General features: G+C 63.9%; 57 protein-coding genes and 1 riboswitch (2 of these 58 only partly in view). Of the genes, 29 read left to right on the top strand and 28 right to left on the bottom strand.

The features are described from left to right. Positions 1–367: the 3' portion of an electron transfer flavoprotein subunit alpha/FixB family protein gene (locus tag NKJ77_RS00545; RefSeq protein WP_352533930.1), read on the top strand. It extends 563 nt beyond the left edge of the window; only the last 367 of its 930 coding nucleotides appear in the window; its start codon lies beyond the left edge, outside the window; the stop codon is at positions 365–367. A gap of 120 nt (positions 368–487) precedes the next feature. After that, entirely contained in the window at positions 488–1366 is an 879-nt protein-coding gene (locus NKJ77_RS00540; protein WP_352533928.1) for a 3-hydroxybutyryl-CoA dehydrogenase, read from the top strand. Positions 1367–1393: 27 nt separating this feature from the next. Here NKJ77_RS00540 and NKJ77_RS00535 read toward each other — a convergent pair whose 3' ends face one another. The 3 genes from NKJ77_RS00535 to NKJ77_RS00525 form a co-directional block, all read right to left on the bottom strand. Beyond that, a complete protein-coding gene (locus NKJ77_RS00535) occupies positions 1394–3328 on the bottom strand; it encodes a PAS domain S-box protein (protein ID WP_352533926.1) in 1935 nt (644 codons plus the stop codon). Positions 3329–3529: 201 nt separating this feature from the next. Continuing rightward, positions 3530–4168, bottom strand: coding sequence for an NrsF family protein (locus NKJ77_RS00530; RefSeq protein ID WP_023671666.1), 639 nt, complete (start codon positions 4166–4168; stop codon positions 3530–3532). 1 nt (position 4169) lies between these two features. Then, complete coding sequence (locus NKJ77_RS00525; protein WP_023832512.1) at positions 4170–4721, bottom strand: sigma-70 family RNA polymerase sigma factor; 552 nt, start codon at positions 4719–4721, stop codon at positions 4170–4172. Between the two features lie 204 nt (positions 4722–4925). Between NKJ77_RS00525 and NKJ77_RS00520 the strand changes: the two genes are divergently transcribed. The 3 genes from NKJ77_RS00520 to NKJ77_RS00510 all read left to right on the top strand — a co-directional run bounded on the left by NKJ77_RS00520 (position 4926) and on the right by NKJ77_RS00510 (position 8738). After that, entirely contained in the window at positions 4926–5933 is a 1008-nt protein-coding gene (locus NKJ77_RS00520) for an iron ABC transporter substrate-binding protein (RefSeq protein WP_023698702.1), read from the top strand. Positions 5934–6087: 154 nt separating this feature from the next. Next, a complete protein-coding gene (locus NKJ77_RS00515; RefSeq protein ID WP_023685328.1) occupies positions 6088–7659 on the top strand; it encodes an ABC transporter permease in 1572 nt (523 codons plus the stop codon). Then, a complete protein-coding gene (locus tag NKJ77_RS00510; RefSeq protein WP_023686694.1) occupies positions 7656–8738 on the top strand; it encodes an ABC transporter ATP-binding protein in 1083 nt (360 codons plus the stop codon). Before NKJ77_RS00515 ends, NKJ77_RS00510 begins: the two co-directional genes overlap by 4 nt. Positions 8739–8773: 35 nt before the next feature. Here NKJ77_RS00510 and NKJ77_RS00505 read toward each other — a convergent pair whose 3' ends face one another. From NKJ77_RS00505 to ugpB, 4 genes are all read right to left on the bottom strand, one after another. Then, positions 8774–9835 (bottom strand): sn-glycerol-3-phosphate import ATP-binding protein UgpC, encoded by a 1062-nt coding sequence (locus tag NKJ77_RS00505; RefSeq protein ID WP_023832511.1) that lies wholly within the window; start codon positions 9833–9835, stop codon positions 8774–8776. Between the two features lie 7 nt (positions 9836–9842). Next, positions 9843–10691 carry a sn-glycerol-3-phosphate ABC transporter permease UgpE gene (gene ugpE / locus NKJ77_RS00500; RefSeq protein WP_023694018.1) on the bottom strand — a complete coding sequence of 283 codons (849 nt, stop codon included), beginning with the start codon at positions 10689–10691 and terminating at the stop codon, positions 9843–9845. Positions 10692–10700: 9 nt separating this feature from the next. After that, a complete protein-coding gene (gene ugpA / locus NKJ77_RS00495) occupies positions 10701–11585 on the bottom strand; it encodes a sn-glycerol-3-phosphate ABC transporter permease UgpA (protein WP_023685330.1) in 885 nt (294 codons plus the stop codon). A gap of 70 nt (positions 11586–11655) precedes the next feature. Then, positions 11656–12966 (bottom strand): sn-glycerol-3-phosphate ABC transporter substrate-binding protein UgpB, encoded by a 1311-nt coding sequence (ugpB, locus tag NKJ77_RS00490; protein WP_023685331.1) that lies wholly within the window; start codon positions 12964–12966, stop codon positions 11656–11658. Between the two features lie 185 nt (positions 12967–13151). Between ugpB and NKJ77_RS00485 the strand changes: the two genes are divergently transcribed. Both NKJ77_RS00485 and NKJ77_RS00480 read left to right on the top strand, forming a co-directional pair. Then, entirely contained in the window at positions 13152–13298 is a 147-nt protein-coding gene (locus NKJ77_RS00485; protein ID WP_023685332.1) for a hypothetical protein, read from the top strand. 147 nt (positions 13299–13445) lie between these two features. Then, positions 13446–15893 (top strand): bifunctional diguanylate cyclase/phosphodiesterase, encoded by a 2448-nt coding sequence (locus NKJ77_RS00480; protein ID WP_352533924.1) that lies wholly within the window; start codon positions 13446–13448, stop codon positions 15891–15893. A 99-nt stretch (positions 15894–15992) separates the two neighbouring features. On the opposite strand, the gene tlpA is transcribed toward NKJ77_RS00480, so the two are convergent. Then, positions 15993–16685 (bottom strand): thiol:disulfide interchange protein TlpA, encoded by a 693-nt coding sequence (gene tlpA, locus NKJ77_RS00475; protein ID WP_352533922.1) that lies wholly within the window; start codon positions 16683–16685, stop codon positions 15993–15995. A gap of 34 nt (positions 16686–16719) precedes the next feature. Here tlpA and argH point away from each other — a divergent pair, with 34 nt between their 5' ends. From argH to lysA, 3 genes are all read left to right on the top strand, one after another. Then, the gene (gene argH, locus NKJ77_RS00470; RefSeq protein WP_352533920.1) at positions 16720–18120 is read left to right on the top strand and encodes an argininosuccinate lyase; all 1401 of its coding nucleotides are present in this window, start codon (positions 16720–16722) and stop codon (positions 18118–18120) included. Positions 18121–18188: 68 nt separating this feature from the next. After that, positions 18189–18395, top strand: coding sequence for a hypothetical protein (locus NKJ77_RS00465; RefSeq protein ID WP_023673325.1), 207 nt, complete (start codon positions 18189–18191; stop codon positions 18393–18395). A gap of 64 nt (positions 18396–18459) precedes the next feature. Next, on the top strand, positions 18460–19728 hold the full coding sequence (gene lysA, locus NKJ77_RS00460; protein ID WP_352533918.1) for a diaminopimelate decarboxylase: 1269 nt from the start codon (positions 18460–18462) through the stop codon (positions 19726–19728). Positions 19729–19748: 20 nt separating this feature from the next. On the opposite strand, the gene NKJ77_RS00455 is transcribed toward lysA, so the two are convergent. After that, positions 19749–20051 carry an ArsR/SmtB family transcription factor gene (locus NKJ77_RS00455; RefSeq protein ID WP_023748498.1) on the bottom strand — a complete coding sequence of 101 codons (303 nt, stop codon included), beginning with the start codon at positions 20049–20051 and terminating at the stop codon, positions 19749–19751. Positions 20052–20101: 50 nt separating this feature from the next. Here NKJ77_RS00455 and NKJ77_RS00450 point away from each other — a divergent pair, with 50 nt between their 5' ends. From NKJ77_RS00450 to NKJ77_RS00440, 3 genes are all read left to right on the top strand, one after another. Next, entirely contained in the window at positions 20102–21043 is a 942-nt protein-coding gene (locus tag NKJ77_RS00450) for a threonine/serine dehydratase (protein WP_352533915.1), read from the top strand. Between the two features lie 136 nt (positions 21044–21179). Further along, entirely contained in the window at positions 21180–23768 is a 2589-nt protein-coding gene (locus tag NKJ77_RS00445) for a TIGR02302 family protein (RefSeq protein WP_023686705.1), read from the top strand. Between the two features lie 41 nt (positions 23769–23809). Continuing rightward, a complete protein-coding gene (locus NKJ77_RS00440) occupies positions 23810–24181 on the top strand; it encodes a glyoxalase superfamily protein (RefSeq protein ID WP_023685340.1) in 372 nt (123 codons plus the stop codon). Here NKJ77_RS00440 and NKJ77_RS00435 read toward each other — a convergent pair. Continuing rightward, positions 24178–25041 carry a LysR family transcriptional regulator gene (locus NKJ77_RS00435; RefSeq protein ID WP_023698713.1) on the bottom strand — a complete coding sequence of 288 codons (864 nt, stop codon included), beginning with the start codon at positions 25039–25041 and terminating at the stop codon, positions 24178–24180. The two genes, NKJ77_RS00440 and NKJ77_RS00435, sit on opposite strands and share 4 nt — an antisense overlap. Before the next feature lie 226 nt (positions 25042–25267). Here NKJ77_RS00435 and NKJ77_RS00430 point away from each other — a divergent pair, with 226 nt between their 5' ends. Continuing rightward, positions 25268–26218 (top strand): DMT family transporter, encoded by a 951-nt coding sequence (locus NKJ77_RS00430; RefSeq protein ID WP_023694029.1) that lies wholly within the window; start codon positions 25268–25270, stop codon positions 26216–26218. Positions 26219–26224: 6 nt separating this feature from the next. Here NKJ77_RS00430 and NKJ77_RS00425 read toward each other — a convergent pair whose 3' ends face one another. The 3 genes from NKJ77_RS00425 to NKJ77_RS00415 form a co-directional block, all read right to left on the bottom strand. Next, the gene (locus NKJ77_RS00425; protein WP_023673316.1) at positions 26225–26596 is read right to left on the bottom strand and encodes a response regulator; all 372 of its coding nucleotides are present in this window, start codon (positions 26594–26596) and stop codon (positions 26225–26227) included. A gap of 63 nt (positions 26597–26659) precedes the next feature. Next, positions 26660–27202 carry a hypoxanthine phosphoribosyltransferase gene (gene hpt, locus NKJ77_RS00420; protein ID WP_023673315.1) on the bottom strand — a complete coding sequence of 181 codons (543 nt, stop codon included), beginning with the start codon at positions 27200–27202 and terminating at the stop codon, positions 26660–26662. 23 nt (positions 27203–27225) lie between these two features. Continuing rightward, a complete protein-coding gene (locus NKJ77_RS00415; RefSeq protein ID WP_023685343.1) occupies positions 27226–27861 on the bottom strand; it encodes a hypothetical protein in 636 nt (211 codons plus the stop codon). A gap of 180 nt (positions 27862–28041) precedes the next feature. Here NKJ77_RS00415 and ftsE point away from each other — a divergent pair, with 180 nt between their 5' ends. From ftsE to NKJ77_RS00400, 3 genes are all read left to right on the top strand, one after another. Next, on the top strand, positions 28042–28701 hold the full coding sequence (ftsE, locus tag NKJ77_RS00410) for a cell division ATP-binding protein FtsE (protein ID WP_023685344.1): 660 nt from the start codon (positions 28042–28044) through the stop codon (positions 28699–28701). Then, positions 28694–29683, top strand: coding sequence for a cell division protein FtsX (locus tag NKJ77_RS00405; RefSeq protein ID WP_023704319.1), 990 nt, complete (start codon positions 28694–28696; stop codon positions 29681–29683). The genes ftsE and NKJ77_RS00405 overlap by 8 nt, the downstream gene beginning before the upstream one ends. Positions 29684–29816: 133 nt before the next feature. Further along, positions 29817–30536 carry a YdcF family protein gene (locus NKJ77_RS00400; RefSeq protein ID WP_023673311.1) on the top strand — a complete coding sequence of 240 codons (720 nt, stop codon included), beginning with the start codon at positions 29817–29819 and terminating at the stop codon, positions 30534–30536. A gap of 92 nt (positions 30537–30628) precedes the next feature. Here the strand turns inward: NKJ77_RS00400 and NKJ77_RS00395 are convergent, their stop codons facing one another. Beyond that, the gene (locus NKJ77_RS00395; RefSeq protein ID WP_023673310.1) at positions 30629–31261 is read right to left on the bottom strand and encodes a pyridoxamine 5'-phosphate oxidase family protein; all 633 of its coding nucleotides are present in this window, start codon (positions 31259–31261) and stop codon (positions 30629–30631) included. A 114-nt stretch (positions 31262–31375) separates the two neighbouring features. Between NKJ77_RS00395 and NKJ77_RS00390 the strand changes: the two genes are divergently transcribed. Together NKJ77_RS00390 and NKJ77_RS00385 are read left to right on the top strand one after the other, a co-directional pair. Beyond that, entirely contained in the window at positions 31376–32281 is a 906-nt protein-coding gene (locus tag NKJ77_RS00390) for a LysR family transcriptional regulator (protein ID WP_023832506.1), read from the top strand. A gap of 115 nt (positions 32282–32396) precedes the next feature. Further along, a complete protein-coding gene (locus tag NKJ77_RS00385; RefSeq protein WP_023673308.1) occupies positions 32397–33206 on the top strand; it encodes a lysophospholipid acyltransferase family protein in 810 nt (269 codons plus the stop codon). Positions 33207–33275: 69 nt separating this feature from the next. Here the strand turns inward: NKJ77_RS00385 and NKJ77_RS00380 are convergent, their stop codons facing one another. The 3 genes from NKJ77_RS00380 to NKJ77_RS00370 all read right to left on the bottom strand — a co-directional run bounded on the left by NKJ77_RS00380 (position 33276) and on the right by NKJ77_RS00370 (position 35630). Further along, positions 33276–33770, bottom strand: a complete 495-nt coding sequence (locus tag NKJ77_RS00380; RefSeq protein ID WP_502904426.1) for a LysE family translocator — start codon at positions 33768–33770, stop codon at positions 33276–33278. A gap of 214 nt (positions 33771–33984) precedes the next feature. Beyond that, the gene (locus NKJ77_RS00375) at positions 33985–34932 is read right to left on the bottom strand and encodes an aldo/keto reductase (protein WP_023731073.1); all 948 of its coding nucleotides are present in this window, start codon (positions 34930–34932) and stop codon (positions 33985–33987) included. A gap of 164 nt (positions 34933–35096) precedes the next feature. Then, positions 35097–35630: a gamma-glutamylcyclotransferase gene (locus tag NKJ77_RS00370; protein WP_023673305.1), complete on the bottom strand. Its 534-nt coding sequence runs from the start codon at positions 35628–35630 to the stop codon at positions 35097–35099. Between the two features lie 124 nt (positions 35631–35754). Between NKJ77_RS00370 and NKJ77_RS00365 the strand changes: the two genes are divergently transcribed. Both NKJ77_RS00365 and NKJ77_RS00360 read left to right on the top strand, forming a co-directional pair. Continuing rightward, complete coding sequence (locus tag NKJ77_RS00365; RefSeq protein WP_352533914.1) at positions 35755–36753, top strand: DUF2125 domain-containing protein; 999 nt, start codon at positions 35755–35757, stop codon at positions 36751–36753. 124 nt (positions 36754–36877) lie between these two features. Further along, positions 36878–37801, top strand: a complete 924-nt coding sequence (locus tag NKJ77_RS00360) for a sugar kinase (protein WP_352533913.1) — start codon at positions 36878–36880, stop codon at positions 37799–37801. 7 nt (positions 37802–37808) lie between these two features. Here NKJ77_RS00360 and NKJ77_RS00355 read toward each other — a convergent pair whose 3' ends face one another. Continuing rightward, positions 37809–38744 (bottom strand): prephenate/arogenate dehydrogenase family protein, encoded by a 936-nt coding sequence (locus tag NKJ77_RS00355; protein WP_023832504.1) that lies wholly within the window; start codon positions 38742–38744, stop codon positions 37809–37811. Positions 38745–38748: 4 nt separating this feature from the next. Beyond that, positions 38749–39858, bottom strand: coding sequence for a histidinol-phosphate transaminase (gene hisC / locus NKJ77_RS00350; protein WP_023832503.1), 1110 nt, complete (start codon positions 39856–39858; stop codon positions 38749–38751). Positions 39859–39983: 125 nt separating this feature from the next. Beyond that, positions 39984–40061: riboswitch (SAM riboswitch) on the top strand. A 60-nt stretch (positions 40062–40121) separates the two neighbouring features. Between hisC and metX the strand changes: the two genes are divergently transcribed. Beyond that, positions 40122–41291, top strand: coding sequence for a homoserine O-acetyltransferase MetX (gene metX / locus NKJ77_RS00345; RefSeq protein ID WP_023832502.1), 1170 nt, complete (start codon positions 40122–40124; stop codon positions 41289–41291). Further along, entirely contained in the window at positions 41288–41902 is a 615-nt protein-coding gene (metW, locus tag NKJ77_RS00340; protein ID WP_023673299.1) for a methionine biosynthesis protein MetW, read from the top strand. The genes metX and metW overlap by 4 nt, the downstream gene beginning before the upstream one ends. Before the next feature lie 7 nt (positions 41903–41909). Here metW and NKJ77_RS00335 read toward each other — a convergent pair whose 3' ends face one another. Next, positions 41910–42146, bottom strand: a complete 237-nt coding sequence (locus tag NKJ77_RS00335) for a DUF1330 domain-containing protein (protein WP_502902061.1) — start codon at positions 42144–42146, stop codon at positions 41910–41912. Positions 42147–42476: 330 nt separating this feature from the next. Between NKJ77_RS00335 and NKJ77_RS00330 the strand changes: the two genes are divergently transcribed. After that, the gene (locus NKJ77_RS00330; protein WP_023832501.1) at positions 42477–43412 is read left to right on the top strand and encodes a glycosyltransferase family 2 protein; all 936 of its coding nucleotides are present in this window, start codon (positions 42477–42479) and stop codon (positions 43410–43412) included. A 51-nt stretch (positions 43413–43463) separates the two neighbouring features. On the opposite strand, the gene NKJ77_RS00325 is transcribed toward NKJ77_RS00330, so the two are convergent. From NKJ77_RS00325 to NKJ77_RS00315, 3 genes are all read right to left on the bottom strand, one after another. Continuing rightward, complete coding sequence (locus NKJ77_RS00325) at positions 43464–44252, bottom strand: DUF1194 domain-containing protein (protein ID WP_023832500.1); 789 nt, start codon at positions 44250–44252, stop codon at positions 43464–43466. A gap of 63 nt (positions 44253–44315) precedes the next feature. Beyond that, a complete protein-coding gene (locus NKJ77_RS00320; protein ID WP_023832499.1) occupies positions 44316–46136 on the bottom strand; it encodes an ABC transporter ATP-binding protein/permease in 1821 nt (606 codons plus the stop codon). Between the two features lie 137 nt (positions 46137–46273). Beyond that, positions 46274–47056, bottom strand: coding sequence for a class I SAM-dependent methyltransferase (locus NKJ77_RS00315; RefSeq protein WP_023670688.1), 783 nt, complete (start codon positions 47054–47056; stop codon positions 46274–46276). A gap of 118 nt (positions 47057–47174) precedes the next feature. Here NKJ77_RS00315 and gloB point away from each other — a divergent pair, with 118 nt between their 5' ends. Then, entirely contained in the window at positions 47175–47942 is a 768-nt protein-coding gene (gene gloB, locus NKJ77_RS00310) for a hydroxyacylglutathione hydrolase (protein ID WP_023701385.1), read from the top strand. A gap of 20 nt (positions 47943–47962) precedes the next feature. Beyond that, a complete protein-coding gene (locus NKJ77_RS00305) occupies positions 47963–48388 on the top strand; it encodes a cupin domain-containing protein (protein WP_023701384.1) in 426 nt (141 codons plus the stop codon). Here the strand turns inward: NKJ77_RS00305 and NKJ77_RS00300 are convergent. From NKJ77_RS00300 to NKJ77_RS00290, 3 genes are read right to left on the bottom strand one after another with little or no spacing between them, the layout of a single operon-like run. After that, entirely contained in the window at positions 48385–49059 is a 675-nt protein-coding gene (locus NKJ77_RS00300) for a lysoplasmalogenase family protein (RefSeq protein WP_352533909.1), read from the bottom strand. The genes NKJ77_RS00305 and NKJ77_RS00300 overlap by 4 nt on opposite strands. Beyond that, positions 49056–49943 carry an aromatic amino acid exporter YddG gene (yddG, locus tag NKJ77_RS00295; RefSeq protein WP_023670684.1) on the bottom strand — a complete coding sequence of 296 codons (888 nt, stop codon included), beginning with the start codon at positions 49941–49943 and terminating at the stop codon, positions 49056–49058. Before yddG ends, NKJ77_RS00300 begins: the two co-directional genes overlap by 4 nt. Positions 49944–49987: 44 nt before the next feature. Further along, on the bottom strand, positions 49988–50788 hold the full coding sequence (locus tag NKJ77_RS00290; RefSeq protein ID WP_023832497.1) for a DUF3108 domain-containing protein: 801 nt from the start codon (positions 50786–50788) through the stop codon (positions 49988–49990). Positions 50789–51048: 260 nt separating this feature from the next. On the opposite strand from NKJ77_RS00290, the gene rpmB reads away from it, so the two are divergent. The 3 genes from rpmB to NKJ77_RS00275 all read left to right on the top strand — a co-directional run bounded on the left by rpmB (position 51049) and on the right by NKJ77_RS00275 (position 52823). Next, positions 51049–51345 carry a 50S ribosomal protein L28 gene (rpmB, locus tag NKJ77_RS00285; protein WP_023670682.1) on the top strand — a complete coding sequence of 99 codons (297 nt, stop codon included), beginning with the start codon at positions 51049–51051 and terminating at the stop codon, positions 51343–51345. Positions 51346–51467: 122 nt separating this feature from the next. Next, entirely contained in the window at positions 51468–52148 is a 681-nt protein-coding gene (locus NKJ77_RS00280) for a queuosine precursor transporter (protein ID WP_023832496.1), read from the top strand. Positions 52149–52151: 3 nt separating this feature from the next. After that, entirely contained in the window at positions 52152–52823 is a 672-nt protein-coding gene (locus NKJ77_RS00275) for a spermidine synthase (RefSeq protein WP_023670680.1), read from the top strand. 5 nt (positions 52824–52828) lie between these two features. Here the strand turns inward: NKJ77_RS00275 and NKJ77_RS00270 are convergent, their stop codons facing one another. Both NKJ77_RS00270 and cobT read right to left on the bottom strand, forming a co-directional pair. Then, the gene (locus tag NKJ77_RS00270; RefSeq protein WP_023832495.1) at positions 52829–53854 is read right to left on the bottom strand and encodes an esterase-like activity of phytase family protein; all 1026 of its coding nucleotides are present in this window, start codon (positions 53852–53854) and stop codon (positions 52829–52831) included. Next, on the bottom strand, positions 53851–55274 hold the 3' portion of the coding sequence (gene cobT, locus NKJ77_RS00265) for a cobaltochelatase subunit CobT (protein ID WP_023706318.1). 475 nt of this gene lie beyond the right edge of the window; 1424 of the gene's 1899 nt are visible here — the last part of the coding sequence; its start codon lies beyond the right edge, outside the window — the gene reads right to left on this strand; it ends in the stop codon at positions 53851–53853. Before cobT ends, NKJ77_RS00270 begins: the two co-directional genes overlap by 4 nt.

Raw genomic sequence — 55274 nt, 5'->3', positions numbered from 1 at the left:
GGAGCTGACCTCGGCCAAGATCATCATTTCGGGCGGCCGCGCGCTCGGCTCCTCGGAAAAGTTCCAGGAAGTCATCCTGCCGGTCGCCGACAAGCTCGGTGCAGCCGTCGGCGCCTCGCGCGCTGCCGTCGACGCCGGCTACGCCCCGAATGACTGGCAGGTCGGCCAGACCGGCAAGGTCGTGGCGCCGGACCTCTATATTGCCGTCGGCATTTCCGGCGCCATCCAGCACCTTGCCGGCATGAAGGATTCGAAGGTCATCGTCGCCATCAACAAGGACGAAGAGGCGCCGATCTTCCAGGTTGCCGATTACGGCCTGGTCGGCGACCTGTTCGTCATCCTGCCGGAACTGCAAAAGGCGCTTTGACGCTCTCTGCCAAAGCGTATTAAATTGTGAAAGGGTGGGGTAGACGAAGCTGCCCCACCCTTTTAGTTTGCACTGCACAAAAAGCAGGCCGCAAAGGCCTTTTCGACGGGATCGCTGCAAATGGCCAAGATCGAGACGATCGGCATCATCGGCGCCGGCCAGATGGGCGGCGGCATCGCGCATGTATCAGCACTTTCGGGTTTCAAGGTGCTGATCTACGACGTCTCGCCCGACCGTATCGAGAAGGGCATTGCCACGGTCAGCGGCAACATGGCCCGCCAGGTCGGCTCCGGCAAGCTTGAGGAAAAGCTGCGTAACGAAGCGATGGCGCGCATTTCCGCAGCCCCCACCATGGCTGATCTCGCCGGTGCCGATCTGGTTATCGAGGCGGCGACCGAGGACGAGACGGTCAAGCGCAAGATTTACGCGCAGCTCTGTCCCCAGCTCAACCCGGAAGCCATTCTGGCGACCAACACCTCGTCGATTTCGATCACCCGGCTTGCGGCGCAGACCGACCGTCCCGAGCGTTTTATCGGCATACATTTCATGAACCCCGTGCCGCTGATGAAGCTGGTCGAACTGGTGCGCGGCATCGCTACCGAGGATCAGACCTTCGAGGCGGCCAAGGCCTATGTGAAACAGCTCGACAAGACCATCACCGTCTCTGAAGATTTTCCGGCCTTCATCGTCAACCGCATTCTGTTGCCGATGATCAACGAGGCGATCTACACGCTCTATGAGGGGGTCGGCTCGGTCGATGCCATCGACACCGCCATGCGGCTCGGCGCCAACCATCCGATGGGACCGCTGCAGCTCGCCGATTTCATCGGCCTCGACACCTGCCTGTTGATCATGCAGGTGCTGCATGACGGCCTGTCGGATTCGAAATATCGCCCCTGCCCGCTGCTGGTGAAATATGTCGAGGCCGGCTGGCTCGGCCGCAAGACCGGGCGCGGCTTCTACGACTATCGCGGCGAGCATCCGGTTCCGACGCGCTAACCACCAGAACGAAAGTTCCGTGCTCCCTCAGGACGCCGCTGCAAGCGGCGGCTCTGCTTGGCCTCTTGACCCGGTATCGTCAGGCGCCACGGAAACACAGCCGCGGCCGGCGGCCTTGGCCGCATAGCAGGCAGCATCGGCCCGGGCGATGATCTCGTCGACTTCACCGCTGTTGCTGTGGATTGGCGCCAGCCCGATGCTGGCATCGATCGCATGCGGCCGGCCGTCCCAGCTGAACTGCAGGCCGCGGATGGCGTCGATGACCGAGCGTGCGGCAATCCTGGCGCCGGCGCTCGGCCCGGCTTTCAGGATGACCGCGAATTCGTCGCCGCCGAGGCGGGCCACGATATCCTCCGGCCCAAGCGCACCGCGAATGGCCTCGGCAACCCGCTTCAGCAAGGCGTCGCCGGCGGCGTGCCCGCCAGTGTCGTTGACCCGCTTGAAATGGTCTAGATCGATGAACATGAAATGATGTTCGCCCGCCGGCCTGGCTGTGTCGGCCTTGCGGCTCCGGTCGACCAGTTCCTCCATGGTGCGGATAAAGCTCGAACGGTTGGCAAGGCCAGTCAGCGCATCATGCGCGGCGGCATAGGCGAGCTGGCGCTGCAAGGCGCGCGCATCGGTGAAGTCCTGGAAGACAATGACAAGACCGCAGAACTCCTGGCGGTCGTTCATGATCGGCGACACCACCTGGCGGATGCTGCAGCGTGTGTCGTCGCGACGGATGAGGACGGCGCGACTGTTCTGGTCGACAGGGCTGGCGCTGCCGAGCGCCGGCCGCGTCATGCCGATCCTTTGCCCGGTTTCTTCGTCCACCGCCCAGTAGACATGGCCAAGCGTCTTGCCGAGCGCCTCCGCGCCAACAACGCCGGTGAGCTTTTCGGCGACCGGGTTCATGAAGGTGATGCGGTTGGCGGCATCGGTGCAGATGACGGCGTCGCCGATCGACTGCAGCGTCACCCTCAGCCGCTCCTTCTCGTCGGCCAGCATTGCCGCCGATACGATGAGGCTTTCCTCGGTTTGCTTGCGCTGGGTGATGTCGGTCAGGCTGCCGATGGCCCTGACCAGCCGTCCGTCGTTGTCGCGTTCGAGCGTCTTGCCGCGGTCGAGGATCCAGACCCAGTGGCCATCCTTGTGGCGCATCCGGAACTCGGCTTCGAAGAACGGTGTCCTGCCCTCCAGATGGGCACGATCGGCTTCGGCGACGTTTTCGCGATCGTCGGGGTGGATCATCGCCAGCCAGCGGTCGGGGTCGCCGTCCAGTTCGCCATCGGCATAGCCCAGCATCTTCACCCAGGTGGCGGAGTAGGTGGTGCCGCCCTTCCGCATATCAAGATCCCAGACGCCTTGTCCGGCGCTGGCCAGGGCAAAATTCCAGCGCGTTTCGGCTTCGGCTATGCGCGCCTCGGATTGCTTGCGCGCATCGATATCCTCGATCTGGGAGACCAGGTAGAGCGGGCTCCCGCTCTTCTCGTCGCGAATGACGGAACCGGCAAGATGGGCCCATACCGGCGTGCCGTCCTTCCTGAGGTAGCGCTTTTCGAAGTGGAAGGCGTTGACGGTGCCCGCCCGCATGCCGTCCATCGTCTCACGGCCGATCTGCACATCGTCGGGATGGGTGATCTGGAAGAAGGTCAGCGCCTCGATCTCCTGCTTGCTATAGCCGAGCATGGCGGCGAAGGCCGGGTTGGTTTCATGGATGCGGCCGTCGAGGCCGACAATGGCGATGCCGATCGCCGAATCCTCCATGGCGCGGCGGAAACGCTGCTCGCTTTCGGCGATCTGCCGGCGGTCGTCCAGTATCCGGTAAATGAACAGGGCGGCGAGAATCAGCGCAACGGCGGCGACCGGCACCGATATCTGCAGGCAGAGTTTCAGCACTTCGGCGCTGACATCGAGCCGCGACAGCAGGAGCGCGACCACGGCAGCGCAAAGCCCTCCGGCCGCAAGCACCAAAGCCACGTGACTGTCAGCCCGCAGGCTTTTTCGCTCTCGTCGCATCACTGTGCATGCCACCCCATGCGCAACACATTTCTGCAAAAAACACTGGATGATCGATTTTAAGGAAAGGTTGCGCCGGAGCCACCGGCAACACGGTGAACCCGCAAACAATTGCCGGCATGATTAAGGATCGGTGATTATTGGGCGATCTTGAACGGCCGGTCACCAGCGCACGAAGAACCGTCCCCCGAGCGCGCCCAGACCGGCGAGGACGGCGATGGCGAGCGTGTACCAGGTGGCGACGAAAAGCGGCGAATCGTCGAAGCAGTGCGCGGCGTAGAAGGTCGCCGCCAGGCCGCCGGCGAGCAGTCCCGCGACCGCCCCGGCCAACACCGGCCGCGTCGGCGCGCCATAGCGCAGCATCCACAGGAAGACGGCAAGCGGGCCGATGCCGATCAGCGGGATGAAGCCCATGCAGATCATCATGTTGGAGCCGACCATGCGCGTGCTCCACATCGGCTCCGGCACCATGAACAGTTCGAGAGCCACCGCCACGGCCACCAGCAGCGGCGCCGCCAGCATCCAGGCCGCGGCTCTTGCCGTCGAAGCGCCCGGCGTCGACAACGCCCGGACCAGGCCAAAGGCGGTGACGGCGAGCACGATGGTGAACACGAACTTCGCCAGGAACCGCATCGTGTGCATGGCGGTCATTATGTCGGGACGCGGGCCGATGGTGAGAAAGAAGACCAGAGCCGCGATCACCGCCGCGGCTGCCGCCGCCATCAACCAGGCCGAGCGCAGCGGCATCGCCTTGCTGCTTGTGTCGGCGTCGAGTGCCTTGATGAGATCCTCCGTCCTCATGTCACTGCCGCCCGAAGCGCCCCTGCCCAAATCGCTTGGCGATCGCGGCAAGCCCGCGATGCAGCGACACCCGCACCGCCGTCTCGCTGACGCCGAGCGTGGCCGCCGTCTCGCCGATGGAGCGGCCGTCGACCGAGATCGAAGAAACGACGGAACGCTGCCCAGCCGGCAGTCCGTCCAGCGCCCGGTTGATGTCGCGTTCGCTGACGGTCTCGGTTTCCGGCTCGGCAAAGGTCTCGGCGATCTCGTCGATCTCGATTTCGATGCGCCGTCCGCGCCGCCGGAAAGCATCGATCAGCTTGAAGCGGGCTATCGCATAGATCCATGGCAACACCGGCGCGTCCTGGCGCCAGGTATGCCGTTTCACATGAATGGCCAGCAAGGTTTCCTGCACAACATCCTCGGGATCGACCCCGCCCTGTACGATCTTGCGCCTCGCAAAGCCGCGAACCAGCGCGGCGATCCGGTGCAAAAAGTCGGCGTAGGCCCTTTCATCTCCCGCGATCGCGGCCCGCATCAGCCGGGAAAGCTCGGCCTCATCCTTGCCGCTCACAAGAGTTCACTCCCCGATCTTCGCGCCTCGGCACCGATTTGTTACGTGTCCGGCGAAATGATGTCCAAGCCAAAGTGCCGCAAAATCACGAAAGTTTGCGAGAGCGGCGACCGATTGAAGCAGCCGAGCAATGTTGACTACTGCTGTCAGGTATCGATAGGTGCAGCCTGCGAAACCAGAACCACCGAGATTGAGGATGACGCCATGAGATACACGCTCTCCACCCTAGCGGGGGCCACAGCGCTGGCCGTGAGCATGATCGCCGGGCCGGCGATGGCCGCGGATGCCGGCATCATCGTCTACAACGCCCAGCATGAGAGCCTGGCCAAGGAATGGGTCGAAGGTTTCACCAAGGAAACCGGCATCAAGGTCACGCTGCGCAATGGCGGCGACAGCGATTTCTCCAACCAGATCGTCGCCGAGGGCGCTTCTTCGCCGGCCGACGTGTTCCTGACCGAGAACTCGCCGGCCATGACTCTGGTCGAAGCGGCGGGCCTTTTCGCGCCGGTCGACGCCGACACGCTGGCGCAAGTCCCGGCCGAATTCCAGCCGAGCAGCGGCAAATGGGTGGGTGTCGCGGCGCGCAGCACCGTCTTTGCCTACAACAAGACCAAGCTCACGGCCGAAAAGCTGCCCAAATCGATGCTCGATCTCGCCGATCCCGCCTGGAAAGGCCGCTGGGCAGCCTCGCCTTCCGGCGCCGATTTTCAGGCCATCGTCAGCGCGCTGCTCGAGCTCAAGGGCGAAGCCGCAACCGCCGACTGGCTGAAGGCCATGAAGGAGAATTTCACCGCCTACAAGGGCAACGGCACGGTGATGAAGGCGGTCAATGCCGGCGAGATCGAAGGCGGAATCATCTACCACTATTACTATTTCGGCGATCAGGCAAAGACCGGCGAAAACAGCAAGAACGTCGAACTGCATTATTTCAAGAACCAGGATCCCGGCGCTTTCGTCTCGATCTCCGGCGGCGGCGTGCTCGCCTCGAGCAAACACCCGAAGGAAGCCCAGGCGTTCCTCAAATGGGTGACCGGCAAAGGCGGCCAGGACGTGCTGAAGACCGGCACGTCCTTCGAATACGCTATCGGCAAGGACGCGCAGTCCAATCCCAAGCTGGTGCCGCTGGCCGACCTGCAGGCGCCGAAGGTCGATCCGGCGACACTGAACTCCAAAAAGGTGACGGACCTGATGACGGCAGCCGGCTTGCTTTAGGCTGGGTTCGTCCTAAAAGGGCAACGATTGCGCTCCTGCCGGACTTTCCGCAGGAGCGCTCTGTTTTCGAGATGGCATTGTCCATGACGACACATTGCGTTTCCGGCCGCGCCTGCGGCGCCCCCGCCCCGGCGGCAGTGGCGCGGTCGAGCTGATGCAAACTGCGGTCGATCTCGCACGTTCAGGCCAGACAGTCGGGCGGTCCCGCCGGAAGCCCATGTCCTGGATCGCGCTTGTCGCCATAATTGTCTCGCTGCTGTCGCTGCTGCCGCTGGCGTTCATCATCTGGATCGGCGTGCAGATCGGCTGGGACACTGCTTCGGCCCTGGTCTTCCGGCCGCGCGTCGGCGAACTTCTGGTCAACACCGTGCTTCTGGTGGCGCTCACCGTGCCGATCGCCACCGTGCTGTCGGTGACGCTGGCATGGCTGACCGAGCGCAGCGACCTGCCAGGCGCCCGCCTCTGGGCCTGGCTGTCGGTAGCGCCGCTTGCCATCCCCGCCTTCGTGCACTCCTATGCCTGGATTACCCTGGTGCCGGGACTGCATGGCCTGTGGGCCGGCGTGCTGGTGTCGGTCCTTGCCTATTTCCCATTCCTCTATTTGCCACTAGCGGCCGCATTGCGCCGGCTGGATCCCGCCCTGGAAGATGCGGCCGCAGCGCTTGGCCTCGGACCATGGCGCGTGTTTTGGCGCGTCGTGCTGCCGCAGCTCAGGCTCGCCATTTGCGGCGGTGCGCTGCTGGTTGGACTTCATCTGCTTGCCGAATATGGCCTCTATGTCTTCATCCGCTTCGACACTTTCACCACCGCGATCGTCGACCAGTTCCAGTCGACCTTCAACGGCCCCGCCGCCAACATGCTGGCCGGCGTCCTGGTGACATGCTGCTTCGTGCTGCTCGCTCTGGAGGTGCTGGTGCGCGGCGAAGAGCGCTATGCCCGCGTCGGCTCAGGCGCGGCGCGCCACCGGCAGCGCTCGAGGCTCGGGCGCGCCACGCTGGCTTGCCTGGCTCTGCCTGCCGTCACCACGCTGCTCGCCATCGGCGTGCCCTTCGTCACCATCGGCCGCTGGCTGGTCGCCGGCGGCGCCGATGTCTGGCGTTTGGACGAGATCGGCCTGGCGCTTGGCCAGACACTGTTCCTGGCGCTGGCCGGCGCCTTGCTTGCGACCATCGCCGCCATGCCGATGGCCTGGATCTCGATCCGCGCGCCGGGACCGCTGCAGCGGCTGCTCGAAGGCTGCAACTACATTGTCGGTTCGCTGCCCGGCGTGGTCATCGCGCTGGCCTTGGTCACCATTACCGTGCGCATCGCCATGCCGCTCTACCAGACGCTGTTCACAATCCTGGTCGCCTATGCCCTGATGTTCCTGCCGCGCGCCTTGATCAGCCTCAGAGCCTCGATCGCACAGGCGCCGGTCGAGCTCGAACGCGCCGCCGCCAGCCTTGGCCGGCCGCCGCTGAAGGCGCTTTGGTCGACAACGATTCGCCTGTCGGCGCCGGGGGCTGCGGCCGGCATGGCGCTGGTCGCGCTCGGCATCATGAACGAGCTGACCGCCACCCAGATGCTGGCGCCCAACGGCACGCGCACGCTGGCCATGGCGTTCTGGTCCTATAGCGGCGAGATCGACTATGCCTCCGCCGCCCCTTACGCCTTCATCATGGTGGCGATGTCGCTGCCGCTGACCTGGCTGCTCTATGTCCAGTCGAAACGGATGGCCGGGCGATGAGCTTTCTCGAAATCAGTGGCCTCACCAAGCACTACGGCCCGGTCGCAGCCCTTGCCGGCATCGAGCTCAGCGCCGCAAGCGGCAGTCGCACCGCGATCGTCGGCCCGTCCGGCTGCGGCAAGACGACGTTGCTGCGGCTGATCGCCGGCTTCGAGGCGCCCGACCAGGGCCGCGTCGTGCTCGACGGCGAGGTGCTGGCCAATGGCGGCCATGCGGTGCCGGCGCACCGCCGCGGCATCGGCCTGGTGGCGCAGGATGGCGCCCTGTTCCCGCATCTCAGCATCGGCGACAATATCGGCTTTGGCATGGCCCGCGGCGAGGACCAGCGCGCCGAGCGCATCGCCGAGCTCGCCTATACCGTCGGGCTGGACAAGGCGATCCTCAAGCGCCGCCCGCACCAGCTCTCCGGCGGCCAGCAGCAGCGCGTGGCGCTGGCCCGCGCCATGGCGATGAAGCCCAGGCTGATGCTTCTCGACGAACCGTTCTCGGCGCTCGACACCGGTCTGCGCGCCTCGATGCGCAAGGCGGTCGCCGAACTACTCGAAGCCGCCGGCATCACCACCATCCTGGTCACCCACGACCAGGCCGAGGCGCTGTCCTTCGCCAGCCAGGTGGCGGTCATGCGCGACGGAAAGTTCTCTCAGATCGGCACACCGCGAGAACTCTATCTGCAGCCGAAAGACCGCATGGTTGCCGAGTTTCTTGGCGACGCCATCATCTTGCCGGCAAAGATTTCAGGCGGCTTCGCCACCTCCTCGCTTGGTCGCATAGCCGTCGACTCGAAGGAGCGGCGCGACATCGCCCGCATCATGCTGCGACCGGAGCAGGTGCAGGTAAAGCGCACGTCGCGCGAAGGCATGTCGGGTCCTGCGGGCACGATATTCGCCGAGGTGACGGACTCGGAATTCGCAGGCTCGATGTGCACCATTGCCGTGCGGCTGTTGAACAACCCCGATCCGCCGGACGCCGCGGCGATCGGCAGCACACCGCTGACCTTACGCAAGCCGGGAATCGACGCACCTGCCGTCGGCGAGATCGTGCGTCTGACAGTTTCCGGCAAGGCGCATGTCTTCGCCTGAACTGCCGATGCGTCGGATTGGCGCGAGCGGCTGCGTCAATCGACTCGTTTCCCAGCATTGTCGAACCAATGCAGCTTCTCGGCCCTGGCCACGACGCGCAGTTGATCGCCGGGTTTGGCCGTGGCGCGGCCGGCCACACGCACGGCGATGCGGTTGCCGCCGGCGGCACAGTGAAGAAAGCTTTCGGCTCCCACAGGTTCGACCGCCTCGACCGCCGCAGGCAGAATAAGCGCGCCGGATGATGCCTCGGCACTGAAGGTGACGTCGGCATCCTCAGGGCGGAAGCCAAGCGTGGCGGCGTTCGTAGGCGCGAAGTCAACCGTCTTGCCGTCGGTCAGCGCCGGACCAGCCGGTCCTTGCGAAAGAGGCAGAAGGTTCATCGGCGGCGCTCCGATGAAGGAGGCGACGAAGGTCGATGCCGGCTTCTCGTAGATGTCGAGCGGCGCGCCCGTCTGCTCGACCAACCCGCCATTCATGACGACGAGAATATCGGCCAGCGTCATCGCCTCAAGCTGGTCGTGGGTGACGTAGACCGAGGTGACACCGAGCGAACGCTGCAAATTCTTGATTTCGACCCGCATCTGGCCGCGCAGTTTGGCGTCGAGGTTGGAAAGCGGTTCGTCGAACAGGAAGACTTTTGGATTGCGCACGATTGCGCGACCCATGGCCACGCGCTGGCGCTGGCCGCCGGAAAGCTCGCGCGGGCGCCGGTCGAGCAGCGCCGTGAGCTCCAGCACCTTGGCGGTCGAGCGAACCCTGCTGTCGATCTCGTCCTTGGGAGTACCCCGGTTGCGCAACCCGTAGGCCATGTTGTCGTAGACCTTCATATGTGGATAGAGCGCATAGTTCTGGAACACCATGGCGATGTCGCGCTCGGTCGGACCGATCGTGTTGACGATCTTGCCGTCGATGGCGACGGTGCCGGAAGAAATGGTCTCAAGCCCGGCGATCATCCGCAGCAGCGTGGACTTGCCGCAGCCGGACGGCCCAACCAGCACGCAAAGCTCCTTGTCGGGAATGGCGATCGAGACACCCCTCACCGCCTCGACGCCGCCGGGATAGACTTTCTTCACATCCTTCAGATCGATGGTCGCCATCAGCTTCTCACTTTTCGGTATCGACCAGTCCGCGCACGAACCAGCGTTGCATCAGCACCACGATCAGGATCGGCGGCAGTATGGCCAGCATCGCGGTGACCATGACCAGATGCCATTGGGTATCGGCATCGGCGAAGGAGACCATCTTTCTAAGTGCGATGACGATGGTGTTCATGTCATTGCTGTTGGTGACGAGCAGCGGCCACAGGTACTGCGTCCAGCCATAAATGAAGAGGATGACGAACAGCGCCGCGATGTTGGTGCGCGACAGCGGCAGCAGGATGTCGAAAAAGAATCGCCATGGTCCGGCGCCGTCGACACGCGCCGCTTCCACCAACTCACCTGGGATGGTCATGAAGAACTGGCGAAACAGAAGCGTGGCGGTGGCCGAGGCGATCAGCGGAATGATCAGGCCGGCATAGGTGTCGATCATGCCGAGATCGACCATCACCTTGTAGGTCGGCAGGATGCGCACCTCGACGGGAAGCATCAGCGTGATGAAGATCAGCCAGAAGAAGACCATCCGAAGCGGAAAACGGAAGAACACGATCGCATAGGCCGAAAGGATCGAGATGAAAATCTTCCCCACCGCGATGCCGAGCGCCATGATCGTGGTGTTGAGCAGCAATCGGCCGACACTGACGCCGCCGATGCGGCCGACACCGCCGAACAGCGCCTCGCTGTAATTGTTCCAGACCTGGTCGCCGGGCAAAAGAGGCAATGGCGGCTTGAGGATGGTCTGCAGCGTCTGCGTGGAGGCAACGAAGGTGTAGTAGATCGGGAAAGCGACGATCAGGATGCCCAGGATGAGCACGGCGTGGGCGATGAGGGCGCGAAGCGGGGACTGACCAATCATCGCTCGCGCTCAACCGTAGTGGACTTTGCGTTCCACATAGCGGAACTGGATGGCCGTGAGTGAGATGACGATGACCATCAGGATGACCGACTGCGCGGCCGAATCGCCGAGGATCAAATTGACGAAACCGTCATTGTAGACCTTGTAGACCAGCGTCTCGGTGGCCTTGCCTGGCCCGCCGCCGGTGACGGCATGAACGATACCGAAAGTGTCGAACAGCGCATAGACAGTGTTGACGACCAGCAGGAAGAAGGTCGTCGGTGCGAGCAGCGGGAAGACGATGGTCCAGAAGCGCTTCGTCTCCCCGGCGCCGTCCATGGCCGCCGCCTCTATCAACGTCTTCGGCACCGCCTGCAGCCCGGCGACGAAGAACAGGAAATTGTAGCTGATCTGCTTCCAGGCAGCCGCAGATACCAGCAGGATCATGGCTTGGTTTCCGTTAAGCAAGGGATCCCAGGCGATGCCGAGACCTCTCAAGGCGTAGGCCAGCGAACCGATCGAGGGGTTGAACAGAAACAGCCACAACATGCCGGCAATCGCCGGCGCCACCGCATACGGCCAGATCAGCAGCGTGCGATAAAGGCCTTTGCCGCGCACCACCTTCTCGGCCATGACGGCAAGCAACAGGGCCACACCCATGGCGACCATCGCGGTCGCCAGAGAGAACACCAGCGTAACTTTGATCGAGTTGAGGTAGGCCGGGTCGGCCAGCACCTTGCGAAAATTGGCGAGCCCGACGAACTTGCTCTTCAGCCCGAACGGGTCTTCCCTAAGCATCGACTGGTAGAGCGCCTGCCCGGTCGGCCAGTAGAAAAAGATCAGCGTAATGGCGAGTTGCGGCGCCACCAGCAGGTAAGGCAGGGTCTTGTTGGGAAAGACGACGCGTGGAGACAGGGTGATTCCCTCGCTATTCAGGAAATCGTCCACGCGGGTCCGCGTGGACGAGGTTCAACTGACAATCGCTTCAGTTTCCGATCGCTTCCTGAATCGCCTTGTTGCCGCGTGCGACCGCGTTGTCGAGCGCCTGCTGCGCAGTCTGCTGGCCGGCCAGCATCTTCTCGAACTCCTCATTCTCGATGTCGCGCACCTGCGGCAGGTTGACGAGGCGCACGCCCTTCGAGTTCTCGGTCGGCGCCTTGCCCAGCATCTGCAGGATCGGCGTCTCACGGCCCGGGTTCTTGTCATAGAAGCCGGACTTCTTGGTCGCCTCATAGGCAGCGAGCGTCACCGGCAGATAACCCGACTTCTGGTGCAGATACTCCTGCACTTCGGTCTTGGACAGGTAGGAGAAGAACGCCGCGACGCCCTTGTATTCCTCGTCCGATTTGTTGCCGAACACCCACAGGCTGGCGCCGCCCGGCGTGGTGTTCTGGGGCGCGCCCTTGGCGTCACTATCATAGGGAAGCTGGCCGATGCCGTAGTTCATGCCCGATTTGACGATGTCACCGAGACCCCCCGACGATTCGGTGAAGATGCCGCATTCTCCGGCAAGAAAGATCTGCTTGGCTTCGGATGTACGGCCGCCATATTTGAAGGTGCCGTCCTTGGCCAGGTCGGCGAGCGCCTGGAAATGATTGACGAAGATCGGCGCATTGATCTTGAGCTCGACGTCGGTTCCGGCAAGTCCGTTCTGGTTGGTGCCATAGGAAACGTCGTTCCAGGCGGCGAAGGCCTCAAGGTGGATCCAGGTCAACCACGTCGAGGTATAGCCGCAGGAAGCGGCGCCGCTCGCCTTGATCTTCTTGGCGGCTTCCCACACCTCGTTCCAGGTCTTTGGCGGATTGTTCACGTCAAGCCCGGCCTTCTGGAAGATATCCTTGTTGTAATAGAGGATGGGCGACGAGGAATTATAGGGGAAGGACAGCATGGTCCCGTCCGGCTTCGAATAGTAGCCGACGATGCCGGGCAAATACTGGCTCTTGTCGAAGGTCACGCCGGCGCTGGTCAGCACATCGGCCACCGGCTTGATCGCACCTTCGGCGGCCATCATGACGCCGGTACCCACGTCGAACACCTGGATGATGTCGGGCGCTTGCCCCGCACGAAAGGCAGCGATGCCGGCATTCAGCGTTTCGGGATAGGTGCCCTTGAAAACAGGGAGAATTTCATAGTCGCTCTGGCTGGCATTGAAATCCTTGGCGATCTTGTCGACCACCTCGGCATTGGCGCCGGTCATTGCATGCCACCAACTGATCTGGGTGGCGGCGAAGGCGGAGGTGGTGGAAAGCAGGGTCAAGGTGGCGGCAACACCGGCCGCAAAGCCGAACAACTTCATGTTTCATCTCCCGTTTGTCATTGGCGAAAGGGGCGCTCCCGCGAACGCAATATGTGTCGCTGATGACAATCGGACAACGGATTTGTTGCTGTTTCGTGAATTTCATACCCGGCTAACTTCGCGCCCCCTCGCCTTGCAACGAGGACAGAGAGAAATGCCAAGCCGGCTCAGCGATAGAATGGGGCATGGTGGGCCTGCAAGGATCGCCGACCGCCCAGCGATGCGTGAAGGGCCCGCGTGACAGCGCCACGCACCTGCACCGTGCGGCCGCCAAACCGGCGCTCGGCCAGATCGAGATCGGCCGAGCGGCATCGCGCCAGGCGCTGCTGTAACCGTGCGTCTGGAATGAGACAGGATCGCCGCAACGTACAACCCGAAAAACCCGCTGTAGTTGTAGTTCGCATAACCGATTCTTCGTCAAGCGTGGCATACTAATCAAGTGGACGGCTTGATTGCTGTGGGAGAGCAGGTGGGGCGAGATGCTGACGGTCTATAATTGTATCGTGCATGAGCACGATCTGAGACTGGTCGCACTGGCAGCGCTCATTTGCGGTATTTCTTCCTTCTCGGCGGTCAACCTGCTTCGCCATGTCGACCGCTCGAGCGAGCGCAACCGCTATACCTGGCTGATGATAGCAGCCACTTCCACCGGCTTCGGTATCTGGGCGACGCACTTCATCGCAATGCTTGCCTTTTCTCCCGGAATCCCCAACGCCTACAATACGGAAATGTCGGCGCTTTCGCTCGCCGGTTCCGTCGCCCTGACCGCTGCGGGCATGTGGATCGCCACCTTGCGCCGGGGCATCGACTACCCTCTGGTCGGCGGCGCGGTCCTCGGCGCTGGTATCGCCGCCATGCACTATATCGGCATGGCCGCCTTCGAGGTCGAAGGGCGCATCGTCTGGAACCCGCTGCTGGTCGGCGTCTCGGTGCTGACAGGCGTCACCCTCGCCGCGCTGGCGCTGCTGGTCGTGTTGCGACGGCCGTCCATGCAGGCCACAATCGCCGCCGCCATCCTGTTGACGCTGGCGATCTGCAGCCTGCACTTCATCGCCATGGGCGCGGTGTCGATCTTCCCGGACTCCTCCATCGAGATATCGCAGTTCACGGTCGAACCGGTGTCGCAGGCCTTCGCCGCCGCCGCAGTCAGCATGGCTATCCTGGTGCTTTCAGCCGCAGCATTGTGGATCGACCTTCGCTTCCGGCGTCACAAGCTCGAGGCCGAGCGCATGCACGGCCTCGCCAACGCCGCCGTCGAGGGGCTGATCGTCTGCGACGGCGCCCGCATCGTCAGCGCCAATGACAGCATCGCGGCACTCACCGGCATTGCGCCGGAAGTGCTGAACGCGATGCTGCTTGGCGACCTCTTCGGCGAACGCACCGCGGCCGGCATGTCCGACTGCAGCGGACAGGCACAGCAAGCCGAACTCAGAGCCCATGACGGCGCCACCATCCCCGTCGAACTTATCGCCAGAAGCATCGACTATTGCGGCAAGCGGCACAGCGTGGTCGCCGTGCGCGACATCCGCGAACGCAGGAAGGCCGAGCAGGAGATCCTGCGCCTCGCCCATTTCGACCCGTTGACCGGGCTCCCCAACCGCCGCAGTTTCTCCGGCCGGCTCGAGGCCGAAATTGCCGCAATGGATCGCGGCGGCAAGGGTGGGCATCTTGCGCTGCTGCTGCTCGACCTCGACCGCTTCAAGGAAGTGAACGACCTGTTCGGGCATGGCGCCGGCGATGCCATGCTGCAGAAGGTGGCGCTATGCGCCTCCGCCGTGCTCCGCCACGGACAGATGCTGGCGCGTCTCGGCGGCGACGAGTTCGCCATCATCGCTCCGAACCTTCCCGATCCGCAGGCGGCCGGCCGCATCGCCGAGGCGGTGCTGGCGGCCATGCGCGAGGAAAACCGGCTGTCGGTCGGTGGCGGGCTGGTGTCGGCCAGCATCGGCATTGCACTTTATCCGCTCGACGCCGATGAGCCGACACTCCTGGTCAGCCACGCCGACACCGCGCTCTACCGCGCCAAGGCCGAGGGCAAGGACACTTACCGTTACTTCGAGGCCTCGATGGGCGCCGAGGCGCGAGACCGGCGCGTGATGGAGCACGAACTGCGCCAGGCCATGGCGCGCGATGAGTTTCGCCTCGTCTACCAGCCACAAAAGGAGATCAGCAGCGGGCGGATGGTTGGGTTCGAAGCGCTGATCCGCTGGCGCCATCCGCAGCGCGGCGACGTGTCGCCGGCGACCTTCATCCCGGTGGCCGAAGACAGCGGCGTCATCATCCAGATCGGCGAATGGGTGCTGGCGACGGCCTGCGCCGAGGCAGCGCGCTGGAAGAACCCTCTCACCGTCGCGGTCAATGTCTCGGCGGTGCAGCTCCACAATCCGAATTTCAGCCGCAAGGTGCATGAAGTCCTGCTCGGCTCCGGCCTGACGCCCGGCAGGCTCGAACTCGAGATCACCGAAACGGCGCTGGTCAAGGACATGCCGCGCGCGCTGGCGACCTTGCGCCAGGTGAAGGCGCTTGGCGTGCGTGTGGCGATGGACGATTTCGGCACCGGCTACTCCTCGCTGTCCAATCTCCGCGCCTTCCCCTTCGACAAGATCAAGATCGACGGCTCATTCATCAAATCAGTCGACAGCAACGGCCAGGTGGCAGCCATCGTGCGCGCCGTTCTGGGGCTTGGCCGCGGTCTCGGCCTGCCGGTTCTGGCCGAGGGCGTCGAGACGCTGGGCGAGCTGAAATTCCTCGACGCCGAGGCCTGCGAGATCGGCCAGGGCTACTACCTAGGCCGGCCGAGCCCGATCGAGGCGTTCAGCGAACTGACCGGCGTCGCGGCGCCGGCGGCACAAGAGGACGCCAGCGTCAAACAACGCGGCGGCAGCATCTTGATGCTGCCGCCGGCGGCGGCCCTGCGCTCAGCCTAGAGCAATTTCAGGAAAAGTGTGAAACGGTTTTCCGTCCGAAATTGCGTCGAAACAAAAAAGTTAGCGCGGGTAGCCGTTTCGACGAAACGGTGAACCGCTCTAAGGGGCGAGTGCGGCCTCGACCAGGCGCTTGGCATCCGGTCCCGACCATTCGGCCGGTCCGTTCATATGCGCGACCAGGCAGCCTTCTCCATCGATCAGCATGGTGACGGGGAGGCCTAGCGCCAAGCCGCGCGTCTTGACGTCGTTGAACAGCGCCAGCGTCGAATCGCGGTAGTAGCCGAGCGACCCGATGCCGATATCGGCGAGGAACTTCTTGGGCTTCACATCGTCGCCGGCATCGACATTGACCGCGACCACTTCGAAGGCATCGCTGCCCTTTTCCTTCTGCAAGGCGTCGAGCGCCGGCATTTCCGCACGGCAGGGCGCGCACCACGTCGCCCACAGGTTGAGCAGCACGGTCTTGCCGGCCTGATCGGCGATCGTCATCGGCTTGCCGTCGGGACCGTTGAAGGCGAGACTTTTCAGCGATTGCGGCGGATCGGCGGGCAGCAATGCCGCCACCTGGCCGGTGGCCGCGGCGGCAACCTTTTTGGCGCGGTCGCTCTTGGCGGCGCAGGCGACGTCGTCCTTGCTGTTGCCCGCGCCGGCCGCAGGTGCGCTGCCGGTGGCTGCGTTGTTGCCAGACCCGCTCTCGCTGACATATACCGCGACCACGCCGGCCAGCACGCCCGCCAGCAAAGCGGCGAGGATCAGGCGCGGGGCCGGGAAGTATCTGCTACCGTCTGCCATTTTCTAAGACTGCTCCGGAGCACGGGTTATAGCGATGAGCGACAAGAAGGCCAGCAACCAGATGTGGGGCGGACGTTTTGCCTCGGGTCCGGCCGCGATCATGGAAGCGATCAACGCGTCGATTTCGTTCGACCGCAAACTCTATGCCCAAGACATAAGAGGTTCGGTCGCCCACAGCGAGATGTTGGCTGAAACGGGCATTATTTCGGCGGCCGATCAAGAAAAAATCGCTCACGGGCTGAACACGATCCTGAAAGAGATCGAGGCCGGCACGTTCGAGTTCTCGACCCGGCTGGAAGACATTCACATGAATATCGAGGCCCGCCTTGCCGATCTGATCGGCCCGGCCGCCGGCCGCCTGCACACGGCGCGGTCACGCAACGACCAGGTGGCGGTGGATCTCCGGCTCTGGGTCAAGGACGAGTGCTTTCGCGTCGCCGAGGCGCTGAAGGGGCTGATCTCAGCCTTGCTCGACCGCGCCGAGGAGCATGCGGCGACCGTGATGCCCGGCTTCACCCACATGCAGGCGGCGCAGCCGGTGACCTTCGGCCACCATTGCATGGCCTATGTCGAGATGTTTTCGCGCGACCTGTCGCGCGTCCGCGACGCCATCGAGCGGCTGGATGAAAGCCCGCTCGGCGCGGCAGCGCTTGCCGGCACCAGTTTTCCGATCGATCGCCACAAGACCGCCAAGGCGCTCGGCTTCCGCGAGCCGATGCGCAATTCCCTGGACAGCGTCTCCGACCGCGATTTCGCGCTGGAGTTTTTGAGCCTGGCGGCGATCTGCGCCACGCATCTGTCGCGGCTCGCCGAAGAAATCATCATCTGGTCGACGCCGCAATTCGGCTTCGTTAGGCTGTCGGACAGTTTCTCCACCGGCTCCTCGATCATGCCGCAGAAGAAGAACCCGGACGCCGCCGAACTGGTGCGCGGCAAGACCGGCCGCGTCACCGGCCATCTCGTCGGGCTGCTGACCGTGATGAAGGGCATGCCGCTGACCTACGGCAAGGACATGCAGGAAGACAAGGAATCGGTCTTCGACGCTGCCGAAACACTCGATTTGATGCTGGCTGCGATGACGGGCATGGTGCGCGACATGACGGTCAATGCCGCCGCCATGAAAAAAGCCGCCGGCTCGGGCCACGCGACCGCGACCGACCTCGCCGACTGGCTGGTGCGCGCGCTGGGCCTGCCCTTCCGTGAGGCACACCATGTCACCGGCCGCGCGGTGGCGGTGGCCGAAGAGAAGAAGGTGAGCCTTGAAAAGCTGTCGCTGGAAGATCTGCAGTCGATCAACCCCGGCATCACGGCAGACATCTTCTCGGTTCTGGCGGTGCAGAATTCGGTGAAGAGCCGCACCAGTTTCGGCGGCACGGCGCCGTCGGAGGTCAGGAAGCAGATCCGCAGCTGGAAAAAGCGCATCGCCAAGGCATGATGCCGGGGTGCAATGCGCCTAAAACTCGGTTAAAAGCGCAGCACATAAAGTTTCGGACGGATGGATCGATGACCGCAAGCAGGATTTTGGTGACGCTGACGCTGCTGACGGCGATGGCTGCCGTGACCGCTTGCGGCCGTAAGGCCGGTCTCGACACGCCCTATGAAGCGGCCGTCCAGGCCCGCAAGGACGCCGAGCGCGCCAAACAGCCGGTGCCGCCGGAGCCGGAAAAACCGGTCGTGGACAAGAAATTCATCCTCGACCCGCTGATCTAGAGCCGATGAGACTGGCTTGGACTTTCTGACCAGGTCTCGTGCTCCAACTTCCGGAAACACTCTCGTGAACCATTTCGATTACCGCGACGGCGTGCTCCATGCCGAGGACGTGGCGATACCAGACATCGCCGCAAGCGTCGGCACGCCGTTCTATTGTTATTCGGCGGCAACCTTGACGAGGCACTACCGGGTGTTCGCCGGGGCGTTTGCCGGGCTCGACACGCTGGTCTGTTACGCCTTGAAGGCGAATTCCAACCAGGCGGTGCTGCGGACGCTGGCAAAGCTCGGCGCCGGCGCCGATACCGTCTCGGAAGGCGAAATGCGCCGCGCGCTCGCCGCCGGCATCCCGGCCAGCAAGATCGTATTCTCGGGCGTCGGCAAGACCGCGCGCGAAATGGATTTTGCGCTCGAGGCCGGCATTCTCTGCTTCAATGTCGAATCCGAGCCGGAGCTGGAGTTGCTGTCGGCCCGCGCCACCGCGCTCGGCAAGGTGGCGCCGGTCTCGCTGCGCATCAACCCGGATGTCGACGCCAGGACGCACAGGAAGATCTCCACCGGCAAGGCCGAGAACAAGTTCGGCATTCCCTGGCAAAGGGCGCGCCAGGTCTATGCCCGCGCGGCCGGGCTGCCGGGCACCAAGCCTATCGGCATCGATACCCATATCGGCAGCCAGGTCACCGAGTTGCAGCCCTTTGACGATGCTTTCGCGCTTCTGGCGGAACTGGTCGGCGCGCTGCGCGCCGATGGCCACGCCGTCGAGCATGTCGATCTCGGCGGCGGCCTCGGCATCCCCTACCGCACCGACAACAGCCCGCCGCCTCTGCCCGATGCCTATGCCGAGATCGTCAGGAAGCATCTGACAAAGCTTGGAGTGAAGGTGATGTTCGAGCCGGGCCGGCTGATCGTCGGCAATGCCGGCATCCTGGTCTCGGAAGTGATATTCGTGAAGGAAGGCGACGCCAAGAACTTCCTCGTCGTCGACGCCGCCATGAACGATCTGATCCGGCCGACGCTCTACGATGCCTTCCACGACATCAAGCCGGTGGTGCAGCCCCCGGCCGACACGCCGCGCATGGCGGTCGACGTCGTCGGCCCGGTCTGCGAGACCGGCGACTATCTCGGCCTCGACCGTGACCTGCCCCGGCTCAAGTCTGGCGACCTCATTGCCGTCACCACCGCCGGCGCCTATGGCGCGGTGCAATCCGGCACCTACAACACCCGCCTACTTGTGCCTGAGGTTCTGGTCGACGGCGACCGTTTCCACGTCGTGCGCCGGCGCCAGACCTATGACGAGCTGATCGGCCTGGATTCGGTGCCCGACTGGCTTGCATAGGAGCCGCAGCGCCGGCTGCGCTACAGCCGGTTCTGGATGAGCAACCTTGCGTCGGCGATGCTGTCCTCGTCGCGGCGGTAGAACGTCCATTGCTTGATGCGCTTGGGCCGCAGCAGGCCGGCCTGGGTAAGCACGCGCATATGTTCGGAGAGCGTCGCCTGCGTAATGCCGAGCTTCTCCGCGATCAGCAGCGCGCAAACGCCATCCTCGACCAGATCGCCGTCTGCCTGGGCCGGGAAATGCGCCTGCGGATCCTTCAGCCAGTCGAGGATCTGCAGCCTGCGTTCATTGGCGATCGCCTTGAAGATTTCAACCTCTTGCATTTAGCCATTTTGCCAAGTTACTAATTGCTGTCAATCCCAAGGAGATGGTCATGACGAACGGCAACACCGTCACGCGCGAACGCATCGCCGCGATGGAACCGCGCATCCGCCCCTATATCAGGCACACGCCGGTGCTGCGCGTCGACATGGCCGATTTCGACCGGCCGCCGCTGGCGGTCGACCTCAAGCTCGAATGCCTGCAGCATTCCGGCTCGTTCAAGGCGCGCGGCGCCTTCACCAATCTGCTCGAACGGCCGGTGCCTGCGGCCGGCGTCGTCGCCGCATCGGGCGGCAATCATGGCGCCGCGGTCGCCTATGCCGCCATGCGGCTTGGCCACAAGGCGACGATCTTCGTTCCCGAAGTCAGCCCGGCGGCCAAGCTGCAGCGCATCCGCGGCTACGGCGCCGAACTGATCGTCGGCGGCGCCCGCTATGCCGAGGCGCTGGCCGCCAGCGAGGCTTTTGCTGAAAAGACCGGCGCGCTGCAGATCCATGCCTTCAACCAGGAGGAAACATTGGTCGGCCAAGGCACGCTCGGCCTCGAAATCGAAAACGATCTGCCCGACATCGACACGCTGCTGGTCGCTGTCGGCGGCGGCGGCCTGATCGGCGGCATCGCCGCCTGGTTTGCCGGCGGCATCAGGATCATCGCCATCGAGCCCGAAGGCGCGCCGACGCTGCATCACGCCTTCGAAGCCGGCCACCCCGTCGATGCGCCCGCCGAAGGCGTTGCCGCCGATTCGCTGGCGCCCAAACGCGTCGGCGAGATGATGTTCCCGATCGCCGAGGCTTTTGTCGAGCGCTCCATTCTGGTCACCGACGACGCCATCATTGCCGCGCAGAAGGCGCTGTGGGAGCGGGTGCGGATCATCGCCGAGCCGGGCGGCGCAGCGGCCTTCGCAGCGCTGCTGTCCGGCCGCTACACGCCGGCGCCGGGCGAGCGGATCGCCGTCCTTGTCTGCGGCTCGAATACCGATCCGGCGAAATTCTAAACCTTGCTTCGACTGAAGTGGGACGCAAACCCGTCAAAGCTTTTCAAGTTTTCCGGAACCGCCTCGCCTTTGCCGTGTTTGCTGGTAAACTTCTGCTTGTTGAGTCCGGGCCATCCCGCCCGGGCAGGAAGGGCCGATGACGGAACGCCCCATTTCCAGTGGCGATCGCAGCCTGGCCGGGCGGCTTGCCCTGAGCCGGCTGGCGACACGGGTCTCGATGACGGTCGAGCGCGGCTGGCCGCTGCTTCTGCCGCTGCTCATCATCGCCAGCCTGTTTCTCAGCCTCTCCTGGCTCGGCCTTTTCCCCCGGCTGCCTGACATTGCGCGCGTTATCCTGGTCACGGCGTTCGGTATTGCCACGCTGGCGGCGCTCTATCCGCTGCGTTTCTTCAAGCTTCCATCCGCCGCTGAAATCGACCGCCGTATCGAGGCCGCCAACCAGCTGCAGCACAGCCCGGTGCTGGTGCAGACCGACCGTCCCAGCGGCAAGGAAAGCATCTTTTCCCAGGCGTTGTGGCGCGAACACCAAAAGCGCATGGCCGACAAGCTCGGCAGCCTTGGCGCCGACCTGCCGCGTACGCGCGTGCCGGAGCGCGATCCGTGGGCATTGCGTGCCGTGGCGGCGCTGCTGTTGGTCACCGCTTTTGCCTTCTCCTTCGGACCGTCCGGCGGCAGGCTGTCCGATGGTTTCAGTGCCCATGCGGCGCGCGACATCGTACCGCCGCGCATCGATGCCTGGGTGACCCCGCCGGCCTATACCGGCAAGCCGCCCATCTTCTTGACCGCGCCAGTCATCGATGGCAACGCCAAGCAGGCGGTTGCCACCTTCACCGTGCCGCAAGGCAGCGACGTCTCGCTGCGCGTGACCGGCGGCTCCGGCGAGGAAACGCTAAGCTTTGCCGACAAGGGCGGCAATGCTCGCGCCATCGACCCGTCGGGACCACAGGTGGCGGCCGTCAAGGCAGCGGCGGTCAACCCCGCGACCCCCAAGCTGCGCCAGTTCACCGGCAAGCTGACCGCCGACGGCACGCTGACGCTGAAGTCGGGCGAAGCCGATCTCGGTCGCTGGGCCTTCGCGGTGATCCCCGACAAGCCGCCGACGATCCGCTTCGTCGGCGAGCCCAAGCGCGCCGTCAACGGCGCCTTCGAGCTAAACTACCAGATCGACGACGACTATGGCGCGGCCACCGCCAAGGCGGTTTTCGCGCTGGCCGATCCGGCGGCGCCCGATGCGCATCCGCTCTACGGTCCGCCTGACCTGCCGCTGGCGCTGCCGCGCCGCGGCGGCAAGGCGAACGCCGCCAAGACCACCAAGGACCTCACCGAGCATGTCTGGGCCGGCGCCAGCATCAAGCTGTCGCTTGTGGCCACCGACGATGCCGGACACACCGCGACCAGCGAAACCAAGACTATTGTGATGCCGGAGCGGCCCTTCGCCAACCCGCTGGCGCGGGCGGTGGTCGAGCAGCGCCGCCTGCTGGCGCTCGACGCCAATGCCAAGCCGCGCGTGCTCGACCTGATGGACGCCATCACGCTGCGGCCCGAGGACACGTTCGACAACATGTCGCATTACCTCGCCATCATGAGCGCCCGCAGCCGGCTGAAGATGTCGGACAGCGACGATCAGTTGCGCAACGAGGTTGCCTATCTCTGGGAAATCGCGCTCGGCATCGAGGAAGGCAATCTCTCGTCCGCCGAAAAGCGGCTCCGCCAGGCCCAGCAGGCGCTGCAGGACGCCATCAAGCGCGGCGCCAGCGACGAAGAGATCGAAAAGGCGATGAAGGAACTGCGCGAGGCGATGAACGAATTCCTGCAGGAATTCGCCGAGCGCGCCAAGCAGAACCCGAACGCGCCGCAGATGCAGCAGAATGGTCGCGAGCTGCGTCAGAGTGATATCGACCGCATGATGGACCAGATCGAGAACCTGGCGAAGTCGGGCGACCGCGACAAGGCGCAGGAGCTGCTGTCGCAGCTGGAAAACATGATGAACAACCTGCAGGCCGGCCGTCAGCAGCAGGGCGGCGAGCAGGACAGCGAGATGCGCCAGCAGATGGACAAGCTGGGCGAGATCATGCGCCGCCAGCAGGAGATGATGAACGACACCTACCGCATGGACCAGATGCAGCGCGGAGATAATCAGCAGCCCGGCGAAGGCAATGGCGACGACCCGGACCAGCCGGGCGTCGGCAAGGATCGCGATCCTCTCGCCCGGCCGAAGTCGATGACACCGCAGGAATTCGCCGATGCGATGAAGCAGCTGCAGGAAGGCCAGGGCCAGTTGCAGAGCGAACTCGACAAGCTGAAGAAGGGCCTGGAAGGCATGGGCATGCAACCCAATGAGGGGTTTGGCGACGCTGGCAAATCCATGGGCAATGCCGAAAAGTCGCTTGGCGAAGGCGAAGGCGACCAGGCAGTCGGCCACCAGGGTCGCGCGCTGGAAGCGCTGCGCAAGGGCGCCAAGGAGATGATGAAGCAGCTGCAGGCGATGCAGGGCGACCAGGGCGGCAGCCAGGAAGGCGGCCGCCAACAGGACGCCGGCCGCGATCCGCTGGGCCGACCACGCGCCAGCCGCGGACCCGATTTCGGCGATTCGGTGAAGGTGCCCGACGAGATCGACGTGCAGCGCGCCCGCCAGATTCTCGAGGCGATTCGCAAGCGGCTCGGCAACGCGCTCAGCCCCGACATCGAGCGCAGCTACCTCGAGCGGCTGCTGGAGCTGAAGTAGCCTCCAAGGCAACATCCGTCGAACTGAATGGTATCAGCGCCATGCCGAAACTCGGTGCCGTCACGCCCATCCTGCGCATCTTCGACATCGCCAAGGCACGCGAATTCTATGTCGACTTTCTCGGCTTCAAGGTCGAGTTCGAGCACCGCTTCGACGACAATGCGCCGCTCTATATGGGTGTAATCCGCGACGGCTGTGTCCTGCATCTGAGCGAACATCATGGCGACGGCGCGCCGGGTATAGCCATGCGCATCAAGGTCGAGGACATCGCGGCATTGCACCGCGAACTGATCGGCAAGAGATACCGCTACGCCCGGCCGGGCCTCGAAACCACGTCGTGGCAGACCCGTGAAGTGTCGGTCGGCGACCCCTTCGGCAATCGCCTGCATTTCTACGAGGATGCAACAGACTAAGCCGGCCGGTTGACGAACGCCTCGCGGATCGCCTCCTGCATGCCGTCGATAGCCTCGCCTGAGGCATTTGGGCTGCGGTGCATCACCACATTCGAGGAATCGATATGACCGAACCCGTCAGCGGCGGTGAGTTCACGACAGCCATCCGGAATATTGCTGTGCGAGATCGGCGCGATCGCCAGGCCAGAGGTGACGGCGAGCTTCAGGCCGCCGGTGGTGTCGCTGGTATAGGCGACACGGTAGGCCAGCCCACGCTGCTCCAGCGATTTGATGGCGAAGTCCTTGCACCAGCCGGCCCGGTTGTAGAGCGCGATCGGCACCGGCCGCTCCTCATGCATGTGATGCAGGCTCGATGTCACCCACACGGTCGGATCGTGCATCAGCACCTCGCCGCCGGAAGGATCCTGCCATTCGAACACCACGGCGAGGTCGAGTTCACCGGCCGCCAACGCTGCCAGCTGGGCGCCCGAATGTGCATAGCGCACGGTGACCTCGACCTTGGTGTGACGCTTCGAGAAGGCGCCGAGCGCGCGCGACAGGATGGCGTGACCATATTCCTCGGGAATGCCGATGCGCACAGGCCCGCCAAGCGGTGCCGCCGCCATCGATGCCGCCGTCTCGTCGAGCAGCGAGACGATGCGGCGGGCATTGACGATCAGCTCGCCGCCACGGCGCGTCAGCGCCACGCCGCGCGAGCCGCGTTCGAACAGGCTGTCGCCGACCAGCTCCTCGAGCTTCTTCATCTGCATCGACACCGCCGACTGGGTGCGCCCGGCCTGCTCCGCCGCCCGGGTGAAATTGCCCGCTTCGGCAATGGCGACGAAGGTGCGCAGGAGATCGCTGTCGAGGGGTGGCCGCATCGAATCCGTCATAAGCAAATTTGATCGCTGGTATCATTCCAATTCGTTTGCAACATGTCAAACGCCGCAGCATAGTCCGCTCGCCCATTGGATATGCCGCCGCGAAATCGGCTGCGGACCAATCAAAGAGTCCTCACTCATACCCGCTGCCCGAAACGGTGGCGGGTTCTTTTTACCCCATGGCCGGGCGGCTGCGGGCAGTTAAGGCAAGGGCCGGCAGAACAACATGCGCAACCGGATCGTTCTCGGCATCATCAGCCTGTGCCTTGGCGTGCTGGTGTTCTCGCTCCAGGACCCGCTGGTCAAGGCGGTGTCGGCCGGCTATCCCGTGACCGAGGTGATGTGGATCCGCTCGATCGTCGCTTTGCCGATCCTGATCTTTCTCGTTCGCGCCGACGTCGGCCTGCGGGCCATCGCCTCGAAGCGGTTCGGCCTGCTGACGATACGCGCCTTCATCCAGTTCTCCTCCTATACGGTCTACTATCTGGCGATCGCTGCCTTGCCGCTCGCCGACGCGGTGGCGCTCTATTTCATGGCGCCCCTGTTCATCATGGCGATAGCCGGGCCCTATCTCGGCGAGCGGGTATCCTGGCAGGCTCTCGCCACCGTGCTGATCGGCATGCTGGGCGTGGTCGTGATGCTGCGCCCGGGCGCCGGCCTGTTCGACTGGGCGGCGCTGCTTTCGTTGGGCTCGGCTTTGCTCTACGGCTTTTCACAGCTGATGGCGCGCAAGATCGGCGACACCGAATCCTCCACCGTCATGGCCTTCTACCAGAACGGCGCCTATCTGGTCGGCGCCGCTGCGGTTGCCGGCACATTCTGGCTTGCCGGCATAACCCATGCTGTCCACCCCAGCCTCGAATTCCTGGTGCGGCCGTGGGTCTGGCCGACGACCCCGGATTTCCTCAAGATGGCGGCCTGCGGCTTCGTCGCTTCGGCCGGCATGATTCTGCTGTCGCAGGCCTACAGGCTGGCGCCCGCCAACCGCGTCGCCACCTTCGAATACACCGGCATCATCTGGTCGCCGCTGTGGGGCTTCCTGTTCTTCGACGAGGTGCCGCGCTCGACCACTGCCATCGGTGCGGCGCTGATCATCGGCGCCGGTCTGCTGGCGCTCAACACCGAACGGCGCCGGAGCGCTGCGCCTGTCCTCGCCGCGTCTCAGGATGCCGCCTGAAGCGTGTCAGGCGAAGCAGGCGAGCGCCTGGTCGACCCGCGAGCGGATTTCGGCCAGCGTGAAAGGCTTTTGCACGACGTCGATAATGATGCCGTTCAATTCCTCGGCGCGCTCGCGCTGGTCGGCATAGCCGGTCATCAGCAGGATCTTCATGTCAGGGAAAAGCCTGGCTGCGGCGATCGCCATCTCGATGCCATCCATTTCCGGCATGCGGATATCGGAGACGACGAGGTCGTAGCCGCCGCCTGCAGCACTGACCATCGCCAGCCCCTGCGCGCCGTCGGCGGCGATATCGATCGAGTGCCCGGCGCGTTCGAGCGCGCGGGCGGCGAGGGTGCGGACGGACTCATCGTCCTCGACTATCAGAAGCTTTGCCATGGGCCGGAATTTGGCGGGCAAAAGTTGACTTTTTCTGAAAATTTGAAGCGTCGGGCCCTTTTCTCAGGCATCGCCTTTGACCACACCGACAAACGGCAGTTCGCGAAAAGCGTGAGCGACGTCCATGCCGTAGCCGACGACGAAGTAATCGGGACAGTCGAAGCCGACATAGTCGGCGTTCAGCTCCGTCTGGCGGCGCATGCGCTTGTCCAACAGCACCGCGATGGCGCAGCTTTTGGCGCCGCGCGACAGCATCAGGTTGCGGGTGAAGGAGAGCGTCTTGCCCGACTCCAGGATATCGTCGATCAGCAGCACGTCGCGGCCGGCGACCTCATTGTCGATGTCGCGCAGCACCCTCACCTCGCCGCTGGTGGTGCCGGCGCCATAGCTGGAAATGAAGATGAACTCGACCTCGGGCGACAGCCCGACATCGTGCATGGCGCGGATCAGATCGGCGGCGAAGATGAACGAGCCCTTCAGCACCGAAATCACCAGCAGGTCGTGATAGTCGTGCTCGGCGATCTCCTTGGCGAGTTCGAGATTGCGCCGCGCGATCGCGGACGCCGAAAACAGGACCTCGATGTCCTTGCCGCGCACAACTGGCATCAACAACCTTTCCAGAGAACCGACTAGCCGGCGAAGGTGACCGCCACGGCCTTGACGCCGTTTCTAGGCACATCGAGGCGGCTGGAAAAGCCGAATCTTTCGCCGGGCGCCAGAGAACGGTTGGATGTCCCCAGAGTATAACGGGTGATGCGGCTGTCATTGCCGGTGACACGTATCTCCAGCGGCGGCAATTGTCCCGCCTTCAAACCGTCATTGACGGCCTCGCCATCCACGAACAGCACCGGGGCGGGTCCTGAGGCGTCGACACGCGACGTGACGCCGGCAATGCTGAGTACGGCGCCCTCCGGCTGTTCGACTGACCAGAACGGCGTCTGGCGCACCAGCGCGTGGCCACCCGAGACCCAGAAGGCGGCAAGCGCCGCACCGATGCCGGCAATCCAGAAGATCGGCCCGCCACGCGATGCCGGCCGCCCGGCTGACGCATCTGATTTGCGCAGCATCTCCATGCCTTCCATCGACGGCGTCGCGATGTCGCGCGCCGGCGTCGGCATGGCTTCTATCAGTGGGATCAGCTGCGGCAGCACCTCATAATCCGCATCGACGATGTCGGTCGCCACAGGCCGCGATTCCGGTGCGACACTTGTCCCGGTCATGATTTCGCCGGAAACCGGGCGCGCGGTTCGTTGCTCAGCCATCATGGCCCCGCTGTTGCCTCTTCGTTTCTTTTGCGTAAATGGAAATGGTTAACGCTTCCCCACCGGAACCCTTGTGACGCACTCAAAAACAGCGAAAATTAACCGACGGTTAACCATGGCGGCCGATGGTCGTTGGACAGAAAGGGCTGGCACGCCGCCGCCACACACCTCAGGTCGTCGCACGTGATCCGCTTCGAAAATGTCGGCCTCCGCTATGGCATGGGTCCGGAAATCCTCCGCGACATCTCCCTGCACATTCCGGAGAGCTCCTTCCAGTTCCTGAGCGGGCCCTCCGGCGCCGGCAAGACGACGCTGCTGCGCCTTCTGTTCATGTCGCTGAAGCCGACACGCGGGCTGATCACCATCTTCGGCAAGGACCGCTCGCGCATCTCGCGCGCTGAACTGCCGCATCTCAGGCGCCGCATCGGCGTGGTGTTCCAGGATTTCCGCCTGCTCGACCACATGACCACCTATGAGAATGTCGCTCTGCCGCTGCGCGTGCGCGGCCGCGAGGAAGCGAGCTACCGCACCGACGTCACCGAACTTTTGAAATGGGTTGGCCTGGGCGAGCGCATGCATGTGCTGCCGCCGGTCCTTTCGGGTGGCGAAAAGCAGCGCGCGGCAATCGCCCGGGCCTTGATCGAACAGCCCGAAATCCTGCTTGCCGACGAGCCGACCGGCAATGTCGACCCGCCGCTGGCGCGCCGGTTGCTCAGGCTGTTCATTGAGCTCAACCGGCTCGGCACCGCGGTGGTGATCGCCACTCACGATCTCGGCCTGATGGAGCAGGTCGACGCGCGCCGCATGATCCTGGCCGGCGGAAGGCTGGATATTTATGACTGAGCTATCGGCCGAACAGCTGCATGAAGACGCCGCCGAGCCCGCGACGACGACGCAGCGCGTCCACCGCCGCATGGCGCCGATCGTGCCGGCGCAGAATATTGCCGGCCGCGCCTTGGTGCTGGTCATCGCCATCATGACCTTCCTGTCCTGCCTGACTTTCGGCGCCGTCACGCTGGTGCGCGACACTGCCTCGGTCTGGGAAAACCAGATCTCGCGCGAGGCGACGATTCAGATCAAACCGGTCGACGGCCTCGACATGGAGGCAGCCCTTGCCCAGGCCTCGCAGATCGTCGGCGAATTCCCCGGCGTGAAGGAAACCCGGATCATCGATCGCGACGCCACCGCGCGTCTGTTGGAGCCATGGCTGGGCTCGGGCCTGAATATCGACGAATTGCCGGTGCCGCGCCTGATCATCGTCACCATCGACGAGACCAGTCCGCCCGACTTTAGCGCCATCCGTGCGGCGCTCACGCCCAAGCTGCCGAGTGCTTCGCTCGACGATCACCGTACATGGGTCGACCGGCTGGTCGCCATGGCCCGCACCACGGTCACCATCGGCATCGCCGTGCTGGTCCTGATGCTGTCGGCGACGGTGCTGACCGTAGTGTTTGCGACGCGCGGCGCTATGGCGGGTAACGGCCATATCATCGAAGTGCTGCATTTCGTCGGCGCCGAGGCGCGCTTCATCGCGCGCGAATTCCGCTGGCATTTCCTGGTCACCGGCATGAAGGGCGCGGCCGCCGGCGGCGCAGCCGCGATCCTGGTTTTCATCGTCTTTTCCTGGTGGTCGTCGCGCAACATGGCAACGCCGCAGGCCGACCAGGCCACCGCTTTGTTCGGCAATTTCGCCATCGGATCGGCAGGCTATCTCGGCGTCGGCCTGATGGTGCTGGTGATCGGCGGACTGACGGCGGCGACCTCGCACGCCACCGTCGTCGCCTATCTCAGCGACATCGATGTCCGCCAGCCGGATGCGGGGTGAACCGTGAGGGCAGAAGCGAAAACAGTTCGGGGGCAAGGACAGGAATGGAAGGGACGATCACGGATCGAAAACCGACGTAACGCAATGTGCGCTTTTTTCCTTACCAAAAAGGCATTTCAGGATTAACCATAGGATGATGAACGCGCGGGAGTCGACCGGAACGGCTGGACAGATGCCAGTGGTGCGTTTGCGTGTGCGTACCGGGCTGGGCCGTTTGCGCACCGCCCTGCGTCTCGCCTCCCTCTGTCTACTGCTGCTGGTGGCCCTGTTTGCCGGTGGCTTCGGCTGGTTCGCCAGCAAGGTCAGCCACATGACGACCCCGACCAACCCGGCCAAGGCCGATGCGATCATCGTCTTGACCGGCGGTCAGGCCCGCCTCGACGCAGCACTCGATCTGCTTGCCTCCGGCAAGGGCGAGCGGCTGCTGATCTCAGGCGTGCATCCCTCTGCCAGCCGCCGCCAATTGCAGGCTGCTACCGGCGGCGACAAGGCGCTGTTTTCCTGCTGTGTCGACATCGACCGCGCCGCGCTCGACACGATCGGCAATGCCGAGGAAAGCGCTAAATGGGTGGAGAGCCACGCCTATGGCAGCGTCATCCTCGTCACCAACAATTACCACATGCCGCGCAGCCTGCTCGAGATGGGCCGCCTGCTGCATGGCGCCAGGCTTGAACCCTATCCGGTGGTCAACACCAATCTGGACAATGGCGACTGGCTGACCAAGCCGGAAGCGCTACGCGTGCTTCTGACCGAATACAGCAAATACCTGCTGGCGCTTGCGCGCGGCGTCGTCCCGGTCCGCCAGACTGCCGACAGCGTCGCACTGGCCGAGGTTTCGACCGCCAAGGACTAAAGCAATTCCAGGAAAAGTGTGTAGCGGTTTTCCCGGGAAAAGCACGTACGCTTTCCCTTGGGAATTGGACAGACGATTCTGACGGCGCTCGATTACCCCTTGGCCGTGCCGTCTTCCGCGCCACGCAGCCGCGCAATCTCCTGTTCGAGGCTTTCAATCCGCTTGTCGCGTTCGGCGAGTGCGGCCGCGACATCGGCGGCCTCGAATCGCTGCGGAATGTGTTGCGGGCAATTGGCATCCCAGGCCGAGACGGTGAACAAGATGACCTGCTCGGGGCGCGCCTTGTAGTCCTGCGGCATCAGCCTTGCCAGAAGCTCGGCATCGTCCTCGACGACGCGCGCCGTGCCCCAGATCTTGACGCGCTGGCGATGCGCATAGTCGATCAGGAACAGGAATGCCTGGTTGTTGTCGGCGAGATTCCCCTGCGTGATGAACTGCCTGTTCCCGGAGAAATCGGCAAAGCCGATGGTCTTCTCGTCCAGCACCTTGAGGAAGCCGGCTGGCCCGCCGCGATGCTGGATGTAGGGCTGACCCTCGCCATTTGCCGTCGACAGGAAGACGCTGGTCTGCGCCGCGATGAAGTCGGCGAGGTCGGGCGTCATATGGGCGCGCCATCCGCCGCGCTCCTCGGCGCTGGCATAGCCCTTGCGCGAACCTTTGCGGGTCTGGATCGCCTTGACCGTCGGCGTGAAGGCGACATCGCTGGTGAAAGTATGAGCATTCATGGAAGCCTCCGCGAGGTCGAAACACGGCCATTGTACGCGAAGAGGTAGGTCCTTCCATGTTTTGGATGTAGATGGCATAGTTGCAAGCCATCCTTCCAATTTCCGGAAGACACTATGGATCGTCTCGAAGCCATGTCGCTGTTCGTCGCCGCGGTGGAAGCGGGCAGCCTTTCCGCTGCCGGCCGCCATTTCGGCATTCCACTGGCAACGGTCAGCCGCAAGGTTTCCGACCTCGAAAAGCACCTTCAGGCGCGCCTGCTGAACCGTTCGACCCGGCAGCTCACGCTGACCGATGCCGGCCAGGCCTATCTCGCCGCCTGCCGCCGCATCCTCGGCGAGGTCGGCGAAGCCGAACGCACCGCTGCCGGCGAATACAGCACGCCGACCGGCGACCTGTTCATCACCGCGCCGGTCGTCTTTGGTCGCCTGCACGTGCTGGCTGTCGTCACCGAATTCCTGGCGGCTTATCCTCAAGTCAACATTCGCCTGACGCTGGCTGACCGGATAACCCAACTGGCGGAGGAACATCTCGACCTTGCCATCCGCATCGGCGAGCTTGCGCCTTCGAGCCTCATTGCCATCCGCGTCGGCGCGATCCGTCGCGTCGTGTGCGCCAGCCCCGCCTATATCGCCGCGCATGGCATGCCGCGGACGCCGGACGATCTGGCCGCGCATGAATGCATCAGTTTCGAGGGGCCTTCCGCTCTCGCCAGCTGGAGCTTTGCCGGCGACAAGGGCGAACTGATCGTGCCGATCCGCTCACGGCTGCGCGTCAACACGGCGGAAGCTGCAATCGATGCCGCGATTGCAGGCGCCGGGATGACGCGGGTGCTCTCCTACCAGATCGCGGACGCAGTACGTTCCGGCGTGCTCGTCCCGGTCTTGCGGCCCTTAGAGCCGCAGCCATGGCCGGTGAGCCTCGTCCATGCCGGCCAAGGCCTGCTGGCGGTGAAACTCAGGGCGTTCCTCGATTTCGCCGCTCCGCGGCTGAAGCAGCGGCTATTGCAGGCGACGTGGTGAGTTGAGACTGGCTTGAGTCAGTGGCGAGCCGGCCTATGTCAGGCCATTGCGGCGTTTCCTTTTTGCCCGCGCTTGGTGTAACCAACGCACACCTCCTCAACGGGCCCTTCCCCGCATGCTCTATATCCGCTCGCTGGCGTTCAACTTCGTCTTCTATGTCAATCTGATCGTCCAGATGGTCCTCTGGACCCCTTACTACTTCCTCTCGCCACGCCATCGCGCCTGGTTCGTGCCTAAATTCTGGTCGCGCACCAGCCTGTGGCTCTACGACAAGATCGCCGGCACCAGGAGCGACATCACCGGCGTTGAAAACCTGCCCGAGGGCTCTTTCATCCTGGCGCCGAAACACCAGTCGTTTTGGGACGCGATCGCTTTCTTTCCGTTTTTACACGACCCGCTTTATATCCTGAAGCGCGAGCTGACCTGGATTCCCTTCTTCGGCTGGTACATCCTGAAGATGCGGATGATCCCGGTTCACCGCGGCAGCCGCTCCAAGGCGTTGAAGCAGGTCGTTGCATCGACAAAGCAGGAGATGGGGCGCAATCCGCGCCAGCTGATTATCTACCCCGAAGGCACGCGCCGAGCGCCAGGCGACGAGCCGGCTTACAAATACGGCATTGTCGAGCTCTATACGCAGCTTGGCGTCCCGGTGGTACCGGTCGCCCATGTCGCCGGCCTCTATTGGCCTCGCCGTAAATTCTTGCGCTTTCCCGGCACCATCAAGGCCCGCTTCCTGCCGCCGATTCCGCCCGGGCTCGGCAAGGACGAATTCATGGACCGGCTGATCGGCGATACGGAAGCCGCCTGCGACCAGCTGCTGATCGAGGCATCGCAGGCTCCTAACCCGCCGCAAATGCCGCCGACGGCGGTCAAACGGCTGGCCGAACTCGCCGCGGCCGCCAAAGCAATTCCAGGAAAAGTGTGAGCGGTTTTTTCCGTGCCGAATTGCGTCAAAACAAAAAAGACCAAAGCTTGATCTCTTCTGCGAGCCGGCTCAAGGCCACGCCGCCAGCGCCGTGGTCAGCACCAGCGTCGCCGCGAAGGCCAGATTGATGATCCGCGACGCCAGCGGCTGGCGTAGGGTGCGGGCGAAGGCCGCGCCGGCCAGCAGCCACAGCACATGAATGGCGACGATCATCAGGGTGAGAACCGCCAGCCTGGCCGGGATGCCGAGAGCATCGGCGCCGGCTGCGGTCGCGGAGCCAGCAAGGACCGCAGCAATCGCCACATAGGCTTTCGGGTTGGCAACGGCGAGCAGGAAGCCGCCGAGGAAGGTCGGCAGAACCGCGCTGCTGTCACGCGCGGCCAGCGGCGGCGCAGTCGCTATTCTGTAGGCGAGGTAGAGAATATAGGCGGCGGAAGCGACCGCCAGCACTGGCGCTACGCCCGGCATCGAGGTGAGGATAGCCTTGATGCCGGTGGCCACGACCAGCAGCACCGCGACCGTGCCTAAAATGATCCCCGATGTGTAGTGAAGCGAATTGCGCAGGCCGAAGGCGGCCCCTATCGCCGTGACGCTGATCGTCGCCGGGCCAGGACTGCCATGACGACGGTTGCCGCCAGCACCAGCGCCAGCAATTGCTGCCAGGGCTGCGCCTGCGAAAGAATCTCTGCGGCCATGCTGCCTCTTCTCCACAATAATGGAGAACAGTGTGGCAAGGCGGACAGCCGTCGTCTTGAACGATCGTGCCGAACCTGCGCGGCTAGGCGCTGGCCTTGTCCAGCGCCACGAGATCCTCCGCGCTGAGCTTCAGCGATGCGGCGCGCACCAGGCTGTCGACCTGGTCCAGCGTCGTGGCGCTGGCGATCGGCGCGGTGATGCCCGGCTGCGCCATCACCCAGGCGAGTGCTACTTCCGCCTGCTTGGCCGAATGGCGCGCCGCCACAGTGTCGAGTGCGGCCAGAATGCGCATGCCGCGCGCATTGAGATAAGCCTTCACGCCGCCGCCGCGTTCACTTTTGCCGAGATCGGCCTCGCTACGGTATTTGCCGCTCAAAAACCCCTTGGCGAGGCTGAAATAAGTGATGACGCCGATATCCTCGGCAACGCACAGATCATGCAGCGGCCCGTCGAAGGATGAGCGGTCGTAGAGATTGTATTCCGGCTGCAGCACGCTGTAGCGCGGCAGCCCGCGCAGGCTGGCAACATCGAGCGCGGCGCGCAGCTGGCCGGCGTCAAGATTCGAGGCGCCGATATGGCGGACCTTGCCGGCAGCGAGCAGCTTCTGGTAGGCGCCGAGCGTCTCTTCGTAAGGCGTGGTCGGGTCCGGCCAGTGCGACAAATAGAGGTCGATCACATCGGTCTGCAGCCGCTCAAGCGACGCCTCGACCGCCCTTTCGATATGGGCAGCGGACAGATCCTTCTTGCCTTGTCCCATATCCGAGCCGACTTTGGTGATGACGATGATCTTGTCACGGTTGCCGCGGCTTTTCATCCATTTGCCGATAATGGTCTCGGACTCGCCGCCCGCGTGGCCGGGCACCCAGCGCGAATAGGCATCGGCCGTATCGATAGCGTTGAGGCCGGCGTCGCCGAACCGGTCGAGCAGGTCGAAGGAGGTCTTCTCGTCCGCGGTCCAGCCGAAGACATTACCGCCCAGAACCAGCGGCGCGATGGAAAGGTCGGTTTGACCGAGACGGCGTTTTTGCAAGACGGGTCTCCGTGGGCTGGCGGCGGGCGACCCGAATGCTTCGGGCCGCAGCTAAGCTAGGTCTCGCCGCGCCGAGGTCAAAGGCCTCAGCCAATTTTTCCAGCGGGCCAGCGCTTCACAAAGGCGCGAGCGCTTCGCCTGCAGGCTCGCCGTGGTCTACTGGCTCACGAGGCGATCCGCTTCGCCACCTCTTCCAGCCAGTGGTCGCTGATACCCAGCGCCGCGAGATGCTGCAGCGTGTTGAGCACATAGTCCTCGTTGTTTCCGGACTGGCCGACGGCGCCACGGATAACACCTGCCGCATGCGCAGGGTCGAGCCCGCCGGCATACTGCTCATGCTGGCGGTCGACGATATAGGCGACCGCTTTCACTCTCTCTCCCGCGGCCGCCCCATTCCCGTCGAGGCTGATATCGAGCACACGCTCGAGGTAGACGCTGGTCACCAGTTCGCGCTCGCGCAGATAGGTCAGCACCTCATCGCGCAGCTCGCCGGGCACGCGAAAGGCCAGCCCGATGCAGGAGCCGCCACGGTCGAGGCCTAGCACCAGGCCCGGCCGCTGGCGCGTGCCGCGATGCACGAAGGAATAGACGCACAGCGACCGGCGGTAGCCGTAAAGCCGCGCGCGCCGTGTCTCGACATGGGCGAATCCCGGTCGCCAGATCAGCGAGCCGTAGCCAAAAACCCAAAAATCGCCCATATCGCCAAGCCTGATTGCACGAGAGTGACGCCGCCGCATCGGAATCGGTGCTCTTCTGTTCTTTTTGCTTGTTGCGTAAGCCACAGTCCACCCGCAACACGCCCGCGTTAATGAAAGCCGCAGCATGACGTCAAGTGACGAGCGTCCGTCGAAGTTTCGCCGCCGGCTGATGTGGCTCGCTGCCTTGGTCGTTATGCTGTTCGGCGTCTACAGCGCGGTCTGGTTCTATGTCGCCGGTCGCGTCAGCAGCGAAGCCGACAAGGCGGTGGCCTCGCTCAAGGACAAAGGCATCGAGGCCGGCTGCGCCAACCTCACCGTCAGCGGCTACCCCCTGAGTTTTGCCATCTCCTGTGACAATCTGGCTTACGAGGACGACGCCAGGAACGTTGCCGCCTCGGCAGGCAGCTTCAACTTCGTTGCAGAGCTCATCCGGCCTTTGTCGCCTGCCGCCGAGTTGCGTGGGCCGCTGCGCACCTCGGTGCCGGGGATGGCGCCGCTATGGATCGACTGGGACAATCTGCAGGCCAATGCCAAGCTCTCCTGGCCCCTGCCCCGGAGCATTTCGCTGCAGGCGGAGAGCTTGTCCGGCCAGACGGATCCGGCCGACGACACTGATCCGGTTTCACTGTTCAGCGCCGGAACCGCGGCGGGCGAGTTGCGACCCGACGGCCAGGACATCGGCTACGTCGGCAGCTTCACCGATCTTGAGATCGACGCCGACGCGATCGGCGGGCGCGTGCTGCCGCCGCTCGACGGCAGCGGCGACGCGACGCTGAAGAACGGCGTCGCGCTGATGAAGACGCAGGCCAGGAGCCTGCGCGGCCAGGCGGTCGACATCCACAAGCTCGATCTGTCGTCGCGAACCGCGCGCATCACCGTCTCCGGCCCGGTGTCGGTCGACGCCAACGGCCAGGTCAATGCCGACCTGACGGTCAAGCTGCAGGATCCCAAAGCCGTGGCGGCAATCCTCGCCACCGCAATCCCCGAGCAGAAGAGCCAGATCGAGCAAGGCTTTGCCGGTCTGGCGCTGCTCGGCAACGAACCGTCGATGCCGCTCAAGGTGGTGAAGGGCAAGGTCTCGCTCGGCTTCATTCCGCTGGGCAAGATCAAGCCGCTCGATTAGAGCAATTCCAGGAAAAGTGTGAGCGGTTTTCCGTCCGGAATTGCGTTAAAACAAAGAGATAGAGCATGATCGCAAAGAGCGGGAACGGCTATTGGGAAGAGATCATGCTCGAGCAAGCCGACGCATGAACCGACCGGTGAAACTGCTGAGCGTTGGCGCACTGACGCTGGATACCATCCTGCGCGTCGAAACCCTGCCCACGCATCAGGGCAAGTTCATCGCCTCGGACGGCATCCAGATCGCCTCGGGCATGGCAACAAGTGCTGCCTGCGCCGCCCGCCGTCTCGGCGCCGAGGTGTTCCTGTGGGCAAGTGCAGGTGGCGATGCCGTCGGCGACCAATTGCTGGCCGGCATCGAGGCCGAGGGCGTCGATTGCGGCTTTGTCCGCCGCGTCGAAGGCGCCCGCTCGGCGCTGGCCGCGATCCTGGTCGACGCTCATGGCGAGCGCATGATCGTGCCCTTCTACGACCCAAAGGCGCAGGCCGACCCCGAGGCGGTGCCTGTCGCCGATCTTTCCGGCTTCGATGCCGTGCTGGTCGATGTGCGCTGGCCGGGCGCCGCCGCTCTTGCCTTGACCGCCGCGCGCGACGCCGGTTGCCCGGCAATCCTCGACGCCGACACGGCGCCGCTGGAGGTGCTGGAGCGTCTGTTGCCGCTGGCGTCGCACATCGTCGCTTCGGAGACGGCTGCACGCATTATCTGCGACCACGCGCTGGATCCCGAAACCGCCTGCGCCGACCTCGCCAGCCGCACAGACGCCTTTGTCGCGGTTACCGGCGGCGCCGTGGGAAGCTGGTGGCATGACCGGTCCGCCGGATGCGTGCGCCACATCGCGGCGCCGAAGATCAAGGCGGTCGACACGCTGGCCGCCGGCGACGTTTTCCACGGCGCCTTTGCCGTTGGACTTGCTGAGGCCATGCCGGTCGAGCACGCGTTGCGCTTTGCCAGCGCGGCGGCCGCGCTCAAATGCCAGCGCTTCGGCGGCCGGCTGGGGGCGCCAAACAGGGACGAGGCAATGGCCATGGTCGCGGCGACCTGGCCCGTCTGAAACAGATTTAACTTTTCACCGGGTGCTCGACCGCCTGGCGGCCGAAATCCGGCACGTCGATATCCTGGCCGGCCTCGATGATCGAACGGCGAACGGCCCGGGTGCGGGTGAACAGGTCGAACAGCTTGTCGCCGTCGCCCCAGCGGATCGCCCGCTGCAGCGAGGCGAGGTCCTCCGAAAAGCGCGCCAGCATTTCCAGGATGGCATCCTTGTTGTGCAGGCACACGTCGCGCCACATGGTCGGGTCGGAGGCGGCCAGACGGGTGAAGTCGCGGAAACCGGAAGCCGAATATTTGATCACTTCCGACTTGGTCACCGATTCCAGATCGTCGGCCGTGCCGACGATGTTGTAGGCAATGATGTGCGGAAGATGCGAAACGATGGCCAGCGTCATGTCATGATGCTGCGGGTCCATCGTGTCGATGTTGGAGCCGCAGCGCCGCCAGAATTCCGACAGCTTTTCCAGCGCGGCCGGATCGGTTCCCGGCAGCGGCGTGAAGATGCACCAGCGGTTTGCGAACAGGTCGGCGAAACCCGCATCCGGGCCCGATTTCTCCGTACCTGCCAGCGGGTGCCCCGGAATAAAGTGCACGCCGTCCGGTACATAGGGCTGTATTTGCGCAATGACCGAGGCCTTGGTCGAACCGACATCGGTGAGGATGGCGCCCTTTTTCAGCCCCGGCGCGATCTCTTGCGCCACCTCGCCCGACGATCCCACTGGCACCGAGACGATGATCAGGTCGGCATTGCGGACCGCTTCCCTGGCGTCGGTGGTGTAGCTCTCGCCAAGACCGAGCTCCTTCGCCCGTGCCAGCGTGGCCGGGCTGCGCGTCGCGATGGCGACATGGCGGGCCAGGCCCTCGCGGCGGATGATGCGGGCCAGCGACGAGCCGATCAGGCCGATGCCGACCAGCGCGATCTTTTCAAACATCGGTGCTGTCATTGTTTCAGCTTTTCAGGAATGTCGTGAGGGCATCGATGACGCCGCGATTTGCTTCTTCGGTGCCGACGCTCATGCGCAGCGCGTTGGGAAAGCCATAGCCGGTAACGCGCCGCAATATATAGCCGCGCTGGGTGAGGTAATCGTCCGCCGCCTCAGCCGAATGCTTCTTGTCGTCGGGAAAGTGGATGAGGACGAAATTGCCGACGCTGGGCGTCACGCGCAGCCCAAGCTTCGTCAGTTCTTCATTCAACCAGGTAAGCCAGGTCTCGTTGTGCAACGAACTGCGCTCGACATGGGCGCGGTCGCGGATGGCGGCAATGCCGGCCTCGATCGCTGTTGCGTTAACGTTGAAAGGGCCGCGGATACGGTTGATGGCATCGACGATGTGCAGTGGGCCATACATCCAGCCGATGCGCGCGCCGCCAAGGCCGAGCTTGGAGAAGGTGCGGGTCATGACCACATTCTGCGCGCTGCCCGCCAGCTCGATACCTGCCTCATAGTCATTGCGCCTGACGTACTCGGCATAGGCCGCGTCCAGCACCAGAAGCACGTTGCCCGGGAGCGTGGAATGCAGGCGGCGGACCTCCTGGAAAGGCAGATAGGTGCCGGTCGGATTGTTGGGATTGGCGAGGAAGATGATTTTGGTCCGCGGCGTCACCGCGGCCAGGATCGCGTCGACGTCGGCGCGCTCCTGGGTTTCCTTCACAGCAACCGGCTTGGCCCCCGCCGACTGAATGTAGATCTTGTAGACCATGAAGGCATGTTCGGTAAAAATCGCCTCATCGCCTGGCGCAAGATAGGTCTGCGCCAGCAGGCCAAGTATCTCGTCGGAACCGTTGGAGCAGATGATGTTTGCCGGGTTGAGGCCGTGCACCTCGGCGATCGCCTCGCGCAGCCGGCGGGCGGTGCCGTCGGGATAGACATCAAGCTTGCTGGCCACTTCGCGCGCGGCCTCGATCGCCTTCGGCGACGGGCCGAGCGGGTTCTCGTTCGACGACAATTTATGGACCTTGGCGACGCCGGCAGGTGCCGTGCTCTTGCCCGGTACATAGGCGTCGATGTCCATGATGCCCGCGCGGGGCGTCGGCCGTGCCTTGCCCGCTGTCTTGTCCATGTCGCAAATCCATCCAGAATGCCTCCGTCCGGAGGCCGCAGCGGAAATACAAGCCGTAGCCGCGAATGTCGAGAGGCGGGCATAGCTGGCCGTTGACGCCGGGCCGCACGAGTTCTAGAAGAACGCAACAGTTCCGTGGTGATTTGGCCGGTCGGCTTGCAGCCACGTTAAACAACTCGCTAAAGGGCCGTTTGCGTGACGTAACCGGCTTTGCGATCGCATTGCCGGTTTTTTATTGCCTGACGGCGGGCAAGGAGAGTCACATGGCCGCGCTCCGCGCTACAAAAACCAACAACGAGGCCGACAGCCCGTCGAGCCCGGTGTTGCGTTTTGGCCCTGACAAGCCGCTGAAGCTCGACGCCGGCACGCTTTTGTCGCCGTTCCAGATCGCCTACCAGACCTATGGCACCCTCAACGATGCCCGCACCAACGCCATCCTGGTCTGCCACGCGCTGACCGGCGACCAGCATGTCGCCAACACCAATCCGGTGACCGGCAAGCCCGGCTGGTGGGAAGTGCTGATCGGTCCCGGCAAGATCATCGACACCAACCGCTTCTTCGTCATCTGCTCCAACGTCATCGGCGGGTGCCTCGGCTCCACCGGTCCGGCCTCGACCAATCCCGCCACCGGCAAGCCCTACGGCCTCGACCTGCCAATCATCACCATCCGCGACATGGTGCGGGCGCAATTGATGCTGGTCGACCATTTCGGCATCGAAAAGCTGTTTTGCGTGCTCGGCGGCTCGATGGGCGGCATGCAGGTGCTGGAATGGGCATCGTGCTATTCCGAGCGCGTCTTCTCGGCCCTGCCGATCGCCACAGGCGCACGCCATTCCTCGCAGAACATCGCCTTCCACGAGGTCGGCCGGCAGGCCGTCATGGCCGATCCGGACTGGCATGGCGGCAAATATTTCGAGCACGGCAAGCGCCCGGAAAAGGGGCTCGCCGTGGCGCGCATGGCCGCCCACATCACCTATCTGTCGGAAGCCGCCCTGCATCGGAAATTCGGCCGCAATCTGCAGGACCGCGAAGCACTGACCTTCGGTTTCGACGCAGATTTCCAGATCGAAAGCTATCTGCGCCACCAGGGCATGACATTCGTCGACCGCTTCGACGCCAACTCCTACCTCTACATGACCCGTTCGATGGATTATTTCGACCTCGCCGCCGACCATGGCGGCCGGTTGGCAGATGCCTTTGCCGGGACCAAGACCCGCTTCTGCCTGGTGTCCTTCACCTCGGACTGGCTGTTCCCGACCGAGGAGAGCCGCTCGATCGTGCATGCGCTCAACGCCGCCGGCGCCTCCGTCTCCTTCGTCGAGATCGACACCGACCGCGGCCATGATGCCTTCCTGCTCGATGAACCCGAACTGTTTGCCGCCGTCAAGGGCTTCATCGGCTCGGCGGCCCGCGCAAGGGGGCTCGCCTCATGAGCGTCAATGGCAGCCAGCGCGTCGACCTCGAAGTCGTGGCCAACCTGATACCGCCGCAGTCGCGGGTGCTCGATGTCGGCTCCGGCGACGGCCTGCTGCTCGAACTCCTGCAGGAGACCAAGCAGGTCGACGGCCGCGGGCTGGAGCTGTCACAGCGCGGCGTCAATGAATGCGTGGCGCGCGGTCTCTCGGTCATCCAGGGCGATGCCGATACCGACCTCGAATTCTATCCGGACAAGGGTTTTGACTTCGTCGTCCTGTCTCAGACGCTGCAGGCGACCCGCAACCCGAAGCTGGTGCTCGACGAGCTGCTGCGAATCGGCAACCGCGCCATCGTCTCCTTCCCCAATTTCGGCCACTGGCGGGTGCGGCTGTCGCTGTTCGTCAATGGCCGGATGCCGGTGACCGCGGACCTGCCCTATTCCTGGTACGACACGCCCAACATCCATTTCTGCACCATCCGCGACTTCGTCAATCTGGTCGAGGAACTCGGCGCTTCGGTCGAGAAAGCCACCGCGCTCGACGGCAACGGCCAGAAGATCGGCCTGTCGATGCCATGGTGGTTCTGGAATTTCTTCGGCCAGCAAGCGGTGTTCTTGCTGAAGCGGTAGTTTGCCCCTATTCCAGCACGTCCGTCGCCTTGTGCGGGTGCTGAACGCCATCGGCGATGATCACATCGGCGTGGGAGTTGTCGGTGCGCAAGGCCAGAATCTCCCGATAGGCTGATGAATCGTACCAGCCCCACGCATGCGCCCTGTCCGGAAACTCGATGACGATCAGATGCCCGGGCCATTCGTTTTCGACCACGTCCATGTCGCCGCCGTGGACAAGGAAGCGGCCGCCGAACGGCTCCAATGTGGCGTCGATCCTGCAGATACTCGACAATCTGCGGGCCCATTGTGACTTGACGCATATGGGCGACGGCGTAGGCGGCCATGGCTGAACTCCCTGTGAGATCGAAGCCCGACGACCGGCTTCGTTGGCGCAATCTGCAGACATGATGGCCATCGGTCGATTACGTCTGGGGTAATCGGCCGGCTTACCGGCGTCCTGGCTCAACAGTTTGTGATGACATTGCCGCTGGTTTTTTGTAGCGTCGAATCGAATGCCATCCCGGGGTAAGGCTTGGACGGCGACCATCAAAACCTCCGGCCTCCAGGCATTTCGGGGCACAATCGAAGCAACATGTCCAAGGCAACCGACCTCGCTCCGCTGATCTCGGTGATCACACCGACGCACAATCGCCGCAGCAAGGTGGTGCGCGCCGTGGAGAGCGTGCTGGCGCAGAATTTTCCCCGGTTCGAACACATTGTCGTCGATGACGGCTCGACCGACGGTACGGCAGCCGCACTTACCGAAATCCGCGATCCACGGCTGATCTATGTTGGCTCGAAATGGCGCGGCGCCAATGCCGCCCGCAATGCCGGCATCGAGCGGGCGCAGGCGCCGGTGGTGACATTCCTCGATTCCGACGACGTCTATTTGCCGGATCGCCTGGCGCGGACGCTGGAGCAGTTCGACAACAATCCCTCGCTCGAAGTGCTGATCAGTTCCTTCGTGTCGCTGAAGGGCAATCGCCGCACCAACTGCGTCAACCGCGAGGCGCTGCTGAGCCGCGACTCGCTGGAGCGGGCCCTTGTCGCGCAGACCATCTTCATTGCCGGGTCGGCAATCACCGCCCGGCGCGAGTCGCTGCTGGCCATCGGCGGCTACGACAGTGACGTCACGCGCATGCAGGATCGCGAATTGTTGCTGCGCTTTGCCCGTCGCAGCGGCGCGCAGCTGTCCGAAGTGATCGACTGGAAAAAGTACAACTCGGAGAATTCGATCTCCGGTCGCCGGGACGGCTATGTCGAAGCCTATGCGAGCTTGATCGACAAGCACCCCTATATCGCCGACCGCTACCCCTACATTCCGCCTTACATGATCGCCCGGCAGCTCATCGCCGATGCACTCAAGGGCAGGGTTTCGCAGGCGTTCTCCGGCTATATGGCCAACCGGTCGTCGAAGGCGCTTGGCTATTCGCTGCCGCAGCTGTTGCGTGGCTATGTCGGCGGCCGGCGCTGGCGCCGCGATCTCTATGCCGAATTTCGCGACAAATACGGTGCACGGCCGGCCTGAAGTTTGCCGACAAGCCGCGCAGCGGCTTTCCCCTCCGAACTGCCTCAAACCTCATTTGTCGAGTTCCGGCAGATATGGGTCGGAATATAGCCGCCGGTCGCGTTCGCCCTGTAGGCAGTCCATGGGTGCGGCGGCATCGATCGGGACCACGGTCGCATCGGCGATGCCGCTCACCTCCAGGATCAGCTTGCGGCGTATGGCGGTGGCGAATTCCGAGGCCGCATAGATCGGCAACACGAAGGAGCCTGGCCCACCGGTGACGCAGTCGTCATAATACTGGTCGAGATGGCTGAACGTCGGCGACGGGCTGATCAGGATCGGCAGGCCGTTGATGACGATGCCCTTGGCCACCGCCGCATCGCGTGTCGTGGCGACGGGCAGCCCGGTGTTGTTGGGACCGTCGCCGGAAATGTCGATGACGCTGCGTGGCGCATCGAACCCCGTGCCCTCGAACAGCCCGGCGCCGAAGGCAAGCGCACCGGAAATCGAGGTGCCGCGAAAGCTGCGGAACGGCCGCGCTTCTATTCTGTCGGCGAAGGCGTTGGCGCTCTCTGCGCTGTCGATCACCTGCCAGGCGATGACGCCATCCTCGCGCACGACGCCCGCCCATTCGAAATAGGCAAGCGCGATGCGCCCGGTGGTTCCCGAGCGCACGGCCTTGATGAAATCGGGATGCCTGAGGGCCTCGACATAGCCAGCGCGCTGCAGCGCGAACTCCCTCTCGTCCATCGACTGTGAGATGTCGACGGCCAGCACCAGTTCGACATCCACGGCAACGGCCGGGGCAGCCACGGGCGTGGTGCAGGCAAGGCAAGCTAACAGACTGAACGCGTCGAGCATGGCCGCACCACCGATATTTCGATCCGTGATCTTCGCCGCGATCGCGGCGAAATAAAGCCCCTTCTACTTCTTTCGCCGCACGGCCGCTTTCGGCGGCGGGTCGATGGCGCCGGTCCTGACTCGGGCGGGTTTCAGTGGCGCAGCACCCGTATCCTTCACGATGTTCAATGCGCGTGGAAAGAAATGATCATTGTGCAGTCCGCGCCCGATGTTGAGGATCGCGGTTTCCGGCAGGCGTTTCTCCAACATGGACAGCACCCTTCGTAGCGAAGGACCATCGAACGCGTCCATCGCTTCGTCGATGATCACCCATTTCGGCTGCCGCAAGGCGAGCCTGGCGAAGGCCAGCGAGCGTTGTTCGTCATCGTTGAGTTCACGCTCCCACCGTGCGGAACGGTCGAGCGAGGATGACAGCCGCTCGAGCCCGACCTCGGCCAGCACCGCCCCAAAATCAGCATCGCCAGCCGGCGCCGAGCCATTCGGATGCAGCACTTCGCGTAACGTGCCGGCAGGAAAATACGGAACACGCGGCACGAAAATCGGCGTTTCTCCGGCCGGCAAGCCGATCCGCCCGCTGCCCCAGGGCCAAAGGCCGGCAATGGCGCGGAAGAACAATGTCTTGCCGGCGCCTGGATCGCCGGTGATCATGACGCGCTCACCGGGATGGATCTCGACATGGCTGTCTGAAAGTTTGGTGCAGCCCTCCGGCGAGGCCACTTGGAGCTTCTCGAAGGTCAGGCTGCCATTGGCGTTATCGCCGAATTCGATGCGCTTTTCCTTGTCGTGCAGCACATCGGTATCATCGAGCGCAATGCGGAAGTCGGCAACGCGCATCAGCGTGGCGCGCCAGTCTGCGATGCCGCCGATATTGTTGATGAACCAGCGCAGCGACGAGTGCACCTGGTTGAAAGCGCCGACCGCCATCATCAACCCGCCAAAGCTGATATCGCCTGAAAAATAGACCGGCGATGCCACCAGGATCGGCGCCACCACGGTGATCCAGCCATAGGTATCGGTCACCCAGGAAAGGTTGATCTGCGCTTTGTAGATGTTTCGCATCGCGCCCAGTACCGTGCCAAGGTCGATTTCGAGCCGTCTCTTGGCATCGGCTTCGCCGTGATAGAGCGCGATGGCGTCGACATTCTCGTTGACGCGCACCATCCCGGAACGCAGCTCGGCCTCGCGGGTGTAGCGGTCGCTGTTGAGGCGGATCAGCGGCCGCCCGACCAGCCAGCTCAGCCAGGAGGCGATGCCGGCATAGAGGAACGCGGCCCAGACCATGTAGCCCGGTATCGCCAGCGACCAGCCGTTGATGTGGAAGACGAAGCCCGACGAGAGTTGCCAAAGCACGCCGACGAACGACACCAGCAGGATGAAGGATTGCAGCAGGCCGACGCCGAGGTCCGTCGACAGATCGGACAGATGCGCGGCATCCTGCTGCATGCGCTGGTCGGGATTGACGCCGATGGCGCCGGCATTGGCGAGCCGGAAGGCCCGCGCCGGCCGCATCCATTGGTCGATCAGGTCGAGCGTCAGCGCCTCGCGCAGCTTCAGCCGGATCATCTGGTTGAGCCAGGTCTGAGCGATGTTGAGCAGCAGCAGCGTGCCGGCAATCACGGCAAAGATCATCAGCTGATGCAGGAAGGCCGCCATGTCGCGACGCGCCAGCGCATCGTAGAAAGGCTGGTTCCAGCGGTTGAGCAGAACCTGGCCGATCGACGTCGCGACGATGACCGCCATAATGCCGACCGACGTCCAGACCAGCCACTTGCGCACCGGTGAGCCTATCAGCGCCCGTTTGATCGTCGCCACCTGATCGCGCAGGCTGCTGGCATCGACGGTTACCGGCTGAGCGGCGGCGGACTTGTCCGGTTGATCAGCCATGCACGAGGTCCTTGCGTTCAGAAGCGTTGCTGAAACCAGATGGAGAGACTTGAAGGCATCCGCCGCTCAAACGGACCGCGAATGCATCTGCGACAGATAGGTGGGAAAAACCCACGCAACACCAGTTTTCATGATGATCACGAAGGTGTCACCTGACGCGTCGTCGATGTCACCCCTTCCGCCCGGCGGCCAAGCCGCGTCGCACCGTGCGGTGACAGTACCGGCACGAAGACACGGCGCGAAGCGCGCTGCGCGACCGGCACGCCCTGATAGAGCCGCTTCTGCGCCTCGACCACGATGACGCCGGAAAAGATCGGCCAGAACCGCCGGCCGGCGCGCTCCAGCACATTGTGGAACCGCATCATGAAGCGCCGCGGCGATGGCGGGAAGAACAGCGCGTCGGACCAGGAAGCCGGCGTGAAATTCGCCTCGCGCAGCAATTCTGTCAGCTGGCCGCGCGAGAACGGCCGGCCATTGCCGAACGGCGTGTGCTCGAACCGCGCCCAGACACCGCGCCGGTTGGGCACGACGATGACGACGCGCCCTGCCGGCGACAGCACCCGCCAGATCTCGTTCAGCGTCTCGCGCGGGTTTTCGACATGTTCGAGCGAATGCACGAGCAGCATGCGGTCGATGCAGGAATCGACCAGCGGCAATTCCTCGTCGAAGACCAGCGCCGTAGCCGTCGGCCCGTTCGCCGGCCAGACGACGGCGCCTTGCGTAGCAGGCATGAAGGCAAACACCCGCTCGGCATCGGTGCCGAACCGCTCCAGCCACGGCAAGGTATAGCCGAGCCCGACCAGCCGCTCATTCGGCACTGTTGCCCATATTGAGGACAGCGCCATGGTGATCGAGCGTTCAGCCAGGCGGCCGAGCGTGGTCGAATAGAAGGAGCGGAGATCGACGATATCGGAATGCATGCGCGGGACGGTAGCTGCGATGCCGCCCAAGTTCAACAAAGCCGCCACGTTCTGCAAAGCTAGAGTGACATCGGCGGCCAAGCGCCCTATGTCTGCGCCAACAGATGGAGAGATGCCAATGCCCGTCGAAATCGAACAGTTCATGTGCCGCAGCGACAATTTCGGCGTGCTGGTGCATGACCCGAAAAGCGGCGAGACCGCCATTATCGACGCGCCCGAAGAAGCGCCGATCATTGCCGCGATCGAGCGTACCGGCTGGAAGCCGACGATGATCCTGACCACCCACCACCATGTCGACCATGTCGAGGCCAATCTGGCGCTGAAGGAGCGCTTCAAGCTGCGCATAGTCGGACCGGAGGCTGAAAAGGAAAAAATTCCCGGCATCGACGAGACCGTCGGGCAAGGCTCGGTCGTCCATCTCGGCGGCGAGCGGATCGATGTCATCGCCACGCCCGGCCACACTGCGGGCCATGTCTCCTATCATTTTCCGGCCTCGAAAGTGGCGTTCACCGCCGACACTTTGTTCGCGCTCGGCTGCGGCCGGCTGTTCGAATGCAAGCCGCCGGTGATGTATGAGTCGCTGAAGAAGCTGGCGGCACTCCCGGCCGACACGGTCATCTATTGCGGCCATGAGTATACGCTTTCGAACGCCCGCTTTGCGTTGACCGTCGACCCGACCAATTCGGCGCTCAGGGAACGCGCCGCCAAAATCGAGACCCTGCGCGCCGACAACAAGGCGACGCTGCCGACCACGATCGGCGAGGAATTGTCGACCAATCCGTTCCTGCGCTGGCACGACCCGGCGATCCGCAAGCATCTCGGTATGGAGGCGGCCCCAGACGCCGAAGTGTTCGCGGAAATCCGCAAGCGCAAGGACAATTTCTGAGCATCGTTCCGGGATCAGCCATGACCAGCGCCGCTGAAATCATCGCCACGCTCGGCCTCAAGCCGCATCCGGAAGGCGGCTGGTATGCCGAGACCTTTCGCGACGGCGCCGGGCGGGGCCATTCGACGGCGATCTATTTCCTCCTTGAACAGGACCAGATTTCGGCCTGGCACCGGGTCAAGGACGCGGCCGAGGTCTGGCATTTCCATGCCGGGGCGCCGCTGGCGCTGTCGATGTGCGAGGAAGGCAGTCCAAAGGTTAACCAGGTGATCGAGCAGGTGCTCGGCATTGAACTTGCGGCGGGCGAGCGGCCGCAGATCGTCGTGCCGGCCGGCTGGTGGCAATCAGCGCGCAGCCTCGGCGAATGGACGTTGGTCGGCTGCACCGTGGCGCCGGGCTTCGACTTCGCCGCGTTTGAAATGGCCGAGCCGGGCTGGCAGCCTTAGGCCAGAAGAAAACCAAGAGTTATGCAGAGCTGGGCGGCATAGTACAGCACCCAGACCGCATAACGGATGCCGGCGCGATAGGGTGCTATTGCCGGAACCAGGAATTTCTCCGCGGCAAGCAGCCCGTCCGATGCCATGAACATAACAGCGCCGCCGATGACCCACGGATTGTCGAGCGTCAACGCCGAGATGCCCATCGCCAGAATGGCCGCGATATAGACGGCGATCGGCACCCGCAGGCCGGGACTGACACGGCGCCAGAGCGCCGCCAGCATGACGACTGCGAAGGCCGCCATGGCAAGCGCGATGGCGCCGCGCCATGTCTCGGTGCTGAGCACATCCAGCCCGCCGCCGCCGCGCAGGAAGAGCGGCACATAGAGGACATGCGCCGCAAGGAAGCTGGCCAGCCCGCCGAGCAAGGCCTTTTCGCCGTCACGCGACAGGAAGGCGTCGCCGACGGCGCTGAGCGCCAGCGCCGCGACGAGCAACAACTGCCCACCTTGCATGAAGGCCAGCGCCGCAAGCATGGCCACGGACAGCGTCTTTGCCGCCGAGCGGGCCAGCGTCGGCCGCATATCCAGGGTGAGGGCGTAGATCACCGCCGCCACCAGCGAAAAAATCAATGTGGCGTTGGCATTGGCGTCGATGCCGCCGGCAAACGGCATCGTCATGCGCTTGCTCCACCCGTTGCCGCCTTGCGCAGGAACAACGATTTCGCCGCCAGCGCCGCGCCGCCGGTGATCAGCACGCAGGCCGCCAGGATACGCAGCGACGGCTCGGCAACGCCCGCCGCGATCAGCACCAATGTCGACAGCAGTGGCGCCGCATAGCTTGCCGCGCCGAGCACCTGGATGTTGCCTCGTTTGACGCCGATATCCCAGGCGTAGAAGGCGGCACCCACCGGCATCAACCCCAAACCAACCACCGCCAGCCACTGGCCGGGGCCATCGGGCAGCACCGTCTTTTCCAGCAGAAGATGGCAGATGAGGGACAGGGCTGCCGTGGCGGCGCAGAACCAGGTGACGATCGAGGTCGGCACCGCCGGAAAGCGCCGCGACAGCAGCGAATAGGACGACCACAGCAGCGCACAGACGGCCGCCATCGCATAGCCGAAGGTGTAGCGAGCATCGAAGGCGAGGCCGCCACCCTTGGTGACGATCAGCACGGTCCCGGCGAGCCCGAGCAGCGCGCCGACGACATGGTTCCAGGCCAGCTTCTCGCCCGGCATCAGCGCTGATCCCAGCACGATCAGCAGCGGCCACAGATAGGCGATCAGGCTTGCCTCGACCGCCGGCGCGTTGCGCAGCGCGGTGAAATAGAAGAAATGGTAGCCGAACAGTCCGGCAATGCCGATCACCCAGACCTGGCGTGGGATCTTCAGGCTTTTATCGGTCGCCGGCATGAACAGCCGGGCAACCAACCCGACGGCGGTGCCGATGGTGAAGGTGATGGCCGAGAGCAAGAATGGCGGCACGGCGCCCGACGCATCGGTGAGCAACGCCAGCAGCGCCCACATGGCGACCGCCGAGAAACCGATCAGTGTTGCGCGCCCCATGCCCGTCTCCGGCGACTCGCCCCATTCTATTCGGGTGGGCGCGTCTATTCAGTAGCTTCGAACCGCCCCGCGCTGACAGTCAAGGTGCCGATCTGCGTCCCGACCGTGGCGTGGATCGGCGCATATATGCCGGTTTGGCCGAGCGGTGCAAACGTCACCATCATCTGGCTCTTCTTCTTCAGGTAATTCAGCGCCTTGCGGCCCTTGCGGTAGCCTGCCACCGGCTCGAAGCTCATCTTGCAGGTAACGGTGTCGCCCTTGTAACCCTTGACCGAGATCGATCCTTTCGAGGCGTAGGTCAGCGTCAGGTCGGCGCGCATCTCGCCGTCATAGAATTTCACCTTGCGCCCGCAGACCTGGTCGAGGCTGTCGGCATGGATAACGGTAGCCGCCATGGGATCGAGCACAGATGCCAGATCGTTGCTGCCCAGCGGTATCCAGTTTTTGGGATTGCGCTTTTTCGGTTCGGGAATGACCTGGGTGGCGGTCACCGCGCCATTGGCAAAGCGGATATCGACCATGGAAGCCTTCTTGCCGGACTTATAATCGGCGCGAAATACCTGTGGCTGCATCTGCTTGCCCAGGATCTTGCCCTTTGACGAGATCGTGCCGCTCGTGTCGTCGAACAAGGTGGCGAGACCCGCGCTGGAGACGGTGCCGTCTATGGAATAGCTACCGCCTTCGTAGTGGCTGGAAAATGTCGCCTTGGCCACGGAAAGGCCGAGGAACGACACCGTGTATTCGCCCTTGAAGGACTGTGCGGTGGCTGCGGGCGCGGCGGCAAGGGTTGATGTCGGCAAGGCGGCGACAATTATGGCGACAACGGCATGTGACGGGCGAAGCATGGCGGGCTCGGTCCTTGATTTTTTTTAACCGGAGGCGGGCGACTCCGGCTTGAGATGTCCCTGTCCGACCGCTTATAGGCTGAATTCCGGCCTTTATGTGAAACGCTCGTCACAGTCGTGGGTAAGCCGGAGCTTGACGCATTGGCGAAATGCAACTATGGAACGCCAACTTTTCCATAAGGCCGCCTGACTGAAACCGCGCGCCACCCGGCGCGGGCGAACAAGGTTTGGCAGGCTAGACAGAACTGAAGGTTAGAACCATGTCCCGCACCTGCGAACTCACTGCCAAGGCAGTCCAGACCGGCAACAATGTGAGCCACGCCAACAACAAGACCAAGCGCCGCTTCCTGCCGAACCTCGTCAATGTGACGCTGATTTCGGAAGCGCTGAACCAGAATGTGCGCCTGCGCATTTCGGCCAACGCGCTGCGTTCGGTCGAGCATCGCGGCGGCCTCGACGCCTTCCTGGCCAAGGCCGACGCCAAGGAATTGTCGCAGCGCGCGCGCCTGTTGAAGAAGCAGATCGCCAAGAAGCTGGCCGACCAGCCCGCCGCTTAACGATATCAAGGCGGGGGACGACCGCCCTGAGCATCGGAGCAATCCGATGCTCAAAACTTCTAAGGCAGCGCGACCCGAACTTCGGCTAGCGCCTGGCTGGTTCCATTACCCAGGATAAAAAAATGACTTCCTTCTCGCGATATCTGCCCTTTGTGGCCGCCATGGCGCTTGTCGTCGTGGCATCGAACATCCTCGTGCAGTTCCCGATGCAGGGCCAGGCCGGCGGTCTGTCGCTGGGCGACATCCTGACCTGGGGCGCCTTCACCTATCCCTTCTCCTTCCTGGTCACCGACCTTGCCAACCGCCGCTACGGGCCGACCGTGGCGCGCCGCATCGTCCTTGTCGGCTTCATGACCGCGGTAGTCTGCTCGATCCTCGTCCCGCCCTTCCTGTTTCGCCACGGCCTGATCGAGTTCGAGACATCAGCCGACCGGCTGGTGCGCATCGCCACAGCTTCCGGCGCGGCCTTCCTTTGCGCGCAATTGCTCGACGTCACCGTGTTCAACCGGTTGCGCCGGCAGAGCTGGTGGCGCGCGCCGATCGTCGGCACGCTGGTCGGCTCGGTGTTCGACACCCTGGTGTTCTTCAGCATCGCCTTTTCGGCCGCCTTCGCTTTTGCCGGCCCGAACGACAGCTTTGCGCTGGAGACGGCGCCGCTGATAGGCGTGCTGCCGGTCGAGTCCATGCGCTGGGTCTCCTGGGCGCTGGGCGACCTCTCGGTGAAGCTGATCATCGCTGTTGTGGCCCTGATCCCCTACCGGCTGCTCGCCGCCCACTGGAGCCAGCCGGCCGTGGCTGTCTAGGCCGTGATTCCCTGGGTCCAGCTCGGCTCGGCCAAAACGCCTGACGGCGGACAGGAACTGCGCCTCAAGCAGCGCGGCAGCGAATTCTCGATCATGCTCGGCACCAATGAGCTGATGAACAGCCGCCTCAGCGGCTCCGAGGAAGCGCTGGCCAAGCTCTCCTGTGAAAAGATCGGCGGCCGCGCCCAACCGAAAATCCTGATCGGCGGCCTCGGCATGGGTTTTACGCTGCGCGCTGCGCTTGCCCAAATGGGCGCCGACGCAGGCATCACCGTTGCCGAGCTTGTCCCCGCCGTCATCGCCTGGGCGCGCGGCCCCATGGAGGCGGTCTTCGCCGGCTGTCTCGACGATCCCCGTGTGACGGTTCGCGAAGCCGACGTCGGGCACATCATAAGATCCGACAAGGCAGCCTGGGACGCCATCCTGCTCGATGTCGACAATGGCCCCGAAGGCATCGTCTACAAGGGCAACGACGCCCTCTATGGCGCTGCCGGCCTCGGCGCGGCGCGTACAGCGCTCAGGCCCGGAGGCGTGCTGGCTGTTTGGTCGCAAGGCCCCGATGCCGGCTTCACACGTAGGCTCAAGCAGGCGGGCTTTGTCGTGGACGAGGTGAAGACGCGCGCGAATGGCAAGCGCGGCGCGCGCCACGTCATCTGGATCGCCACCAAGCCTTAGGGCTCTCAATCCTGGTGCAGGATGAATTCCAGATAGAGGTTGCGCTGCAGGATCGAGTGGTTGTCGTCCGAGATCAGCGACACCATCAGCGCTCCGTCATCGCGGGTCCAGACGTCGAGTCCTTCCATATTGTCGATCTGGTAGCCCATGTCGGCTTCCATCAGCACCGGTCCGTCGGCAACCGCGCCCTTCTCGACGCTTTCGCCATAGATGCACCTTAGCCGCATCCTGACACCGCCGGCCATCGAGAAACTGCGCTCCAAAAGCAGCAGGTCGCCATCCGGCAGGAAGGCGCCGTCAGTGATGTCGAAATCACCGTTGCGCTTGACCGTGAAGACGCCCTTGTGCGGCCCTTCGATGATGGCGGCATAGATGTTGCCAGCCTTGTCCAAGCTCTTTTCCGAGACCACGACGAGGCCGCCCTCGTGCTGGCCGCTAGGATTGGTGTGGGTGACCGTCTCGAAACCGCGGTTCTGTCGCAGTTCGCGGGCTGGAATCAGAAAATTCAGTTGCTTGAAAGGCGCCGTCATGTTGCTGGGGTCGATCTTGAACTGGGCGACGCGGTGATCGCGCTCGAAGCCGACGGTGGCGATGCCGTCCTTGACTGCAAGGCCCTCGGCATCGACTTCCCATTTCCTGTCGATCGGCCGGCCCTTCTCATCGACCATCTGCTGCATGCGGAAATTCTGGATGCCGGACGGCCGCTTGTCGGCATCATGGGTGATCGAGCCGAAGAACCAGAAGCCCGTATCGGCGACGCCGATGAAATCGCTGCCGGGTTTGACGAACCGAAATGCCGACAGCGCGCCGAAATCGCGCGTCGTCGAGTTCATCTCAAGACCGCCGACGAATTCCAGCGGCCCAAACTGCTTGTCGGCGCTGCCGATATGGAAGGTGGTGATCGGCCGCGCCGGGACTTCGACCGGCTCGACCGCGCTTGGGCCGGCGGCGATGGCCGGCGCAAACGCCATGCCGAACAAGGCAGTGACCGCGAAGAGCATCTGCCGAAACCCGCCGCGCAAAAAAATCATCCGGCGCGCCGGTAGCCGCCGCGGCGTGTATCGCGCACGTTTTCCTCGGCGAACAGCGAGGCCAGCTGCTCGGTCATGGCGCCGGCCAGTTCCTCGGCATCGACGATGGTGACGGCGCGCCTGTAATAGCGGGTGACGTCGTGGCCGATGCCGATGGCCAGAAGCTCGACCGGCGAGCGCGTCTCGATCAGCTCGATGACGGCGCGCAGATGCCGCTCGAGGTAATTGCCAGGATTGACCGACAGCGTCGAATCGTCGACCGGCGCGCCGTCCGAGATCATCATCAGGATCTTGCGCTGTTCGGGCCGGGCGATCAGCCGGTTGTGCGCCCATAACAACGCCTCGCCGTCGATGTTTTCCTTGAGCAGGCCCTCGCGCATCATCAGGCCGAGATTGCGCCGGGCGCGACGCCACGGATGATCGGCGGATTTGTAGATGATGTGGCGCAGATCGTTGAGCCGGCCGGGGTTCGGCGGCTTGCCGTCCTTCAGCCACTTCTCGCGAGCCTGTCCGCCCTTCCACGCCCGCGTGGTGAAGCCGAGGATCTCGACCGAGACGCCGCAGCGCTCCAGCGTGCGCGCCAGAATGTCGGCACAGGTGGCGGCAACCGTGATCGGCCGACCGCGCATCGAGCCCGAATTGTCGAGCACCAGCGTCACCACCGTGTCGCGGAATTTGGTGTCGCGCTCCTGCTTGAACGACAACGGCTGCATCGGGTCGATGACGACACGAACCAGGCGTGCCGGATCGAGATAACCCTCTTCGAGGTCGAAATCCCAGGAACGGTTCTGCTGCGCCATCAGGCGGCGCTGCAGCCGGTTGGCGAGCCGGCCGACGACGCCGGAGAGATTGGCCAACTGCTTGTCGAGGAAGGCGCGCAGCCGGTCGAGTTCTTCCTCCTCGCACAGCTCTTCCGCACCGACCGTCTCGTCGAAGGCGGTGGTGAAAACCTTGTAGTCGATCTCTTTCGGCAGGTTGGCGAAGGGGTTGTCGTTACGGCGCGCCTCGCCCGGCGTCTCGGCGTCCGCATCGTCATCGTCGGAAAGATCGTCGGCGGTGGCGTCGGACGCCTCCGTCTCGGACGACTGTTCGTCATCAGCCGAGGCCTCGGCATCCTCGGACTGCGACTGCTCGGAGCCGGAATCGTCTTCACCGCCCTCCTCGCTCTGCTCCTCGCCTTGCGGCTGGTTGTCGTCATTGTCCTCGGAGTCTTCGGTTTCCTGGTCGTCGCCGAGTTCCTCGGCCATCTCCATGGACGCAAGCATCTCGCGCACGACGCGGGCAAAGGCCTGCTGGTCGCCAAGCTTGGCCGACAGTCCGTCGAGATCGGCCTTGGCTTTTTCCTCGACCCAGGGCCGCCAGAGGTCGACCAGACGCTCGCCGCTCTTCGGGATCGGCCGCCCGGTCAGCTTCTCGCGCA

The organism is Mesorhizobium sp. M0052 (assembly GCF_040323255.1).
Classification (GTDB): domain Bacteria; phylum Pseudomonadota; class Alphaproteobacteria; order Rhizobiales; family Rhizobiaceae; genus Mesorhizobium.
This window is presented reverse-complemented; position numbering and strand designations above follow the sequence as displayed.

Coding starts and splice junctions, on each gene's coding strand:
- NKJ77_RS00540 (WP_352533928.1), top strand. CDS start 488: ATGGCCAAGATCGAGACGATCGGCATCATCGGCGCCGGCCAGATGGGC.
- NKJ77_RS00530 (WP_023671666.1), bottom strand. CDS start 4,168: ATGAGGACGGAGGATCTCATCAAGGCACTCGACGCCGACACAAGCAGC.
- NKJ77_RS00520 (WP_023698702.1), top strand. CDS start 4,926: ATGAGATACACGCTCTCCACCCTAGCGGGGGCCACAGCGCTGGCCGTG.
- NKJ77_RS00515 (WP_023685328.1), top strand. CDS start 6,088: ATGCAAACTGCGGTCGATCTCGCACGTTCAGGCCAGACAGTCGGGCGG.
- NKJ77_RS00510 (WP_023686694.1), top strand. CDS start 7,656: ATGAGCTTTCTCGAAATCAGTGGCCTCACCAAGCACTACGGCCCGGTC.
- NKJ77_RS00505 (WP_023832511.1), bottom strand. CDS start 9,835: ATGGCGACCATCGATCTGAAGGATGTGAAGAAAGTCTATCCCGGCGGC.
- ugpE (WP_023694018.1), bottom strand. CDS start 10,691: ATGATTGGTCAGTCCCCGCTTCGCGCCCTCATCGCCCACGCCGTGCTC.
- ugpB (WP_023685331.1), bottom strand. CDS start 12,966: ATGAAGTTGTTCGGCTTTGCGGCCGGTGTTGCCGCCACCTTGACCCTG.
- NKJ77_RS00485 (WP_023685332.1), top strand. CDS start 13,152: ATGGTGGGCCTGCAAGGATCGCCGACCGCCCAGCGATGCGTGAAGGGC.
- NKJ77_RS00480 (WP_352533924.1), top strand. CDS start 13,446: ATGCTGACGGTCTATAATTGTATCGTGCATGAGCACGATCTGAGACTG.
- tlpA (WP_352533922.1), bottom strand. CDS start 16,685: ATGGCAGACGGTAGCAGATACTTCCCGGCCCCGCGCCTGATCCTCGCC.
- argH (WP_352533920.1), top strand. CDS start 16,720: ATGAGCGACAAGAAGGCCAGCAACCAGATGTGGGGCGGACGTTTTGCC.
- NKJ77_RS00465 (WP_023673325.1), top strand. CDS start 18,189: ATGACCGCAAGCAGGATTTTGGTGACGCTGACGCTGCTGACGGCGATG.
- NKJ77_RS00455 (WP_023748498.1), bottom strand. CDS start 20,051: ATGCAAGAGGTTGAAATCTTCAAGGCGATCGCCAATGAACGCAGGCTG.
- NKJ77_RS00450 (WP_352533915.1), top strand. CDS start 20,102: ATGACGAACGGCAACACCGTCACGCGCGAACGCATCGCCGCGATGGAA.
- NKJ77_RS00445 (WP_023686705.1), top strand. CDS start 21,180: ATGACGGAACGCCCCATTTCCAGTGGCGATCGCAGCCTGGCCGGGCGG.
- NKJ77_RS00440 (WP_023685340.1), top strand. CDS start 23,810: ATGCCGAAACTCGGTGCCGTCACGCCCATCCTGCGCATCTTCGACATC.
- NKJ77_RS00435 (WP_023698713.1), bottom strand. CDS start 25,041: ATGCGGCCACCCCTCGACAGCGATCTCCTGCGCACCTTCGTCGCCATT.
- NKJ77_RS00430 (WP_023694029.1), top strand. CDS start 25,268: ATGCGCAACCGGATCGTTCTCGGCATCATCAGCCTGTGCCTTGGCGTG.
- NKJ77_RS00425 (WP_023673316.1), bottom strand. CDS start 26,596: ATGGCAAAGCTTCTGATAGTCGAGGACGATGAGTCCGTCCGCACCCTC.
- hpt (WP_023673315.1), bottom strand. CDS start 27,202: ATGCCAGTTGTGCGCGGCAAGGACATCGAGGTCCTGTTTTCGGCGTCC.
- NKJ77_RS00415 (WP_023685343.1), bottom strand. CDS start 27,861: ATGATGGCTGAGCAACGAACCGCGCGCCCGGTTTCCGGCGAAATCATG.
- NKJ77_RS00405 (WP_023704319.1), top strand. CDS start 28,694: ATGACTGAGCTATCGGCCGAACAGCTGCATGAAGACGCCGCCGAGCCC.
- NKJ77_RS00400 (WP_023673311.1), top strand. CDS start 29,817: ATGATGAACGCGCGGGAGTCGACCGGAACGGCTGGACAGATGCCAGTG.
- NKJ77_RS00395 (WP_023673310.1), bottom strand. CDS start 31,261: ATGAATGCTCATACTTTCACCAGCGATGTCGCCTTCACGCCGACGGTC.
- NKJ77_RS00390 (WP_023832506.1), top strand. CDS start 31,376: ATGGATCGTCTCGAAGCCATGTCGCTGTTCGTCGCCGCGGTGGAAGCG.
- NKJ77_RS00385 (WP_023673308.1), top strand. CDS start 32,397: ATGCTCTATATCCGCTCGCTGGCGTTCAACTTCGTCTTCTATGTCAAT.
- NKJ77_RS00370 (WP_023673305.1), bottom strand. CDS start 35,630: ATGGGCGATTTTTGGGTTTTTGGCTACGGCTCGCTGATCTGGCGACCG.
- NKJ77_RS00365 (WP_352533914.1), top strand. CDS start 35,755: ATGACGTCAAGTGACGAGCGTCCGTCGAAGTTTCGCCGCCGGCTGATG.
- NKJ77_RS00360 (WP_352533913.1), top strand. CDS start 36,878: ATGAACCGACCGGTGAAACTGCTGAGCGTTGGCGCACTGACGCTGGAT.
- NKJ77_RS00355 (WP_023832504.1), bottom strand. CDS start 38,744: ATGACAGCACCGATGTTTGAAAAGATCGCGCTGGTCGGCATCGGCCTG.
- hisC (WP_023832503.1), bottom strand. CDS start 39,858: ATGGACAAGACAGCGGGCAAGGCACGGCCGACGCCCCGCGCGGGCATC.
- metX (WP_023832502.1), top strand. CDS start 40,122: ATGGCCGCGCTCCGCGCTACAAAAACCAACAACGAGGCCGACAGCCCG.
- metW (WP_023673299.1), top strand. CDS start 41,288: ATGAGCGTCAATGGCAGCCAGCGCGTCGACCTCGAAGTCGTGGCCAAC.
- NKJ77_RS00330 (WP_023832501.1), top strand. CDS start 42,477: ATGTCCAAGGCAACCGACCTCGCTCCGCTGATCTCGGTGATCACACCG.
- NKJ77_RS00325 (WP_023832500.1), bottom strand. CDS start 44,252: ATGCTCGACGCGTTCAGTCTGTTAGCTTGCCTTGCCTGCACCACGCCC.
- NKJ77_RS00320 (WP_023832499.1), bottom strand. CDS start 46,136: ATGGCTGATCAACCGGACAAGTCCGCCGCCGCTCAGCCGGTAACCGTC.
- NKJ77_RS00315 (WP_023670688.1), bottom strand. CDS start 47,056: ATGCATTCCGATATCGTCGATCTCCGCTCCTTCTATTCGACCACGCTC.
- gloB (WP_023701385.1), top strand. CDS start 47,175: ATGCCCGTCGAAATCGAACAGTTCATGTGCCGCAGCGACAATTTCGGC.
- NKJ77_RS00305 (WP_023701384.1), top strand. CDS start 47,963: ATGACCAGCGCCGCTGAAATCATCGCCACGCTCGGCCTCAAGCCGCAT.
- NKJ77_RS00300 (WP_352533909.1), bottom strand. CDS start 49,059: ATGACGATGCCGTTTGCCGGCGGCATCGACGCCAATGCCAACGCCACA.
- yddG (WP_023670684.1), bottom strand. CDS start 49,943: ATGGGGCGCGCAACACTGATCGGTTTCTCGGCGGTCGCCATGTGGGCG.
- NKJ77_RS00290 (WP_023832497.1), bottom strand. CDS start 50,788: ATGCTTCGCCCGTCACATGCCGTTGTCGCCATAATTGTCGCCGCCTTG.
- rpmB (WP_023670682.1), top strand. CDS start 51,049: ATGTCCCGCACCTGCGAACTCACTGCCAAGGCAGTCCAGACCGGCAAC.
- NKJ77_RS00280 (WP_023832496.1), top strand. CDS start 51,468: ATGACTTCCTTCTCGCGATATCTGCCCTTTGTGGCCGCCATGGCGCTT.
- NKJ77_RS00270 (WP_023832495.1), bottom strand. CDS start 53,854: ATGATTTTTTTGCGCGGCGGGTTTCGGCAGATGCTCTTCGCGGTCACT.